Source organism: Qipengyuania sp. ABI-127-1, from assembly GCA_022953095.1.
Lineage (GTDB): Bacteria > Pseudomonadota > Alphaproteobacteria > Sphingomonadales > Sphingomonadaceae > Qipengyuania.
Window position 1 is genome coordinate 395,790 of sequence record JALJCR010000002.1, and the last position, 56,266, is coordinate 452,055.

At 62.1% G+C, this 56,266-nt stretch carries 53 protein-coding genes, 4 tRNA genes and 1 other RNA gene (2 of these 58 only partly in view); 28 read left to right on the forward strand and 30 right to left on the reverse strand.

Translation table 11 applies throughout. The features are described from left to right. A protein-coding gene (locus MUY37_RS11395; RefSeq protein WP_499195480.1) for an ATP-dependent DNA helicase crosses the window boundary here: on the reverse strand, positions 1-2,303 show its 5' portion. It extends 334 nt beyond the left edge of the window; 2,303 of the gene's 2,637 nt are visible here — the first part of the coding sequence; the start codon lies at positions 2,301-2,303; the stop codon falls past the left edge of the window. A 300-nt stretch (positions 2,304-2,603) separates the two neighbouring features. Here MUY37_RS11395 and MUY37_RS11400 point away from each other — a divergent pair, with 300 nt between their 5' ends. After that, positions 2,604-3,599 carry a hypothetical protein gene (locus MUY37_RS11400; RefSeq protein WP_499195481.1) on the forward strand — a complete coding sequence of 332 codons (996 nt, stop codon included), beginning with the start codon at positions 2,604-2,606 and terminating at the stop codon, positions 3,597-3,599. A 75-nt stretch (positions 3,600-3,674) separates the two neighbouring features. On the opposite strand, the gene MUY37_RS11405 is transcribed toward MUY37_RS11400, so the two are convergent. Next, on the reverse strand, positions 3,675-4,883 hold the full coding sequence (locus MUY37_RS11405; RefSeq protein ID WP_499195482.1) for a methionine gamma-lyase: 1,209 nt from the start codon (positions 4,881-4,883) through the stop codon (positions 3,675-3,677). Positions 4,884-5,002: 119 nt separating this feature from the next. Here MUY37_RS11405 and MUY37_RS11410 point away from each other — a divergent pair, with 119 nt between their 5' ends. Continuing rightward, the gene (locus MUY37_RS11410) at positions 5,003-5,452 is read left to right on the forward strand and encodes an Lrp/AsnC family transcriptional regulator (RefSeq protein WP_499195483.1); all 450 of its coding nucleotides are present in this window, start codon (positions 5,003-5,005) and stop codon (positions 5,450-5,452) included. Between the two features lie 77 nt (positions 5,453-5,529). Here MUY37_RS11410 and MUY37_RS11415 read toward each other — a convergent pair whose 3' ends face one another. Further along, complete coding sequence (locus tag MUY37_RS11415) at positions 5,530-5,889, reverse strand: hypothetical protein (RefSeq protein ID WP_499195484.1); 360 nt, start codon at positions 5,887-5,889, stop codon at positions 5,530-5,532. Between the two features lie 228 nt (positions 5,890-6,117). Here MUY37_RS11415 and MUY37_RS11420 point away from each other — a divergent pair, with 228 nt between their 5' ends. Beyond that, positions 6,118-7,746: a lysine--tRNA ligase gene (locus tag MUY37_RS11420; protein ID WP_499195485.1), complete on the forward strand. Its 1,629-nt coding sequence runs from the start codon at positions 6,118-6,120 to the stop codon at positions 7,744-7,746. Positions 7,747-7,817: 71 nt separating this feature from the next. Here MUY37_RS11420 and MUY37_RS11425 read toward each other — a convergent pair whose 3' ends face one another. Next, on the reverse strand, positions 7,818-8,486 hold the full coding sequence (locus tag MUY37_RS11425) for a prolyl hydroxylase family protein (protein WP_499195486.1): 669 nt from the start codon (positions 8,484-8,486) through the stop codon (positions 7,818-7,820). 101 nt (positions 8,487-8,587) lie between these two features. Here MUY37_RS11425 and MUY37_RS11430 point away from each other — a divergent pair, with 101 nt between their 5' ends. Then, positions 8,588-9,142 (forward strand): cytochrome b, encoded by a 555-nt coding sequence (locus MUY37_RS11430; RefSeq protein ID WP_499195487.1) that lies wholly within the window; start codon positions 8,588-8,590, stop codon positions 9,140-9,142. 88 nt (positions 9,143-9,230) lie between these two features. Here MUY37_RS11430 and MUY37_RS11435 read toward each other — a convergent pair whose 3' ends face one another. Beyond that, positions 9,231-10,349 carry an RcnB family protein gene (locus MUY37_RS11435; protein ID WP_499195488.1) on the reverse strand — a complete coding sequence of 373 codons (1,119 nt, stop codon included), beginning with the start codon at positions 10,347-10,349 and terminating at the stop codon, positions 9,231-9,233. A 187-nt stretch (positions 10,350-10,536) separates the two neighbouring features. Between MUY37_RS11435 and MUY37_RS11440 the strand changes: the two genes are divergently transcribed. Further along, positions 10,537-11,106 (forward strand): flavin-binding protein, encoded by a 570-nt coding sequence (locus MUY37_RS11440; protein ID WP_499195489.1) that lies wholly within the window; start codon positions 10,537-10,539, stop codon positions 11,104-11,106. A gap of 155 nt (positions 11,107-11,261) precedes the next feature. On the opposite strand, the gene MUY37_RS11445 is transcribed toward MUY37_RS11440, so the two are convergent. After that, positions 11,262-11,699, reverse strand: coding sequence for an FKBP-type peptidyl-prolyl cis-trans isomerase (locus MUY37_RS11445; protein ID WP_499195490.1), 438 nt, complete (start codon positions 11,697-11,699; stop codon positions 11,262-11,264). Between the two features lie 204 nt (positions 11,700-11,903). On the opposite strand from MUY37_RS11445, the gene MUY37_RS11450 reads away from it, so the two are divergent. Then, positions 11,904-13,022, forward strand: coding sequence for an endonuclease/exonuclease/phosphatase family protein (locus MUY37_RS11450; RefSeq protein ID WP_499195491.1), 1,119 nt, complete (start codon positions 11,904-11,906; stop codon positions 13,020-13,022). Positions 13,023-13,129: 107 nt separating this feature from the next. On the opposite strand, the gene MUY37_RS11455 is transcribed toward MUY37_RS11450, so the two are convergent. The 3 genes from MUY37_RS11455 to ettA form a co-directional block, all read right to left on the reverse strand. Then, positions 13,130-13,774, reverse strand: a complete 645-nt coding sequence (locus MUY37_RS11455; RefSeq protein WP_499195492.1) for a hypothetical protein — start codon at positions 13,772-13,774, stop codon at positions 13,130-13,132. Positions 13,775-13,864: 90 nt separating this feature from the next. Beyond that, positions 13,865-14,197, reverse strand: a complete 333-nt coding sequence (locus MUY37_RS11460; protein ID WP_499195493.1) for a hypothetical protein — start codon at positions 14,195-14,197, stop codon at positions 13,865-13,867. A 167-nt stretch (positions 14,198-14,364) separates the two neighbouring features. After that, entirely contained in the window at positions 14,365-16,044 is a 1,680-nt protein-coding gene (ettA, locus tag MUY37_RS11465; protein WP_499195494.1) for an energy-dependent translational throttle protein EttA, read from the reverse strand. Between the two features lie 272 nt (positions 16,045-16,316). On the opposite strand from ettA, the gene MUY37_RS11470 reads away from it, so the two are divergent. After that, positions 16,317-17,528, forward strand: a complete 1,212-nt coding sequence (locus MUY37_RS11470; protein ID WP_499195495.1) for a GGDEF domain-containing protein — start codon at positions 16,317-16,319, stop codon at positions 17,526-17,528. Here the strand turns inward: MUY37_RS11470 and MUY37_RS11475 are convergent. The 5 genes from MUY37_RS11475 to MUY37_RS11495 all read right to left on the reverse strand — a co-directional run bounded on the left by MUY37_RS11475 (position 17,525) and on the right by MUY37_RS11495 (position 21,974). Beyond that, positions 17,525-18,850, reverse strand: coding sequence for an MATE family efflux transporter (locus MUY37_RS11475; RefSeq protein ID WP_499195496.1), 1,326 nt, complete (start codon positions 18,848-18,850; stop codon positions 17,525-17,527). The genes MUY37_RS11470 and MUY37_RS11475 overlap by 4 nt on opposite strands. 75 nt (positions 18,851-18,925) lie before the next feature. Next, positions 18,926-19,002: transfer RNA gene (locus tag MUY37_RS11480), tRNA-Pro, on the reverse strand. 28 nt (positions 19,003-19,030) lie between these two features. Beyond that, positions 19,031-19,107: transfer RNA gene (locus MUY37_RS11485), tRNA-Ile, on the reverse strand. A 56-nt stretch (positions 19,108-19,163) separates the two neighbouring features. Continuing rightward, positions 19,164-20,123 carry a polysaccharide deacetylase family protein gene (locus tag MUY37_RS11490; RefSeq protein ID WP_499195497.1) on the reverse strand — a complete coding sequence of 320 codons (960 nt, stop codon included), beginning with the start codon at positions 20,121-20,123 and terminating at the stop codon, positions 19,164-19,166. Between the two features lie 54 nt (positions 20,124-20,177). Further along, positions 20,178-21,974, reverse strand: coding sequence for a histidine kinase dimerization/phospho-acceptor domain-containing protein (locus MUY37_RS11495; RefSeq protein WP_499195498.1), 1,797 nt, complete (start codon positions 21,972-21,974; stop codon positions 20,178-20,180). Between the two features lie 227 nt (positions 21,975-22,201). Here MUY37_RS11495 and MUY37_RS11500 point away from each other — a divergent pair, with 227 nt between their 5' ends. Together MUY37_RS11500 and MUY37_RS11505 are read left to right on the forward strand one after the other, a co-directional pair. Continuing rightward, positions 22,202-22,663 carry an Lrp/AsnC family transcriptional regulator gene (locus tag MUY37_RS11500; protein WP_115416375.1) on the forward strand — a complete coding sequence of 154 codons (462 nt, stop codon included), beginning with the start codon at positions 22,202-22,204 and terminating at the stop codon, positions 22,661-22,663. After that, a complete protein-coding gene (locus MUY37_RS11505; RefSeq protein WP_499195499.1) occupies positions 22,660-23,094 on the forward strand; it encodes a GFA family protein in 435 nt (144 codons plus the stop codon). The genes MUY37_RS11500 and MUY37_RS11505 overlap by 4 nt, the downstream gene beginning before the upstream one ends. A gap of 42 nt (positions 23,095-23,136) precedes the next feature. Here the strand turns inward: MUY37_RS11505 and MUY37_RS11510 are convergent, their stop codons facing one another. After that, on the reverse strand, positions 23,137-23,955 hold the full coding sequence (locus tag MUY37_RS11510; RefSeq protein ID WP_499195500.1) for a universal stress protein: 819 nt from the start codon (positions 23,953-23,955) through the stop codon (positions 23,137-23,139). A gap of 150 nt (positions 23,956-24,105) precedes the next feature. Here MUY37_RS11510 and MUY37_RS11515 point away from each other — a divergent pair, with 150 nt between their 5' ends. Then, positions 24,106-25,791 (forward strand): monovalent cation:proton antiporter-2 (CPA2) family protein, encoded by a 1,686-nt coding sequence (locus MUY37_RS11515; RefSeq protein WP_499195501.1) that lies wholly within the window; start codon positions 24,106-24,108, stop codon positions 25,789-25,791. A gap of 129 nt (positions 25,792-25,920) precedes the next feature. Here MUY37_RS11515 and accC read toward each other — a convergent pair whose 3' ends face one another. The 6 genes from accC to MUY37_RS11545 all read right to left on the reverse strand — a co-directional run bounded on the left by accC (position 25,921) and on the right by MUY37_RS11545 (position 30,301). After that, positions 25,921-27,270 (reverse strand): acetyl-CoA carboxylase biotin carboxylase subunit, encoded by a 1,350-nt coding sequence (gene accC / locus MUY37_RS11520; protein WP_499195502.1) that lies wholly within the window; start codon positions 27,268-27,270, stop codon positions 25,921-25,923. Between the two features lie 8 nt (positions 27,271-27,278). Continuing rightward, positions 27,279-27,767 (reverse strand): acetyl-CoA carboxylase biotin carboxyl carrier protein, encoded by a 489-nt coding sequence (accB, locus tag MUY37_RS11525; RefSeq protein ID WP_499195503.1) that lies wholly within the window; start codon positions 27,765-27,767, stop codon positions 27,279-27,281. A gap of 72 nt (positions 27,768-27,839) precedes the next feature. Next, positions 27,840-28,274 (reverse strand): type II 3-dehydroquinate dehydratase, encoded by a 435-nt coding sequence (locus tag MUY37_RS11530; RefSeq protein ID WP_499195504.1) that lies wholly within the window; start codon positions 28,272-28,274, stop codon positions 27,840-27,842. Positions 28,275-28,517: 243 nt separating this feature from the next. Next, entirely contained in the window at positions 28,518-29,408 is an 891-nt protein-coding gene (locus tag MUY37_RS11535) for a class I SAM-dependent methyltransferase (protein WP_499195505.1), read from the reverse strand. Positions 29,409-29,537: 129 nt separating this feature from the next. Continuing rightward, entirely contained in the window at positions 29,538-29,951 is a 414-nt protein-coding gene (locus MUY37_RS11540; RefSeq protein WP_499195506.1) for a holin family protein, read from the reverse strand. 273 nt (positions 29,952-30,224) lie between these two features. After that, positions 30,225-30,301, reverse strand: a tRNA-Pro gene (locus tag MUY37_RS11545). Between the two features lie 201 nt (positions 30,302-30,502). On the opposite strand from MUY37_RS11545, the gene yajC reads away from it, so the two are divergent. The 3 genes from yajC to secF are packed head-to-tail and all read left to right on the forward strand — an operon-like array spanning position 30,503 to position 33,438. After that, a complete protein-coding gene (gene yajC / locus MUY37_RS11550; RefSeq protein ID WP_499195507.1) occupies positions 30,503-30,829 on the forward strand; it encodes a preprotein translocase subunit YajC in 327 nt (108 codons plus the stop codon). A 19-nt stretch (positions 30,830-30,848) separates the two neighbouring features. Beyond that, positions 30,849-32,447 (forward strand): protein translocase subunit SecD, encoded by a 1,599-nt coding sequence (secD, locus tag MUY37_RS11555; RefSeq protein WP_499195508.1) that lies wholly within the window; start codon positions 30,849-30,851, stop codon positions 32,445-32,447. Between the two features lie 13 nt (positions 32,448-32,460). Beyond that, complete coding sequence (gene secF, locus MUY37_RS11560) at positions 32,461-33,438, forward strand: protein translocase subunit SecF (protein WP_499195509.1); 978 nt, start codon at positions 32,461-32,463, stop codon at positions 33,436-33,438. A 54-nt stretch (positions 33,439-33,492) separates the two neighbouring features. Here the strand turns inward: secF and MUY37_RS11565 are convergent, their stop codons facing one another. Together MUY37_RS11565 and MUY37_RS11570 are read right to left on the reverse strand one after the other, a co-directional pair. Next, on the reverse strand, positions 33,493-34,680 hold the full coding sequence (locus MUY37_RS11565) for a glycosyltransferase (protein WP_499195510.1): 1,188 nt from the start codon (positions 34,678-34,680) through the stop codon (positions 33,493-33,495). A 2-nt stretch (positions 34,681-34,682) separates the two neighbouring features. Next, positions 34,683-35,255: a helix-turn-helix transcriptional regulator gene (locus MUY37_RS11570; RefSeq protein WP_499195511.1), complete on the reverse strand. Its 573-nt coding sequence runs from the start codon at positions 35,253-35,255 to the stop codon at positions 34,683-34,685. Between the two features lie 93 nt (positions 35,256-35,348). Here MUY37_RS11570 and MUY37_RS11575 point away from each other — a divergent pair, with 93 nt between their 5' ends. Beyond that, a complete protein-coding gene (locus MUY37_RS11575; protein ID WP_499195512.1) occupies positions 35,349-35,825 on the forward strand; it encodes a DUF6456 domain-containing protein in 477 nt (158 codons plus the stop codon). 76 nt (positions 35,826-35,901) lie between these two features. Here MUY37_RS11575 and MUY37_RS11580 read toward each other — a convergent pair whose 3' ends face one another. The 4 genes from MUY37_RS11580 to MUY37_RS11595 form a co-directional block, all read right to left on the reverse strand. After that, positions 35,902-36,255 (reverse strand): SnoaL-like domain-containing protein, encoded by a 354-nt coding sequence (locus tag MUY37_RS11580; RefSeq protein WP_499195513.1) that lies wholly within the window; start codon positions 36,253-36,255, stop codon positions 35,902-35,904. Positions 36,256-36,319: 64 nt separating this feature from the next. Further along, positions 36,320-36,889: a uracil-DNA glycosylase family protein gene (locus MUY37_RS11585; RefSeq protein WP_499195514.1), complete on the reverse strand. Its 570-nt coding sequence runs from the start codon at positions 36,887-36,889 to the stop codon at positions 36,320-36,322. Next, positions 36,886-38,691, reverse strand: coding sequence for an ABC-F family ATP-binding cassette domain-containing protein (locus MUY37_RS11590; protein WP_499195515.1), 1,806 nt, complete (start codon positions 38,689-38,691; stop codon positions 36,886-36,888). The genes MUY37_RS11585 and MUY37_RS11590 overlap by 4 nt, the downstream gene beginning before the upstream one ends. Positions 38,692-38,733: 42 nt before the next feature. Then, positions 38,734-40,293 carry an amidohydrolase family protein gene (locus MUY37_RS11595; RefSeq protein WP_499195516.1) on the reverse strand — a complete coding sequence of 520 codons (1,560 nt, stop codon included), beginning with the start codon at positions 40,291-40,293 and terminating at the stop codon, positions 38,734-38,736. Positions 40,294-40,419: 126 nt separating this feature from the next. Between MUY37_RS11595 and MUY37_RS11600 the strand changes: the two genes are divergently transcribed. The 4 genes from MUY37_RS11600 to MUY37_RS11615 all read left to right on the forward strand — a co-directional run bounded on the left by MUY37_RS11600 (position 40,420) and on the right by MUY37_RS11615 (position 43,700). Next, a complete protein-coding gene (locus MUY37_RS11600) occupies positions 40,420-41,136 on the forward strand; it encodes an SIMPL domain-containing protein (RefSeq protein WP_499195517.1) in 717 nt (238 codons plus the stop codon). A gap of 67 nt (positions 41,137-41,203) precedes the next feature. Further along, positions 41,204-41,509 carry a PepSY domain-containing protein gene (locus MUY37_RS11605; protein WP_499195518.1) on the forward strand — a complete coding sequence of 102 codons (306 nt, stop codon included), beginning with the start codon at positions 41,204-41,206 and terminating at the stop codon, positions 41,507-41,509. A gap of 84 nt (positions 41,510-41,593) precedes the next feature. Then, the gene (locus MUY37_RS11610) at positions 41,594-42,271 is read left to right on the forward strand and encodes a response regulator transcription factor (protein WP_115416396.1); all 678 of its coding nucleotides are present in this window, start codon (positions 41,594-41,596) and stop codon (positions 42,269-42,271) included. Next, positions 42,222-43,700: a sensor histidine kinase gene (locus MUY37_RS11615; protein ID WP_499195519.1), complete on the forward strand. Its 1,479-nt coding sequence runs from the start codon at positions 42,222-42,224 to the stop codon at positions 43,698-43,700. The genes MUY37_RS11610 and MUY37_RS11615 overlap by 50 nt, the downstream gene beginning before the upstream one ends. A 44-nt stretch (positions 43,701-43,744) precedes the next feature. Here MUY37_RS11615 and MUY37_RS11620 read toward each other — a convergent pair whose 3' ends face one another. Next, complete coding sequence (locus MUY37_RS11620; protein ID WP_499195520.1) at positions 43,745-44,041, reverse strand: chorismate mutase; 297 nt, start codon at positions 44,039-44,041, stop codon at positions 43,745-43,747. A 65-nt stretch (positions 44,042-44,106) separates the two neighbouring features. On the opposite strand from MUY37_RS11620, the gene MUY37_RS11625 reads away from it, so the two are divergent. From MUY37_RS11625 to MUY37_RS11660, 8 genes are all read left to right on the forward strand, one after another. After that, the gene (locus tag MUY37_RS11625; protein WP_499195521.1) at positions 44,107-45,123 is read left to right on the forward strand and encodes a polyprenyl synthetase family protein; all 1,017 of its coding nucleotides are present in this window, start codon (positions 44,107-44,109) and stop codon (positions 45,121-45,123) included. Between the two features lie 20 nt (positions 45,124-45,143). Continuing rightward, positions 45,144-47,570 (forward strand): ATP-dependent helicase HrpB, encoded by a 2,427-nt coding sequence (hrpB, locus tag MUY37_RS11630; protein ID WP_499195522.1) that lies wholly within the window; start codon positions 45,144-45,146, stop codon positions 47,568-47,570. A 16-nt stretch (positions 47,571-47,586) separates the two neighbouring features. Continuing rightward, positions 47,587-47,865 carry an ETC complex I subunit gene (locus tag MUY37_RS11635; RefSeq protein ID WP_499195523.1) on the forward strand — a complete coding sequence of 93 codons (279 nt, stop codon included), beginning with the start codon at positions 47,587-47,589 and terminating at the stop codon, positions 47,863-47,865. Positions 47,866-47,990: 125 nt separating this feature from the next. After that, an RNA gene (gene ffs / locus MUY37_RS11640) (signal recognition particle sRNA small type) lies at positions 47,991-48,085 on the forward strand. Positions 48,086-48,146: 61 nt separating this feature from the next. Next, positions 48,147-49,958, forward strand: coding sequence for a DNA polymerase III subunit gamma/tau (locus MUY37_RS11645; protein WP_499195524.1), 1,812 nt, complete (start codon positions 48,147-48,149; stop codon positions 49,956-49,958). A 2-nt stretch (positions 49,959-49,960) separates the two neighbouring features. After that, positions 49,961-50,290 carry a YbaB/EbfC family nucleoid-associated protein gene (locus tag MUY37_RS11650; RefSeq protein WP_499195525.1) on the forward strand — a complete coding sequence of 110 codons (330 nt, stop codon included), beginning with the start codon at positions 49,961-49,963 and terminating at the stop codon, positions 50,288-50,290. A gap of 648 nt (positions 50,291-50,938) precedes the next feature. Then, positions 50,939-53,326, forward strand: coding sequence for an endopeptidase La (gene lon, locus MUY37_RS11655; protein ID WP_499195526.1), 2,388 nt, complete (start codon positions 50,939-50,941; stop codon positions 53,324-53,326). A gap of 231 nt (positions 53,327-53,557) precedes the next feature. Next, entirely contained in the window at positions 53,558-53,854 is a 297-nt protein-coding gene (locus MUY37_RS11660; RefSeq protein WP_499195723.1) for an HU family DNA-binding protein, read from the forward strand. Positions 53,855-53,971: 117 nt separating this feature from the next. Here the strand turns inward: MUY37_RS11660 and MUY37_RS11665 are convergent, their stop codons facing one another. Continuing rightward, positions 53,972-54,820 carry a hypothetical protein gene (locus MUY37_RS11665; protein ID WP_499195527.1) on the reverse strand — a complete coding sequence of 283 codons (849 nt, stop codon included), beginning with the start codon at positions 54,818-54,820 and terminating at the stop codon, positions 53,972-53,974. A 19-nt stretch (positions 54,821-54,839) separates the two neighbouring features. Further along, complete coding sequence (gene rlmB, locus MUY37_RS11670; RefSeq protein ID WP_499195528.1) at positions 54,840-55,631, reverse strand: 23S rRNA (guanosine(2251)-2'-O)-methyltransferase RlmB; 792 nt, start codon at positions 55,629-55,631, stop codon at positions 54,840-54,842. Positions 55,632-55,772: 141 nt separating this feature from the next. Here rlmB and MUY37_RS11675 point away from each other — a divergent pair. Next, positions 55,773-55,858: transfer RNA gene (locus MUY37_RS11675), tRNA-Tyr, on the forward strand. Positions 55,859-56,064: 206 nt separating this feature from the next. After that, positions 56,065-56,266 carry the 5' end (the start) of a tyrosine-type recombinase/integrase gene (locus tag MUY37_RS11680; protein ID WP_499195529.1) on the forward strand. The gene runs 1,010 nt beyond the window's last position, so the window shows 202 of its 1,212 coding nt (coding positions 1-202); its start codon is at positions 56,065-56,067; its stop codon lies off the right edge, out of view.

The following is a 56,266-nucleotide window of genomic DNA, read 5'->3' on the forward strand; positions in this document are numbered from 1 at the left end:
AAGCTTCGACCGGGTACGTCGACCCCGTCGCGTAGCGCGTCGGTGCCGAGTAGGCTGGCGTGTGGATCGTCGCGGAAGATATCGGTCAGCGTGCCGGTATCGATCGGATCGACATGCTGGGCATAGAGCGGCAACCCCGCCCGCGCGAGCCGGTCGGCAATCCGGCCGTAGACCGCGCGCATCCGCCGGATCGCCGTAAACAGGCCGAGCACGCCGCCATCGGAGGCCTCGATCAGGCGAGCATAGGCCCCCGCGAGTGCGGGAATATCGCCGCGCCTGATGTCGGTGACAATCAGCACCTCGGCGCGGCTGGCATATTCGAACGGGCTGTCCGCCTGCGCGGTCTTGGGCAGCAATTCGAGATGCGGCGCGCCGCTTTTGGTGATGGCGTGAGCCCAGTCGGGGCCGCTCTCGTCGCGGTCGGTCAGCGTGGCGCTGGTCAGCATCACGCCATGTGCCGGTTCGAGCACCACCTTTGCGAAGGGCTTCATCGGATCGAGCCAGTGGCGGTAGAGCCCGACATCGAATTCACGCGCATCGCTGCGATCGACCTGCAACCAATCGACGAATTCGGGATCGGCCGGGCCGCCCAGGCGCGCGAGCAGCGCTTCCCATGCGGCGATCAGGTCGATCCTCCAGGCCAGAGAATGGCGCGCCCCCTCGATCCGCGCGCGGCCCTGGCCATCGAGCCAGTCGGGCGCGTCTTCGAGGACCGCCTCGAGCCGACCGGCGAGTTTGAGGAGTGGCGCACGGATGGAGGCGAGGGCCTGCGCCGCCGTGCCTGCCGTCTCGACCAGCTCGCCCGGAAGCTGGGCGGTTTCGGTTTCGATGCCATAGCCCGCCTCAAGCCCTTTTTCGTCGCGCGCGAAGGTGGTCGCGCGTACGACGGCGAGGAGTTCTTCCAGCGGCCCGATAGGCGAGCCTTCCGCCAGACGTCCGAGCCAGCCATCGGAGGGCAGGGCATGCGCTGCCTCGACCGCGTCTTCCACCGCCTCGCCGCCCGCATCGTCATAGCTGGCGACATCTGCGAGCCGGGCGGACAGGCCCCGGCGCCGACCGCGGCTGTTCTTTTCCGGCCCGATGATCCAGCGCCTCAGCTCGATTGCCTCCTGCCCGGTCAGCGCGGCGGAGAACGTGCTGTCGGCAGCGTCGAAGACGTGATGCCCCTCGTCGAAAACGATCCGCGTCGGGCGTCCGTTCGCATCGCGCCCGCGAGCTGCATTGATCATCACCAAGGCGTGGTTGGCGATCACCAGATCGGCCTGGGCGGCATTGCGCGCGCTACGCTCGATGAAGCACTTCCGGTAATGCGGGCAGCCGGCATAGACGCATTCGCCGCGCTGGTCGGTCAGCGCGGCGATCCCCCGTTTGCGGAACAGCGTGCCGAGCCAGCCCGGCAGATCGCCGCCGATCATATCGCCATCCTGGGAGTAGGCTGCCCAGCGCGCAACCAGATGCGCGAGAATGGCGGGGCGACCGGTAAACCCGCCCTGCAGCGCGTCTTCCAGATTGAGCAGGCAAAGGTAGTTTTCCCGACCCTTGCGCACGACCACCGGCGGCGAACCGTCGGCGCGAGTATTCGGCCACGCTCGCCTGCTTTCCTGCCGCAACTGGCGCTGGAGGTTCTTGGTATAGGTCGAAACCCAGACGGTCCCGCCCGACCGTTCCGCCCACAGCGAGGCGGGCGCTAGATAGCCCAGCGTCTTGCCGATGCCGGTGCCGGCCTGCGCCAACAGGAGGTGGGGGCGTTTCTGCCTGTCGCGCGGGCTGAATACGCTGCCCGCATCGCGCGCGAACAGCCTTTGCCCCTCGCGCTTTTCCGCGCCTTCGCCGGTAAGCCGTTCAAGGTGCGCCTCGATCTCGGGCTCTTCGATCAGAACCTGCGCCGGTTGCGCTCGTTCGGGGGCCTCCTCCCACTCGGGCAGCCGCGAGAAGAGCCACTTTTCGGCGCGTTGCGGTTTCCTCACATGCGGAGCGAGCACATTTGCCCAGGGCCAGCGCAGCCGCGCGAGCGATTGCAAGCTCGACCATGCCCCTTCGCGCTGTTCCCAGTCCTCGCTCTCGCAGGTTGCAACCAACGCGCCGGCGGCCTGCTGGAGCAGCAGGGGTACGGCAGCATCATCGGTCGGTTCGTCGAGGCCTAGCGCGTGGGCAAGCCCTTTGGGCGTGGGAACGCAGAACCGGGCCGGATGGACGAACGCGAAGAGTTCCAGCAGGTCGAGGCCAGACAGGTCGGGATAGCCCAGCCTGCTTGCCACCAGCGGAGCATTCATCAGCAATTGAGGCGTGTCGGCAGCCGCCATCACCGCCTCACCTTTGGAGCAACCCCGCGTCGGCCCGTTCGGATCGCGCAGCCAGGTTCCGGCATGGCTTGCGTGAAGGGCAGGGAGGGGCACCGGCTGTGTCACGCATCGACAATTATAGCGCCGGAACGAAAAGTAAACAGAGGGCGGCAAGACTATGCCGAGGCATGTTCGCTTCGTCGCAAGTACTTGGCGGCTAGTCGTGAATTGAACCGGAAAAATCGCGATAAATCAGATTTTTATACTTTCCTGAACAACCGTTCATCGGAACTGTGGCGAAATCGTGTTCGTTTTCTGGGCATGACCAAGACCCGTCATCTGATCGCCAGCGCCCCCATAGCGATTGCTGCAATGGCCGCGCTTCATACCCTTCCTGCGCATGCTCAGGAGGCCCCTCCTGCGAGTGCTCAGGACGCGCCCATTCTGGCGCTGGAGACACTGCCGCAGGCTTCATCTCCGGCACCGGCTCCCGTGGCCGTCGCATCACAGCCGTCCGCGCCTGCGTCTGCGACCACGCCGACGACACCCGCACCCGTACTCCCCGTCGACCCCGTTGCAGCCGAACCGGTACTCCTCGAAACCCAGCCGGTGCAGATCGAGGAAGCTGAGCCGGTCGAGCCGGTGAGCGTGGACCCTGCGCCCGTCCGCCCGGCTACGAATGCCCGAGAGTCGACGCCCGCTGCAGAACCGGCTGCTGCCATTTCCGTGTCGGAAAATGAAGGAGCAGCCGCTTCGGCCATGCCCGTGGCGGACAGTGCAATGGCAACGCCGGTGGTTGCGGAAAGCGAGCTTGCGCCGATCCCTGAACCCATCCGAGATGGAAGTTCCGCTGCGCTCTTGTTCGCCCTGCTGGGCATCGGTGGCATCGGTTTGGTTGCCTTCGTTCTGATGCGCCGCCGTCGTCGTACCACGGATGTGCCGACGATTGAGCGCCCGGTAGTGGCCGCCCCGATGACGCTCGACCGCGAGCCGGTAGTGGCGGGATATGACGAGGCGCCGCAGCGCGAACTTCCGGTTGATCCAGCCCCCACCCAGCCGACAAGCGATGGTGCCGTGCCGCTTCCCGCGCAGCTTCCTGAAAGCCGCCGCGAACGCGGACGTCTTCTGCGCCGCATGATCGAAGCGCGTCCGGATCGGGCCAATCCATTCCGTTCTTCCAAGGCGCGTGCCAAGCGTGCCCGCCTGATCCTCCAGTCGATCGGGACCCGTTTCACCAATCGCAAGCCGGGCATCGACCTGAGCCAGTATACCAATGTCTGGCCGGAACTGCGCGGTTGGCGTCCTGCGGCAGCCTAAACCCCTCCCGACCCTTCGAATGGTGTCGCAGCGGTAGGGGCGCCCTCCCACAAGGAAGGCGCCCCTATTGCCGTGTCACGCAGCGATGGAGAGATCGGAAGCCGCGAGCGCCTGTTCGAGATCGGCAAAAATGTCCTCGGCATCCTCAAGCCCGATTGAGAGGCGCAGCAGGCCCTCACCAATCCCATGCGCGGCGCGTTCCTCCGCCGTGTAGGTCGAATGGGTCATGCTCGCCGGGTGCTGGACCAGCGTTTCAGCATCGCCGAGCGAGACCGCGCGGACGATCATGTTCAGCCGGTTCATGAAACGGATGCCTTGATCGTAGCCACCGGCGAGGTCGAAGGCGATCATGCCGCCGGGCAGCGCCATCTGGCGCCGGGCCAGGGCGTGACGGCCGAAGCTCTCGAGGCCGGGATAGTGGACTGCGGCAACTTGCGGCTGTGCTTCGAGCCACCGCGCCACTTCCAGCGCGGTCTTGCTGTGCCGCTCCATACGCAGCGCCAGCGTCTTCAATCCGCGCATGACGAGCGTTGCGGTAAAGGGGCTCATCACTGCGCCGGTCATGTCCTTGAGACCTTCAAGCCTCACGCGCTGCATGGTTTCGGTGCTACCCGCGACGAGGCCGCCGACAAGGTCGCCATGCCCGCCCAGATACTTGGTTGCGGAGTGAACGACCACGTCTGCGCCCAGTTCGACCGGGCGGGTGATGGCGGGAGTGGCATAGGTATTGTCGACCACCACCTGGGCGCCATGGGCGTGGGCCACCTCGCTGATCGCCGCGATATCGACGAGCCGCATATTGGGGTTGGCCGGGGTTTCGAAATAGACCAGTTTCACCCTGTCGTTCATCGCGGCTTCGAGAGCTGCCGGATCGGTTAGATCGACATGGGTGACCTTCACACCGAATTTGGCGAGGCCGTGACGGAAGAAGGCGAAGGTGCAGCCATAAAGGGTCTTGTCGGTAACGATCTCGTCGCCCGCACTCAGCAGCGTCCACATTACGGCGGAAATGGCGCCCATGCCGCTGGCGGTGGCAACACCTGCTTCTGCATTTTCGAGCGTGGCGATGCGCTGTTCGAGCAGATCGAGCGTCGGGTTCGAAATGCGGCTGTAGAAATAGCCCGGCTGTTCACCGGCAAAGATCGCGCCGCCCTGTTCCGCGCTCTCGAAGGCGAAGGTGGAAGCCATGTGCATCGGCGGGGTGAGCGCGCCCTGGTACTCGGCCGGATCGTAACCGTGGTGGATAGCTCGGCTTGCAAAACCGGATAGTGGGGTGCGGCTCATGACACATGACCTTTCAATACGTCTTGAAGGTCGATATACAGCTACATGGATGGAATATCCCTGCAAATCGTGCCAGTAGTTGAGGCTCAATTGGCATATTATGCTAATCGGAGGAATGGATGGATGCGAAAGACCGCCGTATTCTGCGCGAGTTGCAGCGCGATGGTCGGCTAACCAATGCGGAACTGGCCGAGCGGGTGAACCTCTCGCCGTCACCCTGCCTCAGGCGCGTTCGCAATCTCGAAAAGGCGGGAGTGATCGATCGCTACGTTGCCATCGTCGACCGCGAGGCGGCTGGCTATCCCATTACAGCTTTCGTGCAGGTCACACTCGATCATCATGATCGCGAAGTGGTCGAAGGTTTTGAGCGGCGTGTGCGCGAGACGCCCCAGATCCTGACCTGCCACCTGCTGACAGGCAGTTCGGACTATATGTTGCAGATCGTCGTTGCCGGGCTCGATGCCTATGAAGATTTCATGCGCAACACACTGCACACAACACCCGGAATAGCCACGATCAACACCAGCCTGGTTTACGGTACGATCAAGGATACCGTCGAGCTTCCCTAAGGAGTTATGCAAGCGAGCGAGGTCGGCATTCGCCAACCCCGCCCCTGTCTACCGGAATATTGCGTTCCGGGGCGCGTTCAGCATTTGCCGAAGGTCTTGGAGATGATCGTCACACCGGCGACCGAGATGGTCACTTTCACGCCGGTCGGGAAGCCCCAGGTTGTACAGATGCTCAGGCAGGCCTGTGCAGCGGTACCTTCGGGAACCGAAATCGGGATCGGGATACACACCGATCCGATGCCCAGCGGCAGGTCGAGGCAGACCTTATGGTCCTTCACCGTCACGCTGATACACTCGGCCAGTGCGGCATACTCGCCGCCCCCCAGAATATTCGGGCTGCCATCGGAGGCTTCGATGCCTACCGTTTCGTTATGACGACGTGCGGCATCAAGTGCCTGTTCGACCTTTTCTTGGTCGAAGCTTGGAAAATTTGCCATAATTGTAACCTCCTAGTTTGGTTGTTCGCGACATTAGCTGCCGCACGGAGGTTGTTTCTGTTTCGGCAAAGCTTTTCGAATCCGACTCAGTCCATGGTGGCGCATACAAAGGTTGCAATCGCCCAAGGCGCGCCGTGCGGCTTGACAAAGATTCCACGGAATCGGACATATCTGTGGAGAGCAACTTGCTGCTTGCGTCGGCGCTGCATTTTCGCGAGAGGCCGGGGCATGAGCATGACCGAGCTGATCGCCGCCGCACGTGTGTCCAAGGCCTGGCCGTTCCAGGAAGCACAGCGCCTGCTCAAACGTTACCCCGACGGCATGAAGCCGGATGGCGCGCCCGTGCTGTTCGAGACCGGCTATGGCCCCTCCGGCCTGCCGCATATCGGCACCTTTCAGGAAGTGCTGCGCACCACGCTCGTTCGGCGCGCGTTCGAGGCCATGATCGGCGCGAAGCCCGAAGACGGCAAGACGCGGCTCGTCGCTTTCTCAGACGACATGGACGGGCTGCGCAAGGTTCCGGACAATGTGCCCAATCAACAATTGCTCGAGGCCAATCTGCACCTGCCGCTGAGCCGTGTGCCCGACCCATTCGAAAAGGGGCATGAAAGCTTCGCCGCGCACAACAATGCCAAGCTGCGCGAATTTCTCGACCGCTTCGGGTTCGAGTACGAATTCATCGCCTCGAATGACATGTATAACTCCGGCCGCTTCGACGATGCGCTCCGCCAGGTCCTGCGCAAGAACCAGGACATTCTGGACATCATGTTGCCCACACTGCGCGAGGAACGCCGACAGACCTATTCGCCCGTCCTGCCGATTTCGCCCTCGACGGGCCGTGTGTTGCAGGTGCCCGTCGAGGTGGTCGATCCCGAAGCGGGCCTGATCCGGTTCACCGACGAGGACGGATCGGTGGTCGAACAATCGGCGCTTGGCGGCATGTCCAAGCTGCAGTGGAAGGTCGACTGGGCCATGCGCTGGTATGCGCTGGGCGTCGATTACGAGATGTACGGCAAGGATCTGACGGACAGCGGGGTGCAGTCGGGCAGGATCGTCAAGGTGCTCGGCGGCCGCAAGCCGGAAGGGCTGATTTACGAGATGTTCCTCGACCAGAATGGCGAGAAGATCTCCAAGTCGAAGGGCAACGGTCTCTCGATCGAGGAATGGCTGACCTATGGCTCGGAAGAGAGCCTGGGATTCTACATCTTCCCCAATCCCAAGAGCGCCAAGCAACTCCATGTCGGCGTGATTCCGCGTGCGGTCGACGATTACTGGCAGTTCCGCGAGCGGCTGGCCGAACAGCCCCTCGACAAACAGCTTGGCAATCCGGTGTGGCATCTGGCGCGCACCAATGGCGGGTTCGAGGGTGGCGAAGCGCCGGGCGCGGGCGACAGCCTGCCGGTAACCTATGGCCTCCTGCTCAACCTCGCCAGCGTCTTGGGCGCGGAAGCCAGCGAGGAGGCGCTGCGCGATTATCTCGAGAGCTATATCGGGGCAGGCAAGATCACGCCCGAACTCGAGGTGCTGATCGGCACGGCGATCGCCTACACCCGCGACTACATCGTCCCGACACTGAACAAGCGTGCACCGGCGGCGAACGAAGCCGAAGCCCTGCGTGCACTCGACGCGTTTCTGGCGGATGCTGCGCCAGATACCAGTGCCCAGGATTTGCAGACCGAGGTTTATGAGATCGGCAAACGTGACGAATACGGTTTCGAGAGCCTGCGCGACTGGTTTAAGGCGCTCTATCAGACATTGCTCGGGAGCGATCAGGGGCCGAGGATGGGCAGCTTCATCGCGCTTTACGGGATCGAGAACAGCCGCAAGCTGATTGCCGAGGCATTGGCCAGGGCGTGAAATAACGAAGGCGTAGGGCCTTCCCTCTATCTCGCGCCGCGAGATGGCGATGATCGCCCTGGCGGCAAGGCTCAGCTATGCTTGCGCGTGCGGTACCACTTGGTCAGCACGTATTTCTGCCCCTTGATGACCGGCGTGCCGGCATGCAGCGTGTTTTCATTGGGTCGACCCTCGGGCGTGGCGTTGTTCCATACCATCAGCACGCCCGGCTTGGGCTCGATCGACGCGCCTACCTCGACGAAATGGGTGTGCCCGCCTTCCTCGACTTCGTTGAGAAAGGCCATTGCGGTCCAGCAGCGCTGGCCACCGCGCTTGCGTTCCAGCTTCCAGTATTCCTGATCCGTATAGAACCAGTCATTATGTGGTTTGAATTCCTGCCCAGGCAGGTAGCGCTGCCCCTGGATGTTCTCACCAACTTTGCCCGGCAGGCCCAACCTGTCGTCGATTCGGCGGGAAATCGCCTTTACGAAGGGATCATGCGGGTCAAAATTGCCCGAATAGGACGTGCGGAATTTTGCGACATAGGCGGTTTCATGTAGCTCGCTCGGCCGTGCGACGGCGTCGATCATTTGCATCAGCCGCGCGCATTCTTCCTCGGACAGGAAGTTGCCGATAGCGTAGATCTCCGCCTTGTCGGACGGAATCCTGTAAGCCTGCGGATCGGAATCTAGCCGTTTGCGGACAAGCGCGCCAACGCGCTTCAGGGCATCCTGATCGGGTACGGAAGCTGTCTTGGTCATGGTGGCACTGTGTTAGCAATCGCGTGCGCTGCATCAAGTATGACGGCTTGCCGCACGATATCAGTCCGCTAGATTGGCTGCACCATATCGGAGAGGGACCTATGAACCAGACAGCCGCGCGCCGCTATTCGACGGGGGCCATGCTATTTCACTGGGCGATCGCCATCGCCGTAATCGTGAACTGGCGGATCGCCGAAGCGGCCGAGCAAGCCGAAATGCCAGCCAAGGCGGAGATATTCGCGAATCACAAGGCGCTCGGCATACTCATTCTTGTCCTCACTCTCGGCCGTCTCGCCTGGCGCTGGACGCACCCCGTTCCAGCGCTGCCGAGCGATCTTGCCAAATGGGAAGCCGTGCTCGCGCGCACGGTGCATATCATCTTCTATATCCTCTTGATCGGCCTGCCACTGGGCGGCTGGCTGGCCAATTCGATGACCGGTCGGGATATCGATTTCTTCGGATTGTTCACGATCCCGCAGCTTCCAGTGGGGGCCAACAAGGACCTTGGCGGATCGATCTTCGATATGCATGCGCTGGGCGGCACGATCTTCCTCTATCTGATCGGCCTGCATATTCTCGGTGCGCTCAAGCATACGTTCTTCGACAAGAACGGTGGCATTTTCCGGATGCTGCCTTTCGGCAAGGTACCGGAGTGACACTGACGCAAGAAACCCCCGCCGATCGCCCGACGGGGGTTTCCAACGGCCAACCGGACCACTCTCGAATACCGGTGGGCGGTAAGACCTACCAGAAGAAGTCGTAAATCACGTCGACCACTTCGCCATTGTAGACATCGACCAGCAGCACGTCATCGTAATACCGTACCCAGCGATAGGGGCCGTACACGTTCGGCAGGCGATAGCGCCAGGGGTCGTTGATCCAGTAACGGCTACCGAAGAACAGATTGCCAATCTGCACACCGATGTTCAGGCGGCGATAGCGATAGTCCCGGTAAGGCGCGTAATAGCGACCGAGGCGGAAGATATCGCGGTTGTGGTAACGGTGGCGGTACCAGTCATAACGACGGTTGTCGCGCCAGCGGCGATGGTCCCACCGGTCGTAATCGCGCCACCGGCGGCCATCGTAATAGCGTGCCCGGCGATGATCCCGGCGCGCCTCGCGATAGCCATCGCGATACGCGTCGCGGCGGATGCTGCGGTCTTCCCAGCGATCCCGGCGACGTTCGGCCCTGCGGCCGTCACGATAGGCATCGCGGCGGATACGCCGGTCTTCCCGGGCCTCGCGGCGTGCGTCCTGGCGACGTTCCGCACGGCGGTCCTGACGAGCCTCGCGGCGTGCGTCCTGTCGACGTTCGGCACGGCGATCTTGCCGAGCCTCGCGGCGCGCGTCCCGCCGACGCTCGGCAATACGCTCTGCGCGCCGCTCTGCACGATTGGGATCGACATAGCTGCGGTTGCGCTCGGCGTGGTAGGTCCGGTTGCGGCTCTGGGTTTCGCGGCGGTCCTCACGCCTGTCGGCACGCCGCTCGCGCACATCTTCGCGACGTTCGCGGCGCGCTTGAGCAAAGTTGACGCGGTTGTTTCCGGTCGATTCGGTCGTCTTCAGCCGGTCGTGGCGGCGTTCGCTCCGCGCGCGGCGGGACTCGTGCGCATCCTGTTGGCGCACACTCCGGCGTGTCTCGCGGCGGCGCTCCCCTTGCGCGCGGCGTTCGGTGCGTTGCTGGCGCACGGCCCGCTGTGCACGGCGTTCCTGGCGCGCCGCGGCGCGCTCGCCCCGGTCTCGCTCGAGGTGTTCCTGCCGATCGCGCGATTGCGCTTCGGCTTCGGTGGGCAGGGCAGTGATCGCCATCGCCACGGCGAGGGCGCTCAACGCGCTGCCTTTCAAGAGCTGGGTCAGATGCATGGAGCGTGTCCTTTTATGGGTCGGTGCCGCTCCACCACCAGCGGCCGTTCTTGATGTCGCACAGTGTATCACAACGGCCTGACCCCAAACTGAACCGGTTCACCGCCCTGCTGTTCATCTTGAAAACCGAATTTATGAACGAGTTGCAGGCTTGGCACCATGACGTGCCCGGTGCATGCAGGCGTCCATGTACGACACACTCGAAGAAGTACGCACCGATATCGCTGCGCGACTGACCGAAGCTGCGCGGGACCGCCGCGTCCCCATGCATACTCCGGTGGTGGTTACCGCCGATGCCGATGCGCGGGTGATGGTACTGCGCGACTTCGATTCCGCGCGATGGACCTTGCGGTTCCATACCGATGTCCGCGCCCCGAAAGTCGCCGCGATCGAGACAGATGCGCGATTGACCGTGGTCGCCTATGACCAGCCGGGAAAAGTCCAACTGCGCCTGCACGGTTCGGGGCGGATAGAGCGCGAGGGTCCGGCAGTGGATGCTGTCTGGGCGGACAGTACGAATTTTGCACGTCGCTGCTATCTGGGCGAAGCGCCGGGCGCGAGCGCCGACCAGCCGATATCGGGTTTGCCCGAACATCTCGAGGGTGTGGAACCCGACGACGAACAAATCCGACGCGCGCGGGAAAATTTCGCGATTCTCCTGGTCGAGGTGGTGCAGATCGACTGGTTCAGCCTCGCTCATACCGGGCATCGCCGCGCGCTTCTGACGCCCACCGGCGGCGAATGGATCGCTCCATAACCGGTTCACATCGGTACGAAGCCTCACATCCGCACGGTGGATGGTTCGGTGGTGCTGTCGAAAACCATGCCTGCGGCGCGTTTCGTCACGCCAGAAGACCCTGCGAATAGCGATCGAGGCGGCGAGCGGGTCGATCACCGCCCGCCGCTATCAGGTCAGGATGCGGAGTTGATGGCCCGCAGAGTTAGATCGAAAGTGAGATCTTCGCCCGCGAGCGGGTGGTTTGCATCGACCTTGATCGAGTCCTCGGCGACCTCGACGATATGCAGCATCATCGGGTTGCCATCCGGACCCTGTGCCTGCAGCGCCATGCCGGGCTGTGGATCTGGGCCGGGGGGCAGTTGCGAACGGGGAATATCCTGCACGAGATCTTCGCGCCGTGGGCCGAACGCCTTGTCGCAGGGTATGGCAACCGATTGTTCCTCGCCTACCTGCATGCTGGTGAGCGCTTCCTCGATCTGCGGGAAAGTGCTGCCTCCGCCCAGCTCGATGGCCTGCGGACCGGCCTGCGCGGTACTGCCAACCTCCTCGCCGTCGCCCCGCTTGAGCACGTAGTCGATGGTTACGGTGTCACCGTTGTTGGGTGTGGTCATGAATGTCCTTTTTCGGATTTTGTGTTCGCGGCGGGTAATACGCCGACAAGAAACACGCTCGCGTACCGAGCGCCTTGCAGCGAGTCTCGCAATTCGTACCGCGCTAGTCAATTGGCGCAGTCTCGCTCCGGACTTTCGGTGGCTAGTTGCCGGATTGGCCCTATAGGGTAGTGATCGAAAACAAGGGGTTGAGGAAGAGCGCGAATGAATAGCAAGTCCGGTAGAGGATGGCGCACGACGCTACTCTGGCTTCTCAGGGTCATTGCCGCGCTGCTCGTTTTAGGATCGGTGCTCAGTACGACCGATCTCAACCAGTGGTGGATCCGCATCTGGGATTTCCCGCGGTTGCAGATTCTGGCGGCGATGATCCTTGCTGCGGTTGCCCTGTGGAAACTGGACCGTGCCTGGCGGCCGTGGCTCCCACTGGCTCTCGCAGGTTTCGCGGTGTGGCAGTTCTACAGAGTATTTCCCTATACGCCGCTGGCCACGACAGAAGTATCGCGCGTGACTGCCGATGAAACCAGCGACGCGGCCTGTTTCACGGCCCTCACGCTCAACGTCCTGCAGGATAATCGTGAATATGCGCGGACGGCCGATCTCATCCGCAGCCTCGATCCCGATATCGTCCTGCTGATGGAAACCGATCAGGCGTGGGCCGATGCAATGGCACCGACGCTCGCGGGTTATCCCGGTCGGATCGATCGCCCGCTGGACAATACCTATGGTATCATGTTCGCCTCGAGACTGCCGATGGACAATGCCTCTATCCAGGACCTGGCACAGAAAGATACGCCGTCGGTTCTGGCCACGCTGGCGGTTGGTGGCCATCGCTTTCGTATGATCGCGCTTCATCCGCGCCCGCCTATGCCCAAGCAGGATACCGAAGAGCGCGATGCCGAAATCGTCATGGCAGCCAAGCAATCGCAGGACCTGGCCATGCCGGTGCTGGCGATCGGCGATTTCAACGATGTCGCTTGGTCGGACACGACGCGTCTGTTCAAGGATATTGGCGGCTTTCTCGACCCGCGGATCGGGCGCGGGACCTATGCGACCTTCCCGTCGGGCATGGTGTGGTTGGGCTGGCCGCTCGACCATTTGTTCGCGACGGAGGAATTCCTCCTGGCCGACCTGCGCGTGGGCGAAAGCGTCGGCTCCGATCATCGTCCGGTGATCGCTCGCCTGTGCCTCGACCCAGACGCTGCTGTGGGTCGCAACGAGAAGGCGAAAGCCCCCGATGCGGAGGACGAAGAGGAAGCGGGCGAAGTGATGGAGGAGTTCGAGGAAGATACGGCGAAGGACCGGATAGAGGGCGAGGAGGGCTAGGACGCCCGCATGCCGGCCCAGGCCTGGACATCTTCGGGCCGTGACACTGCGATTACGGCTCTGTTTCGAGGCTGGGTGATATGCTCCGCCTGGGCGACAAGGAGCCGTTACCGAATTTCGAAATCGAGCAATTCAAACCTGGCAGGTGCCGTCGCATAGACGCCATGGCCACGCGCGGCAGTGGATCCGAATACCAATCCCACGCGGCTTGCGTTGGCCAGCGATCTTTCAAACGCGCGTGGCCGATCCTCCGCTTTCATTCCGCCGACTACCGAACCCCATGAGGGATCATCCAGCCTCACTGCCATCTCGTGAACGCCTGGCGCGATTTCCTGCACTGTATGAGCGGGGGCATACCAGCGATAGAGGGCGTAACGGCCCCTCGCGCTCCAATTGTCACCGCGGCGTTGAAAGAATAGCGAGACCGTGCCGGGCCTGTGAGAATCTTCCTGCGGCACGAACCGCGTTCCCTGCCGCGCATCGACGCGATAGCGAACCCTGATCAGGGATGCGTTTCTCAGCGAGCCGGGATCGAAGGTCACATAATGAACGTGCCCGTCGGCCTTGGTGGAATTCGGGAAATTGAACGCCCAGCCGTCCTCTGTCTGCATCGGGGTCAGCGGCATGTTCAGTGAATAATTCTGGCCACGGATGATCGGGCCGATTTCCCAATCCATCGCGGGAGGGGTGGCATGAGCCACGATGGCGGTCTGCGCCAGCGCCAATGCGATCAGGGCGAAGAAGTATCTCATAGACGCGAAATATAAGCGCGCTGGCCTGTTTCTGCGCTGAACGCTGCGTTCTGGCTCTCTCAATCTCAGGCACTCAGCCCGTCGGTTCGATCACGCTGTCCGGTTAACATCGCCCGCGCGGGAGCGCCTGCGCGCAATGACAAACAGGATGGTGGGCCAGAAGACGGTGTTGAAGATATCCAGCCAGGGTTCCAGTCGGCTGGCGTTCGGGCTTGGTCCGAAAATGTCCACGATCTCGTTCCCGACCGCGAAAAGATAGACGAGTGCAATGGGCACTCTCGATCGCATGCGATGGCGGAAAAGCAGGGCTGCCACGACAAATATCAACAGGCCGGCATGGATGTGCAGCAGGTCCTCTGACGCCCCGAAGGTGTCCGACAGCCACCGCTTCCCATCGCTATATAACCAAGCCAGCTTCTTCATGGTCGGCAGTTAGGTCCGGCCTGCGAGTTTGTCATGCGGTAACTGGCTTTCTGGGACGGCCTGCGGGCAGGCGCCCACCCGGCCACGCAGTGGCAACAGGTGTCTCGGCGCACGAATGATGGCGGAGGGCGCAAATCTTCGCTGTCCGCGCACCAACTCATTGGGAATTACCTCGTGAGCTTCTTGTAAGCCAGCCGGGTGGGGCGGTCCGCCGCATCGCCCAGACGCCGCCGTTTGTCTTCCTCATAAGCCTCGAAGTTCCCCTCGAACCATTCGACATGGCTATCGCCTTCGAAGGCGAGGATGTGCGTGGCGAGCCGGTCGAGGAAGAAACGGTCGTGCGAGATGACCACGGCGCAGCCGGCGAAGTTCTCGATCGCTTCTTCAAGTGCGCCCAGCGTTTCGACATCGAGATCGTTGGTCGGCTCGTCGAGCAGCAGGACGTTGCCGCCCTCCTTGAGCATCTTGGCCATGTGCACGCGGTTGCGTTCACCACCCGAGAGCTTGCCGACATTCTTCTGCTGGTCCGGCCCCTTGAAGTTGAACGCACCGACATAGGCGCGGGTCGAGACATCGTGGCCGTTGACCTTCATGTAGTCGAGCCCGTCGGAGATCTCTTCCCAGACATTGTTCTTCGGATCGAGGTGGTCGCGGCTCTGGTCGACATAGCCCAATCGTACCGTGTCGCCGACCTCCACCGTGCCGCTGTCGGGTTCTTCCTTGCCGGTGAGAATCTTGAACAGAGTGGACTTGCCCGCGCCGTTCGGTCCGATCACGCCCACGATGCCGCCCGGCGGCAGCATGAAGGACAGGTTTTCGAAAAGCAGCTTGTCGCCATAGGCCTTGGAAATGTTCTTGGCCTCGATAACCTTGCCGCCCAAGCGTTCGGGGACCTGGATGACAATCTGCGCCTTGCCCGGCTTGCGATCGCCCTGGGCATCCTGGAGCTGTTCGAACTTGCGGATACGCGCTTTCGACTTGATCTGGCGCGCCGAAGGCGTCTGGCGGATCCATTCGAGTTCGCGCGAGAGCGCCTTTTGCCGTCCGCTTTCTTCGCGACTTTCCTGCTCGAGGCGCTTGGCTTTCTTCTCGAGATAGGTCGAATAATTGCCTTCGTACGGGTAGTAGGAACCGCGATCGAGCTCGAGGATCCAGCCCACCACATTATCGAGGAAGTAGCGATCGTGGGTGATCATCAGCACCGCACCGGCATATTCCTTGAGGTGGTTTTCCAGCCACTGCACGCTTTCGGCGTCGAGGTGGTTGGTCGGTTCGTCGAGCAGCAGGATCGAGGGCTTCTGGATCAGTAGACGGGTGAGCGCCACGCGGCGCTTCTCGCCGCCGGACAGGTCGGTGACCGGCCAGTCACCGGGAGGGCAGCGCAGCGCTTCCATTGCGATCTCGAGCTGGTTGTCGAGCGTCCAGCCATCGACCGCATCGATCTCTTCCTGCAGCGTGCCCATCTCTTCCATCAGGGCGTCGAAGTCCGTATCGTCCTTTGGATCGCCCATTTCAGCGCTGATGGCATTAAAGCGATCGACCTTGTCGGCGATTTCGCGCGCGCCGTCCTTGACGTTTTCGAGTACCGTCTTGCTCTCGTCCAGCGTAGGTTCCTGGGGCAGATAGCCGACCGTGATGTTTTCGCCCGGCCATGCTTCGCCCGTGAAGTCGGTGTCGATACCGGCCATAATTTTCATCAGCGTCGACTTGCCTGCCCCGTTGGGGCCGACAATGCCGATCTTCGCGCCCTGATAGAACTGCAGGTTGATGTTGCTGAGCACCGGCTTGGAAGCACCGGGGAAGGTTTTGGTCATGTCCTTCATGACAAAAGCGTACTGGGCGGCCATCGGGCTAGGTCCTCGGGATAGGAATGGAAGCGCGGGCATATCCGCCCGCAAGGTTTGCAGGCGCAGATAGTCGCACCGCGGCAAAGGGGCAAGCACCCTGGAAGCTTGATGGCGTGCAAGCCAAATTTGCCCATCGTTTCGAAAATAAAGCCGTATAATTGGTGGACTTTTCCTCCAAAACGTCCGATTTTGGGTTGGAATCGGGGGTATTACTTACACTAACAATTAACCGGGCCTGCCTATTCGAAGGGCAGGAAGGGCAGGGGCATTCCATGCGCGAACAGATTATGGGTCTGATCACACCGACGATGGCGATCGTGTTTCTCGCGGTCTTCGTCATCATGTGGTGGCGCGGGAAAATGGGCAATTACGTGCTTGGTTTTGCCGCGGGCTATCTGTTCTTCGCGCTCGGCTTCGCGGCCACGCATCTGCTCAACACCGGTTCTCCCTACGTTTTTCACGTCACGCAGTTCTTCTACTCTCTGAGCGTCGCATCGGGTGCCTGGGCGCTTACCAAGCGTGCAAACCAGCCCAATTATCTCGGAGTTCTGCTGACGATCTACGGGTTTTCGGCGGCGACACTGGCGGTCGCCGTCGCGACAAGTCCGGATATTTCGTCCCGCCTCATTATCGTCAATGTGGGGTATGGGGCGATGTATCTCGTGGTCGTTATGGCGCTGCTCGGTGCCCAGCGGCGAGAAGCGATCGACAAGCTAATCATCCTGATGCACGCCTTGCTGGCCGCGCAGTTTATGATCCGTCCCGTGCTCACGCTTCTGGTCGAACAAAGCATCCCGGCTGACGTTTACCGGCAGTCGATCTATTATTCGGTTCTCAACCTGTCTTTAGCGGTGATCTCGCTTATGACCGCGATGGTGCTGGTTGGAGCTTGCGTTTACGACCAGATCAAGGCTGTGCGCGAACAGGCCGAGCTGGATGGGTTGACCGGCCTGCGTACGCGGCGCGCGTTCGAGCAGAACGTGGTCGAAATGATCGAACGGGCGAAGCTGGAATGCGTCCCCGTTGCGCTGGTGGTGGCGGATATCGATCATTTCAAGGCGGTAAACGATGTCTGGGGCCACCAGGTGGGCGATATGGCGATCAGGCAGTTTGGCGATGTCATCAAGAGCACGATCCGCGAGACGGATATTGCAGGACGAATCGGCGGCGAGGAGTTCTGCATTCTCGCCTGGAACTGCAACGCAAAGGCTGCCGAGACGCTGGCCGAGCGTATCCGTACCGATTTCGCGCAGGTTCAGGTCGTCGGAATGCCGGACGACCATCGTCTCACCGCCAGTTTCGGTGTTGCCGGGCGCGGCGAGGGCGAAGGGTATGGCAGGCTGTTCGCGCGGACCGATGCGGCGCTTTATCGGGCCAAGGAAGGCGGGCGGAACCGCACGGTACGCGATGGTGCGGGCAAGAAGCGCACCATCATCACTCCGATCAAGAAGACAGTCGGCGAATTGCGCGAGGTGGGCACCTAGCCGAAGCTCTTGCGTAGCAGCGCTGGCAGCATTGCCAATTGAAGCGCCGGACGAAGCAGTAAGAAAGCGATGAAGCTAGCCCAGAGGCCATGGTTTCCGAGCGGCCAACTCAGCCACAGAAAAAGGCTGTAAGCCGCCACAGCCCCCGCCATTGAGCTCAGAAGCGCACGAGTCCAACTCGCGCCCACGAACACGCCGTCGAGTACGAAGCCGGCGAAGCCTGCCAGCGGTATCGCCACCAGCCACGGCGACAGCTTACGCGCTTCGGCCGCAACCGCAGGCGTCGCGGCGAAGCTGTCGGTGATCATTCCGCCGAAAAACGAAAAGACGATCGCCAGCAAGATCGCCACGCCGAGGCAGCGCAGCAATATCGCCCGAATATGAGCGGTGAACCCTTGCCTGTCCGCAGCTCCGGCGCGCTCGCCATTGAGCACCTGAGCGGCGTTTTCGAACCCATCGAGCAAGAGCGCGGCCAGCACGAAAAGCTGGTAGATTATGCCATTCGCGGCCAGCACCACCGGGCCGCGTTCGGCGCCCAGGCGAGTGAGGGCGGCAATCGCGATCATCAGCACGACCGTGCGCAGGAACAGGTCGCGATTGATGGCAAGGAAGGGCTTCAGTGCGCGGGGCGACAAGCTTGTCCTAGCCCCCAGCGCTGCGCGGATGTCGCGGCCCGCAAGGTGCCAGATCAGCGCGGCAGTCACGGTCAGCTTGGCGAATTCTGCAATGAAGCTGGACCAACCGATTCCCGCGATTCCCCAGTCCAGTCCCAGCGCCAGAAAGAGGCCCAGAGCGACGTTGAGAAGATTGTAACAGACTTCGATCGCCAGGACTTCGCGCATTCGTCTGCGCCCAATGAGAAAGCCGATGAGGGCGAAATTGACCAACACGGCAGGGGCACTCCAATAACGGATATCCGCATAAACGATGGCGGCGGAGCGAACCTGAGCCTGCGCGCCCAGCGCATCGAGCAGCAGCGGCATCAGGAACGGTTTGGCGACCAACAGCAAAGCGGCGATCGACAGACCGACGACGAGCCCCTTCAGCAGCACTTCAGCCTGCGCCTGCGCGCCCGAACGTGTGCTTTCCTGCGCGACCAGGCCGGTCGTGCCGGTCTTAAGAAAGTTCATCACGGTGAACAGGGCGGCAAACAGTTTCGCGCCGACGTCGACCGCGCCTTGGGTCGGCGCATCGCCGAGGCGCCCGACGATCCACATATCGCCCACGCCGATCAGCGCGGTCGCTATATTGGTAAGCATGGCGGGCAGCGCGATCGCCCAGATCAGACGGGCATCGATGCTGGAAGAGCCGGAGGTGTTCAAGCGGTGCAACTCCCGCGCTGTCGCTCGAGCATTTCCGACGAGATCCGCCCGTGGGCGGCTTGGGTCATGAAATGCTGGTCGGGGAGACTGGATTCGAACCAGCGACCCCTTGTACCCAAAACAAGTGCGCTACCAGGCTGCGCCACTCCCCGACCGATTTCTTCCGCAAGGCGCCAGGCTTGGTGGGCCCGGCAGGACTCGAACCCGCGACCTAGCCGTTATGAGCGGCCAGCTCTAACCAACTGAGCTACAGGCCCCCAGCCACGCCGTGCGGAAAAGCGCGCCTAGCCTCGCCGAGAGAGCCTTGCAAGCGCTAGGAGTCGACTGCCGCCATGATTTCCGCAACCGTAGTCGGCCGCACCCCGCGCGAATCCAGATAGGCGTAGACGCCCCGTAGCCAGTCATAGAGGGTGTCGAGGTCGTCCTCGTCGCGCACATAGGGCGTATGACCCGGGGCCAAAGACGGACTGTGGAAGCTCAGCACCAGAACCGGGAGGCCATCGTCGATCGCGATGTCGCAGCCGCGAAGAGCCTCGTCCAGCGAAACTCCCTCGGGTGTCAGCGCGATGCGTTCGAGCATGCCGGTCTTGGCGAGGAGCCCCCCTAGTCGAGGCAGCTTTTCGACCAGCGGAAAGATCTGCGACCCCTGTTGGCGCAGCATGCCCCAGAAAACCGTGGTGAGTGGAAGTTCGAGCAACCGCCTTTCGGGATCGACCCAATAGGGCGTCACTGGGTGGCGGCTGTAGTCGGGTCCATGACGGCGCGAATAATCGTAGCGCGAGCGGACCGAACTATCGATCGCAATGCCCTGTGCGCAAAGATGGCGGGCGGTCTGTGTGCCGAGGCCATATCGCCCAGCACGATAGATCAGCGGTGCTGCCTCGAACCCCTTTTCGATCGCATCGCGCAGGCGGCGGAACTTCTCTTCTTCGAGCGAAGGTGGCAGGTTGCCGGCAAAACTGTTTCGAGTGCAGATTTCCTCTTTCAAGGGAGGATTGACCCAGGGGTGTAGCTGTACCCCCACTTCGGCTTTGCCGCGCGCTACGGCATCGCCGATAATGTCCTGCGCTTGCCGATCTTTCGCGATTGGCCAGTCGACAAGATAGACCGGCACCACGCCGATCCCTTCGCAGAATTGCTGGAACTTCGCGATCCAGCGCACATGGGCAAGGCCATACCCATCGCTGCGGAAGCTGTCGTTCCACTCGAATTCTTCCTCCGTATCGACCGTCAACAATGAGCGTTGGCCGAAACCATCCGCGAACCTGGCCATCTGAGCAGGCTTCGGCGGATCGAGGAGGTTGGCGTTTGAAATAGCGGACGTATCCTAGCCGGTTGCGCGATCTGGCGCATCGGCAGGGCTAGGCAGCGTCCGGGTGTCGGTCAAGAGCGGGAGGCTCAGGACCAACACGTCTTCCACGCGTGAAAGGTCGCCGCCGGCTGCGCGGGCTTCCGCACGGGCAAGCCGCAGCGAGAAGCCTGCGCCGAAAATACCCGAGCTCAAAGTGCTGCCGCCCGAGCGGACTTCCGACGCGAAAATGTTGTCCGCATCCGCCAGCTTGGCGGGAAGCCCCGCGCGAAGCGTTACCTGTTCATCGTCGAGTCCCATGACAAGCGATACGGTTTCCCCGGCACCGGTCGCGCCGGCGAGCGTTGCCAACACCCGCCAGCCGAGCATCTCCGCTTCTTCCTGTGCAAGCGCGAGTGCGGCGGGTCGGTCGGCAATGCGAGCGTCGAAACGCGCCACGCGCGGACCCAGCACGGTTTGCAACTGGTCCAGTTGCGCGCGGACGATGGCCGCGAAATCGCTTTCGCCCGCCTCCAGGTCGAGCTCTCCGGTTTCAAGCCGGGCCAGCCGGTCCAATTCATCGAACCCGGCCAGGATATGCGCGGAATCCCCTGCGATCGACGCGGCAAGCGCGCGGTATTCATGCGGTGTCGGGCCGAAAACCTGCTGCTGGATGACCTCGGCATAGCCTTGCATCGCATTGACCGGCGTGCGCAATTCGTGAAGCAGTTGGCGCAGGCGGTCTGCCCCCCGCTGGGCTCGATTGTCGACGGGGGCAACCGCGCGGCGAAACCGCCCGACATAGCCATAGAAGCGGCCATCGCTGTGTGTGAAACGGGGAGCGGCATCGACGATCCACTCACCCTCGATCGTCTCCGCACCGCGCAGATGCACCGCCACGCCTCGCACAGGCTGGCGATTGACGAATGCCGTCGCAAAATCTTCCCCGGCTTGCGTAGCGTCGCGGCGCTGCGACAGGTCGATCCCGACAACCATTGGCGCAATATGCGGCTCTGCCCAATCGATGCGGCCTTCCGAGTTGGTCCCGAAACTGAAAGTGTCGAGCGGTTTGCGCTGCGGGGTGTCGTCGAGTTCAGCCAGTGGGAGCGTCGGCGCGTCGCCTGAGGGCGAAGCGGGGGCGCGCGTCTTGCGAAAGCTCTCTATCCGTTCGACCAAGGCCCGGATGTTTTCCGATTTGCCTGGAGGCTCGCTTGGCACATGCTGCATGTAAGCGTCCGCAACCGCGCCAGGTGGGGCGGAAGGGGTGGCCCCTTCCAGCGGATCGTTGGAGGCGCTGTTTTCATTCGCGGGGCGCAATACCAACGGTTCGGGCTGATGCAGGTCGAGAGGGCGCGCCTCCTGCTCTTCGATCTGTTGGGGCCGCTCCGGATCGACCGGCACGGGCAATGCGCGATCCGCCACGCCGAGCCGATCGAGAATACGAACCGCCGCCTCCGGCAAATCCTTGCGATGGCGCAGGAAACCACGCGCGCGGATCGGCAAACGAGGAATGAGCTCCGCCCATTCCTCGCCCGTGAGCCGGGCACGATAAAGTGCGGCACCGGCGATCGAGGGATGCGCTTCGCCGAACCAGCGGACCAGCTCGGGATTGCGGAAGCGCCAACCATTTTCGCCCAGTATGGCGGCTCGATCAGCCACGGATATGACTTCCGCCAGCGCGATCAGGCGCAGATATGCCGCCGCTTTCAGCGCTGGATCGCCCGCCTGCGGACGCTCTCCGAGCAGATCGAGCAACTGGCGGAACTGCGTTTTCGCCGCACGCTCGCCGGCGGCGCGGTGGCGCAGCACGGTGGCAAGGCGGTCGTCGAAATGCATCGGTTCTCCGGAATCGGTGGCGGCAGGCGGGCCTTACCTTGTCGCAGCCCAGGGTTTCTACAGCTGTAAAACTTAGGCTGAACGGAAAGTTGCCTGCGCGTTGCAAAGCGGGACAATTGCTGGCAAAGATAATAATGTTAGCCAAGAGGGCTGCATCGCGTTGTCAACATTTCGTGGAAGTTTCGCGATGCCCTGCCTTTGGCACAAGGGTAGCAGGGACACAATCTATGGCCAATCTCGACGATATAGACCGCCGGTTGCTGGGTGAACTCCAGGATGAGGGGCGGATCACCAATGTCGAGCTAGCCCACCGAGTGGGACTGACGGCTCCGCCATGCCTGCGCCGCGTGCGTGCGTTGGAGGAAGAGGGGGTTATCAAGGGCTATCATGCCGATCTCGATCCTTCGAAGCTGGGCTTTTCGATCACAGTCTTCGCCATGGTTAGCCTCAAGAGCCAGGCCGAAGATGCGTTGCGTGAATTCGAAGCGGCCATGAAGGACCTGCCCGATGTGCGCGAAGTGCACATGCTCAACGGCGAGATCGATTTCATCATCAAGATCGTCAGCAAGGACCTGCAGAGCTTTCAGGAGTTTCTGACCAGTAAGCTGACCCCGGCGCCCAATGTCGAGAGCGTAAAGACCTCGCTCACCATCCGCACCAGCAAGCACGAACCGGGCGTTCCGTTGTGAGCGGCGCCGAGCGGATCGAGGGGCATTGCCTGTGTGGCGCGGTCACCATCGCGCTCGATCGCCCCAAGCACGAGATCGAAATCTGCCAGTGCGACATGTGCCGACGTTGGGGCGGATCGTTCTACAGCGCGCAGACGGGTGAAAATGCCGAGGTTTCCGGCGGGGATACGATTACGGCCTACCGATCGAGCGAATGGGCCGAACGCGCCTTCTGCTCGAAATGCGGCAGCAACCTTTGGTACCGCTTTTTGCCGACCGGCAATCGCAGCTTCTCCGCCGGCCTGTTCGATGCGGCGGCCAAATACGCCGTCGAGAAAGAGATTTTCGTCGATGAACGTGCCGATTGGTGCCGCATCGAAGGCGACCATCCGCGCCAGACCGGTCAGGAAGTGATTGCCGAGGCCGAGGCGGCGGGCTTTCGCTTCGACTGATCCGCCCAATAGCGGAACCGAAAGCGACAAGCCCGCCTTCGCTCAGTCTCGATCCCCGCTCTTGATGATGAGCGTGTCTATGGGAAGCCTGCGTAGCAGTTCGCTGGCCGTGCTGCCGATCGTCGCGTGCCGCAGGGCGGATTCTCCATGCGTTCCCAGCACAAGCAGGCCGGCTTCGCTTTCACGGATTTCCTTCGCTAGCGCACCGCCGGGACTGCCATAGACGAGGTGGGGCGTGACCCTCTTCTGCGTTTCGGGCCGCAGCTCGTTCATGAACTCCCTGAAGACCTTGCTTTCGGCCTCTTTCACTTGGTTGCGGACATAAGCCGCCTTTTGCCATCCTTCGAAGGGCACGTGATAAGCGTGGATCAACTGGAAATCGGCATCGGGAAACAGGTCTGCTGCATCTTCGAGAGCATAGCGGGAGGGTGGATAGAAATCCGTCGCGGAAGCGATCTGGTTATAGGAATCGACCGGCCGGTTCTTGACTACCAATGTGGGTATCGAGGAGTGGCGGATTACGTAATCCACTGCCGTTCCCAGAAAGAAGTCCCGCATGTTGTTGAATCGTGCCACGCCGAGCACGATCAGCATGGCCTGTTCTTCTTCGGCAATGCCAACGATTGCCAGATCGGCGCGCTCTATCGGATATCGGAATGTAACCTGCGCATCCGGATGCGGAAGTACCGAGCGCATCCGTCGGTCAAGCTCGCCTCTCGATGGAGGGTCGCCCAAAGCCGGGTCGAGAGCATGGACGAGTATGACCTCTGCGTCCCACTCCTCCGCCAGGCTCAACGCCCGATCAATCGCCCGATCTGCTTCCGCCCGGAAGTCCGTACCGACTACTATCTTTTTACTCATGGCTATACCTTTTGAATGATATACCCATCCTCGGCTTCCGGGTACCACGCGATTACCGGGGGGACAAGAAATTCAGCCAATTGCGTATCGACAAGGCAGGCTGTTTTCCCGAAGGTCGGCCCAATGGAATCTCAGCTACACATCCCATATTTGAGAGAGGTCATCCTCTTCCTTGTCGTGGCAGGATTCGCGGTTCCGCTACTGCAACGCAGGGTCAGCCCGGTTCTTGGCTATCTCCTGATCGGCGGATTGATCGGGCCTTACGGGCTGGGGCTTCTGGCCGATGCCTTCCCACTCGCCGCGTTTCTGGTGATCGACGATCTTGATGGCGTACGGGCTTTAGCCGAGATCGGCGTTGTCTTCCTTCTGTTTGCCATTGGCCTGGAGTTGTCGCTCGATCGCTTGTGGGCCATGCGCCGCCTAGTGTTCGGACTGGGCAGTGCCCAAATTCTCCTGACCGGCGTGGTGATTGGCGGGGTGGCGTATGCCTGGGGCAATCCCGGTCCGGCTGCGCTCGTGCTGGGTGCTTGCCTTGCGCTCTCGTCCACGGCGATCGTCATGCAGTTGCTGATCGAGAAAAGCCGCCTCACCACCCCAGTGGGACGATCGGCGTTTTCAGTCCTCCTGATGCAGGATCTGGCCGTCGTACCCATCCTTTTCATTGTCGGAGTGCTGGGCACGGCTTCCGAAGGGCAAGGGGTGCTGGGCGGGCTGGCCCTCGCGCTCGGAGAGGCAGCTATCACTGTCGTGGTCATCTATGCGGTAGGCCGTTTGGTGCTGCGGCCCCTGTTCCGGGCCACCGCGCAATCCGGAAGCCGGGAAGCGTTCATGGCCATGATCCTGCTGATCGTTCTGGGTACTGCAGCCATTACCGGAGCAGTCGGTCTGTCCATGGCGCTCGGGGCGTTCCTTGCCGGTCTGCTCATTGCCGAGACCGAATACCGGCATCAGGTCGAAGTCGATATCGAGCCGTTCAAGGGGCTTATGCTCGGGCTGTTCTTCATGTCTGTCGGCATGGGTATCGATTGGCGGGTCCTGATGGAAACGCCCCTGTTGATCGCAGCGTCGGTCATCGGCCTGATCGCTATAAAGGCGGTCTTGAATGTGAGCCTTTTCCTCCTTTGGAAAACCCCGATCCACCGCGCGGTGGAAGCCGGTCTCCTTCTTGCCCAGGCCGGTGAGTTTGCATTCATCGTGGTGGGCCTGGCGATGTCTCTTGACCTCCTCCCGGGAAGTACGGGCCAGTTCATGTTGATCGTCGCGAGCCTTACCATGGTCCTCACTCCGGGACTGGCCGGGCTTGCCCGCAAGCTGGCGGACAGGATCGAAAATCGCCAAAACGAAAGGCATCCGGATGCGGTCGATCAGATGGAGGATATGGAGGGACATGTTCTGATCGCGGGCTTTGGAAGGGTGGGCCGGATGATCGCCTCGATCCTCGACCGGGAAGGGCTCCCTTATATCGCGATTGACAAAGACCCGATCATTGCCTCCGAAGCCCGTGCGTCCGGATTGCCCGTGCGATTTGGCGACGCATCGCGGCTGGAGATACTCCAGGCCAACCACGTAAGGCAGGCTGCAGCCTTGGTCATAACCCTGGGGGACGCGAAGAATACGGAATTGCTGACCCAGCGCATGCGAGAAGCGGCGCCGCATGTGCCGTTGTTCGTAAGGGCGCGGGACAAGGAGCAGGCCGACCGCCTGACCGATGCGGGGGCAACCGCCGCGGTCCCGGAAACGGTCGAGGCAAGCCTCCAGCTTGCCGCCAGACTGCTCGAGGGATGTGGTCTGGATGACGAAGTCATCCAACGCCGCCTTCAGCTCGAGCGCGCCTGAGAGTAGTTCCCGGTACGCCTGAATAGATGGGCGTGGGGCAGGACGGTGTCGGCGGAGCGAGTTTCCGCGTTGCTGCGAGGAATTCCGGAATATGCGCGGCACCGCCCCTGCCGGGCCGCAGTGCCGACGTTAGCTCTCGCGCGTTTTAAGCCACTCTTCCAACCACTTGATCGAATACTGACCGCTCTTCACATCCGGCTGCTGAAGCAGTTCCTGGTGAAGCGGGATGCTCGTCTTCACCCCTTCGACCACCATCTCCTCAAGTGCGCGCTTGAGGCGCATCATACAGCCTTCGCGTGTGCGACCATAAACGATCAGCTTGGCGATCATGCTGTCGTAATAGGGCGGGATGCGGTAGCCCTGATAGAGGCCGCTATCGACGCGCACATGCATACCGCCGGCCGCGTGGTAATAGGTCACTTCGCCCGGGCTGGGGGCAAATGTCCAAGGGTCTTCCGCATTGATGCGGCATTCGATCGCATGGCCCTTGAACTCGATCTCGTCCTGCTTGACCGAGAGCGGGTGCCCGGCCGCTATGCGGATCTGCTCGCGCACCAGGTCGACGCCGGTGATCGCCTCGGTCACGGGGTGCTCGACCTGCAGGCGGGTGTTCATTTCGATGAAGTAGAACTCGCCGTTTTCCCACAGGAATTCAATCGTGCCCGCGCCGCGATAGCCCATGTCGCGCATCGCCTGCGCGCAGACTTCGCCCATCCGCATGCGATCGTCCTCGCCCAGAACGGGGGAGGGGGCCTCTTCCAGCACTTTCTGGTGGCGGCGCTGGAGCGAACAGTCGCGTTCGCCGAGGTGAATGGCATTGCCATTGCCGTCGCCGAAGACCTGAAATTCGATGTGGCGCGGATCGCCGAGATATTTCTCGATATAGACGGTAGCGTCCCCGAAGGCGGCCTTCGCCTCGCTCCCGGCCTGCTTCATGAGGCTCTCGAGCTGGTCCTCGCTCTCGCAGACCTTCATCCCGCGCCCGCCGCCGCCGCTGGCGGCCTTGATGATGACCGGGTAGCCGATCTCCACAGCGATTTCGCGCGCTTCTTCGATCGTCGACACGGCGCCATCGGAGCCGGGGACAAGCGGCAGACCCAGCGCGCCCGCAGTCTTCTTCGCCTGCACCTTGTCGCCCATCGTGCGGATATGCTCGGGCTTGGGACCTATCCACGCGATATCGTGCGCTTCGACGATCTCGGCGAATTTGGCGTTTTCCGAAAGGAAGCCATAACCCGGATGGATCGCGTCCGCATGACTCACCTCGGCCGCCGAAATAATGTTGGCTATGTTGAGATAGCTGTCGATTGCGGGGGGCGGGCCGATGCAGACGGCATGGTCGGCCAGGCGCACATGCATGGCATCGGCATCGGCGGTGGAGTGCACCGCGACCGTCTCTATGCCCATCTCATGCGCGGCGCGGTGGATGCGCAGCGCGATTTCGCCGCGGTTGGCGATCAGGATGCGGGAGATGCTCACGATCGACCTCAGCCGACGACGACGAGCGGCTGGTCGAATTCGACCGGCTGGGCGTTCTCGACCAAGATCGCCTTGACCGTGCCGGACTGGTCGGCGGTGATCGGGTTCATGACCTTCATTGCCTCGACGATCAGCAGCGTCTGGCCTTCCTTGACGCTGTCGCCGACCGCAACGAAATCGGCTGCGCCGGGTTCGGGGGCGAGATAAACCGTACCAACCATAGGCGACTTGATCGCACCCGCAGTGTCGGCGGCAGGCGCGGTGTTTTCGGGGGCGGGGGCGGCAGGAGCGGGCGCTGCTGCTGCCGGGGCGGGCATCGGCGCTGGCGCGGCGGCCATGGGAACGCCGCCTCCCCGCGCAACACGGATCTTGCGATCGCCATCTTCGACTTCGATTTCGGTGAGCCCGGTGTCGCCCAACATATCGGCGAGCTCGCGCACGAGAGCGGTGTCGACATTCATGCCGGATTTGCCGGCGCTGCCTTTACGATCGGCCATGGAACCCCTTGTGTGTTGTTTGCGCCGCCTATGCTCTGCGCGGAGGCGTAGGGCAAGGGGTGAGCGCGCGATTTAGAGCGCCGCCGCCTTCTCCAACGCTACGGCATAGCTGCGCGGACCCAGCCCCTTCACTTCGTCCACCGCGCCCATGCCGACATAGGATATGTGACGGAATTCCTCGCGTGTGGCAGGATCGGAGAGGTGAACCTCGATTACCGGCACGTCGATTGCCCGGATTGCATCCAGCAGGGCGATGGAGGTGTGGGTGTAGGCGGCTGCATTGAGCAGAATCGCCTTGGCGCCCCTCGTACGTGCCTCGTGCAGCCAGTCTACCAGCTCGCCTTCATGGTTGGTCTGGCGGAAATCGATGACGAGCCCGAGTTCGCGCGCCTTGTCGGCCAGCATCGCTTCGATATCGGCGAGGGTGTCCGAGCCGTAAATCTCCGGCTCGCGCGTGCCGAGCAGGTTGAGATTGGGGCCGTTGAGGACGAAGACGGTGTCGGTCATGGCGGCGGGATAACGGCTGGTTGCCTATAGGAAAAGCGGAAGGTCGTCTCGTGACCGCGATACACGGGGTGAGGGCCGACTATTCGCTTCTCCGACAGAGGATAACTCCCTTCTTCGCAAGCGGATAGCTGTCCCCTCTACTCTAAGGCGCCGGTGTGGAAACAGACGTTGCAGAAGGTCCAGATTTTGATGGAGAGCCTGCTCTGAAGCAAGGACTTGCCGGTGGCAAACTCAGTTCCGGCATTAGTTTCCGGACGGTTTCGTAACGACGGTAAATGCATGACCGCCTGTGTCACTCGCATCCAATCCGTCGCTAATGTCCTCAATTTCAAAGCCGCTTGATCTCAGCTCAGCCTCTAAGGTGCTCTGCGAGTAGTGCTGTAACCAGTTGTAAACACGCCAGGTTTGTTGTTCTTCGATAATGGTGAATAGATCGAGGGAAACAGCAGCGGTCTCGTACTTCCACGTGCTGTGAAAGACATAACATTCATCGGCTGTCCAAAATCCATCCATGTAGTTGCGCGCAAATACAACTCCCTCGGAGACATCTGCGAAAGCCTTCACTGAATGCACATCGAAGACGAATGCACCTTCAGGATGGAGCGCACCGCGCACCTTCTCCAGCAAGACCGCGCGTTGCGCAGGGGAAAGAGCACAGAAGTCGCAGTAGATGAGCGTAATCAGATCCTGCTGTTCTGGAAGGACGTCAGTGAGGTAATTCGCCTGCCGAAATGCAAGTGAGCCGCAACCTGGCTTGGCGTGCAAATTGGCGTACTCGATCGAATTGGCGGAAAAATCCACGCCTGTAACGCACGCGCCATGCTGTGCATATCGCTCCGCATAGAGGCCCGGACCGCAGCCCAGATCACAAACATTCTTGCCGTTCAGGCCAAAGCGCTCGTCGAGCCATTGCACCGTTTGATCGATGATGGGCAAAGGACGCGATGCCAGCGGAGTGCTTTGATCCAGATGCGTCTTGAGCATCTGCCGAGCCAAGTGGGGGTCGGTCCACAAAGTCTCGGCCGTGTAGGCGGAAAACACATCCGGTTTGCGACGAATCTCGGAAAGTTCTTTAAACACTGGAGCTATCTCGGTCAGGACCTTGGGAGCGCCTACGCAGCGCGTATGGCTCACGACATAACCGAATTACCATCAATGGAGGAAATCGCGACCTTGCGGGCATTGATGAGCTAGCGTCCCTTCTGAGGGCCTTCCGTTTCAGAAGCAGACTGGCCGCTTTCCTTCCAGCAGTCGATGTCTCAGCTACAGCTCGACCCCCTTGACCTTCCCCCATTGGCGCGCGGCGGTGTAGCCGAGGTAGCCGGTGCCGAAGAGGGCGTAGAGCGCTTCGGGGAGGGCGGCGAGGTAGCGCGTCATGCCTTCCCCGATTGCACGCGCCGCGATGGGGTCGAAGGCGGCGATCACGCCCATCGGCACACTGAACAGAATCAGCGCGTACATGACGTAGAGAAAGCTCGGCCGTGCGCGGCTGGTCCAGGGATCGCGGCTGTGCGCTTCGGCGATGATGGCCGACAGGCGCGCTTCGATCTGCTTCAATTCCTGCGTACCTTCCAGCGAAAGCAATTCCAGTCTCGCTCTTGCGCGCGCTTCCTTGTCGGGGATCACCTTGTCGATAATCGAGGTGATGGGGCCGATAAGCGGTTCGAGTAGAGACATAGCGTAGCTCCGACTGAGGAAATGGTTGCGAATAACCATATCGGTTCGTGTAGGAAAACGTTATGTCCGGAACCGGTACGTCCGGTAGGGCGGCAAGGGCCGACCGTGACCAAATGACCATCGACCATCAGGCCGATTCTCCCTTCTGCCGAGTTGCGACGAGCATATCTTCGCATCCGCAGGCGCATCATCGGGCTCTGCAACCCTCAAAGGTCTCGCTCGGCTCCGCGCCTGCGAGTGATCGGAAGGATTTTAAACGTGAAGGGAAACCACTGGTCGGGATGACTGGATTCGAACCAGCGACCCCCACACCCCCAGTATGGTGCGCTACCAGGCTGCGCTACATCCCGAAACCAGTGGAGGCGGCCCTATAGGGTGCGGTTTTGTGCATGGCAAGCACAGTTCGCAGGCAATTCGTTGCCCCGGTCCCGCATTGCTGCTAACCGCCCCGCACTTCCGCATGACGGAGCGTATCAGCCGCTTGAACGCGCGGCTGACATCTCCCAATTACGGATCAGACAGACACACTTCTCCGACAGGTATTCCTCACGATGATCGATATTCTCGCCGCCGCCGGAAGCGCCGCCGCCGAGCCGCCCGCCTGGACCGGCTGGGTTCTGCCGCTGGGTATGCTTCTGATCCTGTGGTTTCTCATCCTGCGTCCGCAAATGCGTCAGCAGAAACAGCATCGCGAACGGGTTGCCGGGCTCAACAAGGGCGACGAAGTGGTTACTGCGGGCGGCCTCGTCGGGAAAATCACCAAGGTCGAAGAGCAATTCGTCCATATCGAGCTTGCCAAGGGCATGACGGTCAAAGCGGTTCGCAATACGATAGGCGATGTGCTGTCGTCGCGCGGCAAGTCCGCCGCGAACGACTGAGCCGGGAGCGCAGTTTTCCATGCTCGACTTTCCCACCTGGCGTAAGATCTGGCTCTGGCTGATCACCGGCCTGTGCGTCTTTGCCGCATTGCCCTCGCTGTTGTCGGCAACCAGCGTGCGTTGGCCCGATGCGCTGCCCGATCCGATGGTCAATCTCGGTCTCGATCTCGCCGGCGGCAGCCATATCCTGCTCGAGGCGGATGCAGCGCAGGTCGCCGCGCAGCGGCTAGAGAACATGGAAGAAAACGTGCGAGGCACCATGCGCCGTGCCGAACCGCGTATCCGTATCGGCGACGTTTCGACCCGGGACGGCAGGCTGAGCTTCATGCTCGACGATTCCAGCGAAGTGGACCGCGCGCGTGAATTGCTGCTGCCCTCAATAAACGGCACCGGCCTCGTGCGCGAATGGGATCTGACGGTTGAGGACGGCAACCGCATGATCCTCACGCCCACCTCTGAGGGGATCGACCAGGCCGTCAGCGACGCCATGGAGAGCGCGACCGAAGTGGTGCGCAAGCGTATCGACGAACTGGGTACGCGCGAACCGACGATTATCCGGCAGGGCGAGACGCGTATCGTCGTTCAGGTCCCCGGCCTTCAGGACCCCGACCAGCTCAAGGCCCTGCTCGGCCAGACTGCCAAGCTCGAGTTCAAGCTGGTCGACCAGAACGCCCTTCCTTCCGACGTGCAGCAAGGCCTTGCCCCTCCGGGATCGGAAATCTTCCCCTATGCGGAAACCAGTGATTTCGCGGGCAGCTCGCTCGCGGTCCGCCGCTTGGGCGGTATTCGCGGGGACAATCTCACCGGCGCCCAGCAGAGTTTCGACCCGCAGACCAATGAACCGGTGGTCAACATCCAGTTCGACACCGACGGGGGTCGCCGCTTCGCCAAGCTGACGACCGACAATGTCGGCAAGCCTTTCGCGATTATTCTCGACGGGCAGGTTCTGTCAGCGCCCAATATCAACGAACCGATCCGCGGGGGATCGGCGCAGATTTCGGGTGGCTTCTCGGTCGAAACCGCGAACCAGTTGGCGATTTCGCTGCGCTCGGGCGCGCTGCCGGTCGATCTGGCCGTTATCGAGGAACGCACCGTCGGGCCTGATCTGGGCGCGGATTCGATCAAGCGCGGCATGCTGGCCATGGCAGTCGGTTCGGTCATGGTGATCGTTTTGATGATTGCCACCTATGGCCGCTTCGGCGTCTATGCTACCGCGGCGCTGGGTATCAACGTGGCCATGTTGCTCGGCATCATGGCGGCGCTCAACACCACGCTGACGCTGCCCGGTATCGCCGGCTTCGTGCTGACCATCGGTGCGGCGGTCGACGCGAACGTGCTGATCAACGAACGTATCCGCGAGGAACGCAAACGCGGACGGCGGGTCATCGCGGCGGTCGAGAACGGCTATAACGAGGCCAGTCGCGCGATTTACGATGCCAACATCACCAACTTCATCGCCGGTGTGCTGCTGTTTCTGTTCGGATCGGGTCCGGTACGCGGTTTCGCGGTGGTGCTGATCATCGGACTGTTCACCAGCGTCTTCACCGCAGTCACGCTGACCCGCATGTGGGTTGCCGGATGGCTGCGCAAGGCCAAGCCCAAAGACATCGTGCTGTAAGGAGGGCGACGATATGAAACTGCTCAAGCTCGTCCCCGACGACACCAACATCAAATTCCTCAAATGGCGCGTGCCTTTCTTCGCCATCAGTATTCTGCTGATCGCGGCGAGCTGGGCGCTCGTATTCACCAAGGGCCTCAATTACGGCGTCGATTTTGCTGGCGGCCTCGAGGTGCGCGCGACCTTCACGCAAAGCGCGGAGGCGCCGATCGCGGAGCTGCGCAGCGAGGTCGAGGCCCTCGGTTATGGTAGCCCCGTGGTCCAGCGTTTTGGCGAGGACAATCAGGTCTCGATCCGTGTGCGCCTGCCCGATGAAGTATCGGCCGACAAGGAAGCCGCGCAGGAAGCGGCGAATACCATCGTCAGCACGTTGCAGGCCGAGTATGGGGATTTCCGGCTCGACGGGAACGACAACGTCTCGGGCAAGGTCTCGGGCGAGTTTCGCCAAACCGCGCTTTATGCATTGCTCGCGGCCATGGCTGCGATCGCGCTTTACATCTGGATCCGCTTCGAATGGCAGTTCGGCGTGGGTGCGCTGTTCGCGCTGTTCCACGACGTCAGTCTGACGCTGGGCATGTTCGCGCTATTCCAGCTCGAATTTAGCCTGCAGATCATCGCGGCGATCCTGGCTATCATCGGTTACTCTCTCAACGATACCATCGTCATTTACGACCGTATTCGCGAAAACCTGAAGAAATTCCGCAAGATGGAACTGCCCGCGCTGCTCGATCTGTCGGTCAACGAAACGCTGGCCCGTACCGTGATGACTTCGCTGACGCTGCTCGTCGCGCTGCTGCCTCTGCTGCTTTTCGGCCCGGCCAGCCTGTTCGGCATGGTCGCGGCAATCACGCTGGGGCTGTTCGTGGGTACCTACAGCTCGGTCTATTCGGCCGCACCGATCCTCGTCTGGCTGGGCGTCACCAGCGACAGCTTCGTGCCGACCGAAACGGTTGCGGACCAGCAGGAAAAGAAGGCGCGCGGTCTCGTTTGAGAACCGGTTCGATGTCGTTGTTCCTCGGCGCTTCGGCGTGCGAGGGGCGGCGGATCACCGCACGAGACGGGCGTAATACTCCGCCAGCGCGCGTCCGTTTGCTTCCCAACTGAAATTCGCCGCGGTTGCCGCGACCTCCTCGGGTGCGCGGGGCCGGTCGGCGACCAGTTCGATCCCCTCGCGGATCGCGCGGCAGTTGCGCGCTACGATGACGCCTGCCTCGGGTGAAGTCACGACCTCGCGCGCGCCGCCGGCATCGGTGATGACGATCGGTGTGCCGCAGGCGAGTGCCTCGATCCAGGCATTGGCCAGTCCTTCGCTGGCAGAGGGCAGGACCATGGCATTGGCGGCGGAAAGGATCGGTGGGAGCATTGACGGCGCCAGGCTACCGAGGAAATGGACGCGCTCGGCCACGCCAACCTCTTTCGCCAGAGCGCGCAGGCTCGTTTCGTCCTCTCCCTTGCCGACGAGCAGCAACCTTGCTTTCGGCAGGTCTGCGAGCGCTTTGATAACGAAAGCCTGCCCCTTGCGCTCGATCAGCGCGCCCACGGTGACGAGCAAGAGGTCGTCGTTCGCGATCGGGACCGAAAACGTGTCGGTCAGCCGGGCCCGCAGCCCCAGGTGATCGAGCGGACGGAACAAGTCGCGGTCGAGCCCGGTATAATGCACGGTGATCTTCTCGCGCTCCATCCCAAGCGTAGCCATGTCGTCCGCCAACGCCTCGCAGACGGCCAGTACGCCCGTCGCCTCCCGCGCGGTTTCGAGCAGAGCCTCTCTACCATAGGCGCGCGCGCCCCAGTGATGGACGTCTGCGCCGCGCGCCTTGACCGAAAAGGGCAGGCCCAGATCGCGCGCGATCATCATCGCTGCCGGACCGTCCGGATAGAAGAATTGTGCATCGACGAGGTCGAATGGTCGGTCGGCGTGCAGACGTCGTGCAAGTGGGAGAACCGATTTCGCAATCAGCCTCGGATTAAGCCGGCCGCCGACCTTGGGAAGCAGGCGGAAGATCGGGCGGTGGATCTCAAGGCCGAATTCGTGGCCGTTCCGGGCCGCCGCCGCGAGCGGTTTGTACCGTCCCAGGACCACCGGTGGCAGGCCGATCGGGTTGATGACGGTCGCGTCCCATTGCGTATCGCGCTGCAGCGCTTCGAGCGATTTTGCCACAAAGATACCGAAACGCGGATGGAGCGAGTTGGGGAACAGTGTCGAAAGCGACAGGACACGGCGGGTCTTTCGCACGCTCACAGGCGCCGCACGAGCATTTCGGCAACCGCAACCCACGCTGGATTGTCGACGACCTGCTGTTTCTCGCCGTGGCCGGGCGGAAGGACGCCGACGAGCGATCCCTGTCGGTCGATAAGGCGCCCGAAGGCAAATCGGCCGCCCTTTTTCGGTACGAGCACATCGCGGTTGATCGCGCGTCCGAGCTCGGCGGGGTCGAGCTGGCGCAACCAGAGCTGGTCGCCGGGCCGGTATTCGCCGTGGGGATAGTCGATGTCGAGCACCATCAGCACACCGTCGCCGCCGAGGTCGGTTGCAAGCAGCGCATCGCGCGTCGCGGGCAGGGCTTCCGGCCCGTCTTTCGTCAGCGCGGCGATCACTTGCGGATGATCCGCCTTCTCGCTGCGCACCAGCATTTCGGGATCGACCTCGAGCGCGGCGGCGATGCGCTCCATCCATTTGAGCGAGAGGTTGCGCATACCGGTTTCCAACCGTCCGACCGTTTGAGGCGTAGTCGGCGGATCGCAAGCCCCGGCCAGATCGGCGAGCGTCCAGCCCTTCTGCTTGCGGATGTCGCGGATACGATTGATCACCCGGTCAATCCCCCTGTTAACCGATCTGGTTTTTGACCTTTCCTACATGAACCGAAGCAGCGCAAGGAAAAATCTCGCCACAAGGAGATCCCAATGCCCCGCCAGCTTGTCGAACGTGAACTCACCCCCGAAGGCCCCCGCCGCAGAGATGCACGGCGTGCGCGGCAGCGTAGCGTTTCCGTCAATCTAGGCGAAAACCCGCTCACATGGTTACATGCGCGTGGTCATCTGACCGATCGCCAACTGGACGCTGGCGAGCGGGTGCGCGCCGATTACGAGCATGCGCAGCTCGCGCCATCGGTGACCATGCGCTGGGATCCGGTTCGCGTGGATGGGGGCTCGGGCGGCCATGGCCTTACCGAATCGGAGCGCCAGATCGCGGCGAAGGATCGCTTTGACGGTGCGATGGCGGCGGCGGGGCCGGGTTTGCGCGATGTTCTGTGGCGCGTCGCCTGCGCGGGCGAGGGGCTTCCGGCGGCCGAAAAGGCGCTGGAATGGCCTGCTCGCAGCGGCAAGCTGGTGCTCGGGCTGGCGCTCGACCGGGTCGCTGAATTCTATCGCATCCGGTGAGGCGGTCTCTTCACCCCAGGACAGTGGTCCATATCGGCGGAAACGCTTTCGACCAGCCCTCTTCCAGACATCCAGCCTATTGCTGCCCGTACATGAAGCGTTCCTCGGCGATCTTGCCGTCCTTCACGGTGTAGAGACCGACTTCCTTCATCTGGCTGCGTTCGCCGTCGATGGTCACGTCCATCTCGTAATTTACCGCGAACTGGTCGCCGAAGACATAGGGGCCATCGGTGTTGCTCGAATGGACTTCGGCATTCTCGTTCCACCAGGCATGCTTCTGCAACAATTGCTCGCGTCCCTCGACGCGTGACATGGGGCCGTCATTGGGTTCGAGGCTGACGATATCATCGGCCCAATAGGCCTGGTAATCGTCGGCTCGTTCTTCCGCGACGGCCTGGGTGAAATCTCTCGCTATCTGGTCGATTGCCATCTCGCATTCCTTTCGGTGCCCGTCCGCGAGCGAGAGTATCACACATGGTCCGAGTCGGCGCCGACTAATCGAGGCTGTCGGAAACGCGTCGCCGTAGCTCGGGCAAGACCTCGTCCGCAAACCACGGGTGCTTTCGCATCCAGATGACGGAGCGCCAGGCTGGATGGGGCAGGGGGAGAAAGCGCGGCAAATGATCGCGAAAGCTGCGCACACGATCGGTCATAGAAAGCTGGCGGGCTTTCGGTAAGTAGTGTGCCTGCGCATAAGTGCCGACGAGCAGCGTCAGCCGTTCTTCGGGCAGTTGCTCCAACACGCGGCCATGCCATTGCGGCGCGCATTCGGGGCGGGGCGGCTTGTCGCCGCCGCTCGCTTTACCGGGATAGCAGAAGCCCATCGGCACCAGCGCGACACGAGCCGGATCGTACATCTGCTCCCTGGTAAGTCCGGTCCATTCGCGGAGGCGATCGCCGCTGGCATCATCCCATGGAATACCGCTTTCATGGACCTTCGATCCCGGAGCCTGGCCGATGATGAGCAGCCGTGCGGTGGATGAGAAACTCGCTACCGGTCGCACGCCATGCGGTAGATACTTGGCGCAGGTCCGGCAGGCCGCAATCTCGGCCTGCAGAGTCATGCTTCCACTTGCTCGGCGAGCTTCAGCCAGCGCTCCTCGGCCGCATCTTTCTCGGCGCGCGCGTTCTCCAGGCCCTTGGAGATATTGGCGAATTTCTGCGGGTCGGCGCTGTAGAGATCGGGATCGGAGAGGATCGCCTCGCCCTTTGCGATCGCCACTTCGAGTTCCTCTATCCGTGCGGGCAGCAGCTCGTAATCGCGCTGGTCCTTGTAGGAGAGCTTGCTGGACTTGGGTGCCGGGGGTGGAGGTGGCGCGGGCCTGTTGGTCTGCTTGGTTGCCTTCGCCTTGGTTGCGACGGGCTGGCGGCGCTTGCGTTCCCAGTCCTCGTAACCACCCGCGACCACATCGACCTTACCCGTGCCGTCGAGGCCGAGCGTGATGGTCACGGTGCGGTCGAGGAAGTCGCGGTCGTGGCTGACGATCAGCACGGTGCCCTCGTAATCGGCGATGACCTCTTGCAGGAGGTCGAGCGTCTCGAGGTCGAGATCGTTGGTCGGCTCGTCGAGCACGAGGAGGTTCGAAGCCTTGGCGAACTCGCGGGCGAGCAGCAATCGCGAGCGTTCGCCGCCTGACAGCACCGCGACCTTCATATCGACGATCTTTGGGTCGAACAGGAAGTCCTTGAGGTAAGCCTGCACATGCTTGCGATTGCCGCGTACGTCGATCCAGTCGCCGCCTTCGGCGAGCACTTGTCGCACGGTCTTGTCCGCCGTCAGAAGCTGGCGTTGCTGGTCGATCATCACGCCCGTCAGCGTCTTGGCGATTTCCACCGTGCCGCTGTCTGGTGCCAGTTCGCCGGTGAGCATCTTGAGCAGCGTCGTCTTGCCCGCACCGTTCGCGCCGACAATGCCGATCCGGTCGCCGCGCTGAATACGTAGGCTGAATGGCTTGATGATCGTACGGTCGCCATAGCTCTTGGTAATGTCCTGCGCGACGATCACCGACTTGGACTTGAAGTCTTCCTCGGTCGCCAGCTTGAGCTTGGCGGTGCCGCCGGCAGAGATCATCGATGCCCGCTGGGCGCGCATTTGCCAGAGCTTTTCGAGCCGTCCCTGATTCCGCTTGCGCCGCGCGGTCACGCCGCGCTCGAGCCAGTGCGCTTCGAGCTTGAGCTTCGCGTCGAGTTTCTCCGCCGCGCGTGCTTCCTCGGCATAGACCTGCTCTTCCCAAGCCTCGTAGCCGCCGAAGCCCACTTCCTTGCGCCGCAGGTTCCCGCGATCGAGCCACAGCGTGGTGCGGGTGAGGCGCTTCAAGAAGGTGCGGTCGTGGCTGATGACGAGGAAGGCGCCGCGATAGCGCTCGAGCCAGCTTTCCAGCCAGTCGATCGCGCCGAGGTCGAGGTGGTTGGTCGGCTCGTCCATCAGCAGCAGGTCCGGGTCCTGCGCCAGCGCGCGGGCGATCGCGGCGCGGCGCTTCTCGCCGCCGCTCGCGCCCTTGGTTTCGCGGCTCATATCGATGCCGAGCTGCCCGGCGATCGCCTCGACTTCGTGTTCCTGCGGCGCGTGTTCGCCCGCCAGCGCCCAGTCCATCAGCGTGGCATGGCCGGTCAGGTCCGGGTCCTGTTCGAGCAACACGATGCGCATCGCGGGCTTGGTTTTGCGTGTTCCGGAATCGGTTTCGATCACCCCGTCGATCATACGGAACAATGTGGTTTTTCCGACGCCATTGCGGCCGATCAGTGCGATCCGGTCGCGCGGGCCGATATGGAGGTCGAGCGGATCGTGATCCGGCCCGCCGAAAAGCCATTTGCCGCCCTGCTGCAGGGCCATGCCTTCGAGGCTGAGAATGGGAGGCTGTGCCATAGGCCGCGCGAGGTAGGCGCGCGCGGCTCCGGCTGCAAGCGCCTAGCGTTCTGCGCGCTGCTGCTCGACCATGCGAGCAACGTCCGCGAGCAGGGCGGGCGCGTCGTAGACGATGCCGTCCTTGATCGTCCAGCGCACGCCGCCGACCTGTTCGATCGCACCGGTCTCGTAATTGAGGCGCGTATGGCCAGTGCCGTAAAGCACCTTCAAGTTGGCGAGCGGGTTTTCCGGCACGATCACGAGATCGGCGAGCTGGCCCACCGCGATCCGTCCCATCGGTGGTTCCGTTCCGCGCGGTTCGTAGATTTCGCGGGCGCCATCGATCGTGGCGGCCCGGATCACCGCGAGCGGGGAAAGCCCCGCCTCGCGCAGCATTTCGAGCTCACCGATATAGGCGAAGCCCCAGGTCTGGTAGATATAGCCGGGATCCGATCCCGCCGTGACGCGCCCGCCGCGATCATGGAAATCCTTCGTCAGCCTGAGCCACTTGGCGTAGAAATTGCGCCAGGCGGTCTCGTCCTCGCTGGTCCAGTCCTTGTAATAGCTACCATGATTGGTCGCGCTGGGCGCGTAGAATTCCATCAAGGAAGGCAGGCTGTACTTCGCATGCCAATCGCGGTTTTTGGCCGCCATGACATCGCGGCTGGCAGAGTAGATATTGAACGTAGGGTTCAGCGTGACGCCGCTTTCGACGAGCGCATCGACATAGTCGTCCCATTTGTCGCTTCCCGGTTCGACGGCCTGCGGGGCAAGCCGGGCTACCCAACCGAAGCGCGACTGCTCGTCGAAATAATTGTAGTCTTCGGGGTAATAGGGAAGACCCTCCTTCAGCAGACTTTCGAAGTGCCCGTAGAAATGGGTCACTCCGCCTAGGCCCAGTTCCACGGCCTTGCGGGCGTTCACTTCCGCCACGCCGGTCTGCGCAAGATGGGCGACCGTGCCCATCTGTTGTCGCTTCGCCTCATCCAGTGCGGCTTCGAGCACCGCTGGAGTGGCCGAATTGAAGAATTTGATGCCCCAATAGCCCTGCGCCTTGGCCCAGCGGACCCATTCACGCGCCTTGGCGGGGGTGTCGGGATTTCCACCAGACCATTTGTCACCAAAGACGGCGTAAGGGATCAGGCGCGGGGCAACGATGGTGTTGGCGGCGCTGCGGCGGGCATCGGACAAATCCGGTTTTCCGGGACCGAAATAGAAGCTTACTCCGCGCACCGTGGTGACACCATGAGCAAGCCAGAGTTTGTAGCCATAGGAGGGTTGGGGCGCCTTGGCCGGATCGCCATTATGTCCGTGCGTATCGACGAAGCCGGGCAGGACATACATGCCCTTGGCATCGACAATGCGGTGGACTTCCCGGGCCTGGTCCTCGGGCGCGCCACCAGGGTAAAGCGCGGCAATCCGGTTGCCTTCGATCAGAATATCGATCGGGCCGGCGGGAGGAGCGCCGGTTCCCTCGATCACGGTCGCGCCGCGGATCAGCAGTTTCTCGAAGGGGCCTTCGCCTTCCTGCGCCGAGCGGTCGGGTACGGCTTCCATCTGCGCGGCGAGCGGTTGCGCACCCATTGCGGCCAGCGATGCGAATACGACTTTCCAGAATTTCATCCGTTTCCCCTCTTTCGATCCAGGGGCTAGCGGCATGTGCGTTTGGAGGAAAGCGGGAACACATCCGTTCAGCAAGCCGTAAAGCGGAAAGGCCGACAACCGGTTCGACCAGTGAGGAGCACCTTTATGATCCGTTTCGCCATCCCCCTTCTTGCCGCCGCCGCCATGGCGCCGGGCGTTCAGGCCGCCGAAGTGCAGATCGCCAGCCAGGGGCCGGTCGTCGAGCTGACGGTCAACGAGATCGTTCACCGTGCACCCGACGTCGCGCAAATAGGCGCGGGGGTATCGACGCGCGCGCCCACTGCAAAGGCGGCGGTGCAAATGAACGCGCAGGCGATGGACAAACTGATCGCGCAACTGCGTGAGCTTGGGATCGAACGCCGCGACATCCAGACTTCGAATTTCAATCTGAACCCGAATTACAATTACAACCGGGAGACGGGAGAGCAGACTTTCGCTGGCTACAACGTCAACAATCAGGTGAACGTGAAACTGCGCGATTTGAAGCGCGCGGGAGAGGTGCTCGATGCGCTGGTCGGCGCGGGCGCGAACAATATCTATGGCCCCAATTTCATGCTGGAGGACGATGTCGAGGCCAAGGCCGAAGCGCGTCGGGGCGCGTTCAAGAGCGGGCGCACCATGGCCGAAGACTATGCAAGGATGGCGGGTTATTCCGGTGTGCGCCTGCTCGAGATTTCGGAAAGCTTCCAGAGTTACGGCCCGCGCCCCGAAGCAATGGTCAAAATGGCAAGCGATGGTGCGTCAGATCAAGCAACACCTATCGAGCCGGGCGAGGTCGGCACTGGTGTTACCATCACGGTCAAATACGAGATGACCCGATAGGCTGAATGCCGAGCGTCGTGGACATTCACACCTTGTTCAATGCGTCAGGCTTAGGCAGGGAGGCATCATGAAACGCATTGCTACCTCCTTATTGGCCTTCGGGCTGATCGCGGGTCCGATCATGGCCGATCCTGCTTTCGCGCAGCGTCGTTCCGAACAGGGCGAGGCGCGTCGCGAGATGAGTGCGGGCAATATCATGCAGTTGCGCGATATCGAAGCGCGCATCCTGCCGACGATGCGGGGCGCGGAATATCTCGGCCCGGCTTACGACTCCACGGCGATGGCCTACCGCCTCAAGTTCTTGCGTGACGGACGGGTCATGTATGTCGATGTCGATGCGCGCACCGGCAGGGTGCTGCGCCGCAGCCGCTGAACCGGTGCGGCGAAACTGCGTTCAGGTTGACGCGTTCATCTACATGAACGAAACGCAGACCAAACTATCCGAGGACGGACATATATGCGTATCCTGATCGTCGAGGACGAGCCCACGCTCGGCCAGCAACTCAAGTCGACGCTCGAACAGAACGGCTATGCGGTGGACCTGTCTACCGATGGCGAGGACGGTCACTTTCTCGGCAGTACCGAAGATTACGATGCGGTCATTCTCGACCTGGGCCTGCCGGAAATCGACGGGCTGACGGTGCTGGGCATGTGGCGCAAGGAAGGGCGGAAATTCCCTGTCCTGGTGCTTACCGCCCGTGATAGCTGGAGCGACAAGGTGGCCGGCCTCGACGCGGGCGCCGACGATTACCTCGCCAAACCCTTCCAGACCGAAGAGCTGATCGCCCGCTTGCGCGCGCTCATCCGCCGGGCATCGGGCAATACGTCGAGCGAGCTTACCGCAGGCGACGTGCGTCTCGATACGCGCTCGGGCCGCGTTACGCTGAAGGGCGAACCGGTCAAGCTGACCGCGCAGGAATACAAGCTGCTGAGCTATCTCATGCACCACAAGGGCAAGGTGGTCAGCCGAACCGAACTGATCGAGCACATTTACGATCAGGATTTCGACCGCGATTCGAATACGATCGAGGTTTTCGTTACCCGCATCCGCAAGAAGCTGGGTGCGGAAGTGATCACGACGATCCGTGGACTTGGGTACAGCCTCGACGACCCCGCCGACCAGCCGCGCGCCTGAAGGAGCGTCTGGCGGGCGGTTGATCGGCGGGCTGGCCCCGCCATCGGGCGCTGCTGCCGAAAATTCGGCGACCATCGTCACACCAAAGGCGAAACGCAGCCTCGCGCGGCGGATGATGGCGATTGCCGCGCTATGGATAGGCGTGTTGCTGCTTGCGGGTGGGTTTGCGCTCGATCGCACCCTGGTCCGACTGGTCGAGGACAATTTCGACGAGCAGCTCGAATATGTGCAGACGGCGCTGATTACCTCGGCAGAGATCGACAGTTTCGGCGACGTCCAGCTTTACCGCTCGCTCGGCGATCAGCGTTTCCTCGAACCCAATAGCGGCGTCTACTGGCAGATCACGGGGGAAGGGCACCAGCCCTTTCCGAGCCGCAGCCTGTGGGATCGCAGTCTGGAGGTCGAGGGGGGGTATGTCGATAACGAGCCCCATTTCTACGATTCCGATCAGTTTGAGGGAGAACCCCTGCGCGTGGTCGAACGTACGGTGATCCTGCCCGACAGCGATACGCGCTGGACCTTCGCGGTAGCATCCGCGCGGGGTGAACTCGACTTTCAGATCAGCCGTATTCGATCGATCCTGTTCTGGAGCTTTGCCGTACTGGGGATCGGCCTGCTGGCGATGGCGATGCTGCAGAGCTGGTATGGTCTTTCGCCTCTACGCCGCGTGCGTAATGCAATCCAGGCCATGCGCAATGAAGGGGCCAACCGGATTACCGAGCCGCTTCCGCTCGAAGTCGAACCCTTGGTCGACGAAATCAACGCGCTGCTTGCCCATACCGAACAGCAGGCTGAAGAAGCGCGAATGCATGCCGGCAACCTCGCCCATGCGCTCAAAACTCCGCTGACAGTGCTCACCAATGCGGCAACCGCGCGCGATCCGAAACTGTCCGATCTTGTTTGCCGGGAAACCAAGACAATGCAGCGTCACGTCGAGCATCATTTGGCGCGCGCGCGCGCCGTTGGCAGGCGTGCATCCGGACATTCGCGTGCCGAAGTCTGGCCGAGCGCGGAAAGCGTGCTGCGCGCCGTAACCCGTATTTACGAGAACACCCGTTTCGACCTCGATGGCAATCGACAGGCTGCGGTTTCGATCGAACGGCAGGATCTCGACGAAATCCTTGGCAATCTGATCGAGAATGCCGCCAAGTACGGCGGGGGGAGTGTGTTCGTCACCATCGATGCCGATCGCGAAGCGCAAGACTGCACAATCTGGATCGAGGATGACGGTACCGGAATTCCGGAAAACGAGCGGACGCGGATCTTCGATCGCGGCGCCCGGCTGGATACGGGCAAGCCCGGGACCGGGCTGGGGCTTGCCATCGTTCGCGATGTGGCCGAGATTTACGGCGGGTCGGTCGAGCTGGATACGAGCGAGGATTTGGGCGGCTTGCTGGTCAAGCTGACATTGCCGAGAAGTGCGCACTAAACGGCTTGGCGCCGAACGAGTGCAGTCGCTTCCGACGAATCCCTTTAGCGCGCGGCTGCCTGCTCGTGGTGGCGGATTACCTCGTCGATGATGAAACGCAGGAATTTCTCGCTGAACTCGGGGTCGAGCTCGCTTTCCTCGGCGAGTCTGCGCAGCCGCGCGATCTGTTCCTGCTCGCGCGCAGGGTCGGCCGGGGGAAGAGTGACCTCGGCCTTATACTCGCCCACCGCCTGCGTAATCCGGAAGCGCTCGGCCAGCATGTGGATGAGCGCGGCATCGATATTGTCGATGCTCTTGCGAAAACGGGCGAGGATCGGATCGGGCTGGGACGATGTGGTCATGCGATCAGGCTAACACCAAATCCCAGCTTGCCAAGAAAGCTTGGGCAGACCATGGCCAAGCCGAAATGTCTGCCGACGTAATCCCCCTGAAGCGCAAAGAGCCGGAAGGCTCCATCGAACCCATGCTGGCGTTGACCGCCAATGGGATGAACCAGGTCAATCAGGTCATCCTCGACCGGATGCAGAGCGAGGTGCCGCTGATACCGGCGTTGGCGGGTCATCTGATTTCGGGGGGCGGCAAGCGATTGCGCCCCATGCTCACGCTCGCCGGGGCGGAACTGGTGGGGTACAGCGGCGCGCGCCACCACAAGCTCGCCGCCGCGGTGGAGTTCATCCATACGGCAACGCTGCTTCACGACGACGTCGTCGACGGCAGCGATTTGCGACGCGGCAAGGCGGCGGCCAATATCATCTACGGCAATCCCGCCACCGTGCTGGTGGGCGATTTCCTGTTCAGCCGCAGCTTCGAGCTGATGACCGAGGATGGCAGCCTCAAGGTCCTCAAAATTCTGTCGGGGGCCAGCGCGATCATCGCCGAAGGTGAGGTCGACCAGCTTACCGCCCAGCGCAAGATCGACACCAGCGAGGAGCGCTACCTCCACATCATCCGTGCCAAAACCGCAGCCTTGTTCGCCGCAGCCAGCCGGATTGCCGCCGTCGTAGCCGAATGCAGCGACGAGCAGGAACAGGCGCTCGACGAATACGGCCGCAATCTCGGCGTCGCCTTCCAGTTGGTCGACGATGCGCTCGATTACGATTCCAACGCTGCCGCCATGGGCAAGGATCGTGGCGACGATTTCCGCGAAGGCAAGATGACGCTGCCGGTGATCCTCGCCTATGCGCGCGGCAGCGAGGAGGAGCGCGCTTTCTGGAAAGCCGCTATCGGTGGTTTCAAGACGAGCGACGAGGACCTCGATCACGCCATCGCGCTTATCGAGCGCCACAACGCCGTAGACGATACCAAGGCCCGTGCTCGCCATTTTGCGCAGCGGGCAATCGATGCGCTGTCGATCTTCCCCGACTGCAAAGCGCGCCAGGCGATGACCCAGGCCGCGCTGTTTGCGGTAGCGCGCGGGTACTGATCCGTCTTAGGGCCGCAGGCGTGCCCGATCTGCCCATCCATTCCGTCCTGCCCGAGCTGCTCGGGGTTGTGCGCCAGCAGACCGGAGCAGTCCTCGTCGCGCCTCCGGGGGCGGGCAAGACGACGGCGGTCGCCCCCGCGCTCTTGGGCGAAGACTGGTGCACGGGAACCATCATCCTGACATCGCCGCGCAGGGTCGCCGCGCGTGCCGCTGCCGAACGGATGGCCCAGATGCTTGGCGAAAAGCCCGGCGAGACGATTGGCTACCTTACCCGGCTCGACAGCAAGCGCTCCGCAAAAACGCGCGTTCTGGTCGTGACCGAGGCGATATTCGTGAACACGATCCTCGCCGATCCCGAACTTACGGGTATTTCCGCGGTGCTATTCGATGAGGCGCATGAGCGGCATCTCGACAGCGACCTCGGCCTAGCGCTCGCGCTTGAGAGCCGCAGCATTCTGCGTGAAGATCTGCGCGTGCTGGTCATGTCGGCGACTATCGACGGCGCGCGATTCGCCGAACTGTTGGGCGCCGACGCACCAATCATCGAAAGCGAAGGCAGGGCACATCCGCTGCGTGTGGAATGGCTTGGTTCGTCGCCGCAAGTGCCGGTAGAGGATGCCATGGCGCAGGCCATCGCGACCGCATGGCGCGAGGAGGCGGGCGATATTCTCGCCTTCCTGCCCGGCGTGCGCGAAATTGAACGGACGCGCGAGCGGGTGGAGGCGCGCCTGCCATCTGCAATCGTGCTGCCGCTTCACGGGCAGATCGACCCGGCCGGTCAGCGCGCCGCGATCCGCCGCGATGCTGAGGGAAGGCGCCGGATCGTGCTGGCAACGGCCATCGCCGAAACGTCGCTGACGCTGGATGGCGTATCGGTTGTGGTCGATGCCGGATTATCGCGCCGGGCCGAGTTCGATCGGGCGGCGGGTACCACGCATCTCGTCACGCATCGCGCAAGCCAGGCGGCGGCTGCCCAGCGTGCCGGGCGCGCGGCGCGTCAAGGGCCGGGCGTAGCCTATCGGCTATGGGAAGAAGCCGGCCATGGCGGACGTCCCCGCTACGATCCACCCGAAATGCTGACCTCGGACCTTGCGCCACTGGTGCTGGCACTCGCACAATGGGGGAGCACTGATCCCGCAGAGCTGGCGTGGCTCGATCCACCGCCCTCCGCATCGGTCAGCGCGGCGCGGGAGACATTATCGGCCTTGGCAGCGCTCGACGCGGACGGCCGGATCACCGAACGCGGCAGAAAGGTCGCGCAACTCCCGCTCGACCCGCAGGGAGCGGCGACCGTGCTGTTCGGTGCCGAGCATGGGGCTGCCGATCAGGCTGCGCGGATCGCCCTGTTGCTGCAGGAGCGCGGGCTTGGGGGGCGGGGCGACGATCTCGAAGCGCGCCTGTCTCGCTGGAATGCCGATCGCGGGGCGAGGGCGGAAGCGAGTCGGAAGCTGGCCGGGCGCTGGGCGAAACGTGCCCGGGCACTTGCGGAGAACCAGCGATCGACCACGCCGCCTCCACCCGGGATACTGCTCGCGGCAGGGCGACCGGAGTTCATCGCCAAGCGCCGCGACAAGTCGGGAGAGAACTGGGTCGCTGCCGGTGGGCGCGGTTTCGTGCTCGATACTGCATCGTCCCTGGCGCGGGCGGAGTTTCTGGTTATCGGCGATGCGCAGGGGCAGGCGAAAGGCGCGCGGATTACCTCGGCCATCGCGCTCGAGGAAAGCGATATCGAGCAATGGTTACCCGATCGGATCGAGCGCAGGCAGGTGCTCCGCTGGACCGGAGAGCGCGTCGAGGCGCTGCTCGAACGAAAGCTCGGCGCGATCACGCTTGCGCGCGGGCCAGACCCTGCGCCCGATCCCCAGGCGATTGTGGATATGCTTGTGGAAAAGGCTCTGGAGAATTCGGCAAAATTGCTTCCCGCCGAGTTGCTGGCTCGCGCGCGTTTCGCTGGTGTCGAGGGGCTGACAGGCACCGGGCTGACAGACACTGCGGAGATCTGGCTGGCGCCCTTGCTGCAAGGACAGCGCGATCTTGGCCTGTCCAAGGGAAAACTGCTCGATGCTCTGCTCGGTCAACTCGATTGGGACAGCCGCCAGCGGCTCGACCGGCTGGCTCCGCGCGAATTCACTTCGCCTGCGGGAACCACGCACCGTATCGACTATACCGGCGACGATGCCCCCAGCGTCGAAGTCCGCGTACAGGCGCTGTTCGGGCTAGAGCGCCACCCGATGGTCGGCGACACGCCGCTTCTGCTGAAGCTCACCAGTCCCGCCGGGCGTCCGATCCAGTCGACTCGCGACTTGCCGGGTTTTTGGCGCGGAAGCTGGGCGGATGTGCGCAAGGATATGAAGGGGCGCTATCCGAAACATCGCTGGCCCGAGGAACCCTGGGCGGAAAAGCCCAGTTTGAAGACGAAGAACGCCTTTTCACGTTCGGAAGGTTGAATTACAGGGCAGTTCCATGACCGCGAGAATCTACCAGCGACCGAAAAACGCCATGCAGTCGGGCAAGGCCCGCACCGATGAATGGGTGCTCGAATTCGAGCAGTCCGAAGCGCGCCATGCCGATCCGCTGATGGGGTGGACTGGCAGTGGCGATACGCAGGCGCAAGTCTCGCTGACCTTTCCGAGCAAGGACGAGGCGAGGGCTTATGCGGAGAAATACGGCATAGCTGCTCGGGTCCACGCAACGCCGCCCAAGAGCCTCAAGCTCCAGGCTTACGCCGATAATTTTCGGTAGCTCCTAGTCATTGCGAGGAGCCGAAAGGCGGCGCGGCAATCCAGTAAGCACAGGACTGGATTGCTTCGCTTTGCTCGCAATGACTGAGAGCTTGAAACTGTGCCAACATACCGCCATATGGCGCTTCGGGAGTCGGTCGGACGTTAGCGTTCGCTCACCGGGTCAGGTCCGGAAGGAAGCAGCCCAGGTGGATTGCGGCGGGTCGGTCGGCTCCTTTTTCACCCACAATTCGTAATGGCGACGGCATGACTTTTGCCGCGCCAGTGCCTACCTAGAACGGCATGGGTGATTCACCGGACAATCCAGATGGCCTGCCATGGCAAACCGAGGCCGACGCGCCGAGCGCCGCGGAGCTCGAAGAGGCCGGGCAGGAATCGATTTTCGGTGTGACGCCGACTTCGGGAACCGGCGCGCAACCCGTTCCCGAACCCGCAGGCGCTGATCGAGCCGATAGCGAGGCGCCGAAGGCCGCACCGGCGCAGCCCTACCGCGTGCTCGCTCGCAAATACCGCCCGCAGACCTTTGCCGAACTTATCGGCCAGGAGGCGATGGTGCGCACGCTGGCCAATGCCATCGCCCGTGACCGGCTGGCACATGCCTTCTTGATGACCGGTGTGCGCGGGGTGGGCAAGACTTCGACGGCACGCCTGATTGCCAAGGCACTCAACTGCATCGGTCCGGATGGGCAGGGTGGTCCGACAATCAGTCCCTGCGGCGAATGCGAGCCATGCCGTGCGATTGCGGAAGGCCGCCATATCGATGTGATCGAGATGGATGCCGCGAGCCACACGGGCGTCGACGATGTGCGCGAGATCATCGAGGCGGTGCGTTATGCTGCGGTTTCGGCGCGCTACAAGATCTATATCATCGACGAAGTTCACATGCTTTCGCGCAATGCGTTCAACGCATTGCTCAAAACCCTGGAAGAACCACCCGCGCATGTGAAACTTCTGTTCGCGACGACCGAGGTCGAGAAGCTGCCCGTCACGGTTCTCAGCCGCACGCAGCGTTTCGATCTGCGGCGCATTCCGGTCGAATTGCTCGAAAGCCATTTCGCCGAAATCTGTCGCAAGGAAGGTGTCGAGGCCGATGCCGAAGCGCTGCATATCGTGGCCAATGCAGCCGAGGGTTCGGTTCGCGATGGACTATCGATCCTCGATCAGGCGATCGCCCATGCCGATCTGGATACGGAAGGCAGGGTCACCGCGGAGCGTGTTCGCGACATGCTCGGCCTTGCGGACAAGGGGGCACAGCGTAGGCTCTTCGCGCATATCCTGGAGGGCGAGGGCAAGGCGCTTCTCGACGCGATCGACGAGCAGTATGCGCTGGGCGTCGAGCCTCTGGCGCTTATGCGCGCCCAGATGGACCTGGCCCACCGCATTACCGTGGCGCAGGTTTCTGGGGGCGAGCCCGAGGGTGTCAGTCCCGACGAACGCGGTCAGCTTGCGGGCTGGGCCAGCCGGGTCCCGGTGGCGCAGATGCACCGCCTGTGGCAGTTGCTGCTGAAAGGGCATGAAGAGGTACGCGTAGCGCCCGATCCCCTGGTCGCTTTGCGGATGGCGCTGTTGCGCACGCTGCATGCCGGACAGATGCCCGACCCCGGCAAGCTCGCGAAGAAAATCGAAGCGCTGGCCGAGGGAGGACCCGTGCCCGCGCCGGCGGGATCGGATACCGCCCCCGCCGATACGCCTCGGGCGTCACTCGACTGGGAGCGCCTTGTCGAGGCGATTGACGCATCCGGTCTGATGCAGGAAGCCAGCATCATGCGCTTGCAGGTGCGCGTGGTCGAGCTTGAGGATGGCGTGTTGCGATACGGACGCGATGCCAAGTTTTCTGACGATATCGCTCCCGTGCTGAAAGAAACGCTGCACCGCCACACCGGCAGGCGCTGGACGGTGGAAGAAGTGCCCGACGGTGCCGGACGGCCATCGCTGGTCGAGGTGCAGCAGGCGGAGCGTGAAGCCGCTGCTGCTGCCACTCGTGCGCATCCGCTGGTAAAGGCCGCCTTCGATGCCTTTCCCGATGCCGAATTGATCGAAGACAGCGGCGCACCCCCCGAGCGCCGCGAAATACCATGGAGTAGAAAAGCATGAACATGGAAGAGATGCTCGCGCAGGCTCAGAAGGCCGCGGAAACCATCCAAAAACAGATGGGCGATGCCCAGGCCAAGCTCGACGAAATCGAAGTCGAGGGCACGGCCGGGGGCGGCCTTGTCAAGGTGCGCGCGACTGCACGTGGTCGCATTCTCGGCGTGACGATCGACGAGAGTCTGATGAAGCCCGAAGAGAAGCAGATCGTCGAAGATCTCGTAACGGCGGCGTTCAACGATGCGCGTGATCGGGCAGACCGCGTATCGGGCGAAGAAATGGCCAAGATCCAGCAGGATGTCGGCCTGCCGCCGGGGTTCAAGCTTCCCGGCATGTAAGGCCGTGGGGGGCTGACGCTGCAAATTCCACGAAAATCGGCCCCTGCTTCACTCCGCCCCGCTACCGCGTCGACTCTGAAGCGCCGCGCACATCGATGCCGGGTGCACCCGCCTCACGGTTTGGCACGTCGACATGAACCTTGGCCCTGATGCGGAGGGTGCGCCGCGCCGTGTGCGCGACACATTGGGTCATTTTTTCCTTACGAAATCTACAGGAGTGACCGTCAGCATCCCGGTCTGAAATGCTGACGGCTGTATCCGCTCCCTATGCGTTGCGCGGGTGGGGCTGACGCTCGAACGCGAGGTCGCGCTCTTCGTCGAAACGTCGCCATCCGTCCTTGGCATCGCGGATCAGAAGCGTATCACATCGTGTGCATTTGGTGCGAAAGTTCACCCCATCGTGCCAAACTCGGCGACGATTCACACGATGATCGCTGATCCTGCAAAACATCGAATCGAACATCATCCTGACTCCAAAAGGAAATTGAAATTTCCTCGCCCCTCCGACTAAAGTTAATAAATGATAATTGTGTGGTCCGGATTGTAATTTCGCGTCATCCACATGACTCTAATTCCTGGCGTTGCGCTGTGGGACAGGGCTCACCATATTCCCGGCAACGGCCAGACCGGCCCCAACGGATTTGAGACATGACACAGACCTTTCCCCTCCTTCCTCTGCGCGACATCGTGGTCTTTCCAGGCATGGTGGTCCCCCTGTTTGTCGGGCGCGACAAATCGGTGGCCGCCCTTGAGGCAGCCATGGAAGGCAGCAAGGACATCTTCCTGCTCGCCCAGCTAGACCCTGGTTGCGACGACCCGGAACGGGACGATCTGTTCGATGTCGGCGTAGTCGCGCAGGTCCTGCAACTTCTCAAGCTACCGGACGGAACCGTGCGCGTATTGGTGCAGGGAACCGCAAGGGGCGTGCTGGGAGAACTCACGCCGCGGGGCGGCTATGTCGAGGCTGCGGTATCGATTTCCGATGCCATGACGGCATCGGGCAGCGAAGTCGTGGCGATGATGCGCCAGGTGATCGAACAATTCGGAGAATATGCCAAACTCAACAAGAAACTGGGCGAGGAAGCTGCCGAACAGTTGAGCGATATCGACGATGCGGGCGAATTGGCCGATACGATCGCCGCGGCAATCAGCGCAAAGGTTTCCGACAAGCAGGCGCTGTTGGTCGAAAAAGACCCGCTGAAACGCCTCGAAATGGTGATGTCCTATATGGAGGGCGAGCTTTCGGTCTTGCAGGTCGAGCGCCGTATTCGGGGCCGCGTGAAGCGGCAGATGGAAAAGACCCAGCGCGAATATTACCTGAACGAACAACTCAAGGCGATTCAGAACGAGCTTGGCGGCGACGATGACGGCAGCAACGAAATTGCCGAGCTGACCGAGAAGATCGCCAAGACCAAGCTCAGCAAGGAAGCGCGCGAAAAGGCCGAGGCCGAGCTCAAGAAGCTGCGCAGCATGCAACCGATGAGCGCCGAGGCGACGGTCATCCGTAACTATCTCGACGTTCTGCTCGGCTTGCCATGGGGTAAGAAGAGCAAGGTCAAAAAGGATATCGGCAAGGCGCAGGAAGTGCTCGATGCCGATCACTACGGCCTCGAGAAGGTCAAGGATCGGATCATCGAATATCTCGCGGTTCAGGCGCGCACGCGCAAGCTGAAGGGGCCGATTCTGTGCCTCGTGGGGCCGCCGGGCGTCGGCAAAACCTCGCTCGGCAAGAGCATCGCCAAGGCGACCGGGCGCGAATTCGTGCGGCAATCGCTGGGCGGTGTGCGCGACGAAGCGGAAATCCGGGGGCACCGGCGCACCTATATCGGTTCGCTGCCAGGCAAGATCGTCACCAATCTCAAGAAAGCAGGTAAGAGCAATCCGCTGTTCCTCCTCGACGAGATCGATAAGCTTGGACAGGATTTCCGTGGCGATCCCGCTTCGGCGCTGCTCGAAGTGCTGGATCCGGAGCAGAACAACCGGTTCCAGGATCACTATCTCGAACTCGACCTGGACTTGTCGGACGTCATGTTCGTCACCACCGCGAACAGCCTCAATCTGCCGCAGCCCCTGCTGGACCGGATGGAGATCATCCGCCTGGAAGGGTATACGGAAGACGAGAAGGTCGAAATCGCCAAGCGCCATCTGCTGCCCAAGCAAATCAAGGAACACGGCCTCAAGAAGGGCGAGTTCGAGCTGACCGAGGACGGACTGCGCGACCTGATCCGGTTCTACACGCGCGAGGCGGGTGTCCGCACGCTCGAGCGCGAGCTGGCACGGCTGGCACGCAAATCTCTGCGCAAGATCCTCGAGAACGAGGTCGAGAGCGTCACGATCACGCCCGAAAATCTCAGCGACTTTGCCGGTGTCCGCAGGTTCAAGCACGGCATGGGCGAGGAAGAGCCGCAGGTCGGGGCCGTGACCGGCCTCGCATGGACCGAGGTCGGCGGCGAACTGCTGACGATCGAAAGCGTGACGACCCCCGGCAAGGGCGAGATTAAGACGACCGGTAAGCTGGGCGAGGTGATGAACGAATCCGTTGCCGCCGCCTTCAGCTTCGTCAAGGCGCGCGCGCCGCATTACGGTATCAAGCCGAGCCTGTTTCACCGGCGCAATATTCACATCCACCTTCCCGAGGGCGCAGTGCCCAAGGATGGGCCGAGCGCAGGTGTGGGAATGGTAACCTCCATCGTCTCGACGCTTTCGGGGATTCCGGTGAGGGCGGATGTCGCCATGACCGGCGAGGTAACCTTGCGGGGACGGGTGCTTGCCATCGGCGGCCTGAAAGAGAAGCTGCTGGCTGCCCTACGTGGTGGGATCAAGAAGGTTCTCATTCCGGAAGAGAATGTCAAAGACCTCGCCGAAATCCCGAGCAATGTGAAAGACGGTCTTGAAATTGTGCCGGTCGCTCACGTCGATGAGGTGCTGGCGCAAGCCTTGTGTCATGTGCCCGAGCCCATCGAATGGACCGAGGCGGACGATCTCGCCAGTCAACCAGACCATCCGCACCAGGCGCCATCGCCGACCGCGCATTAACAAAGGATATGCTGCGCTGCAGCGAATCGTGAAGCTCGTTTCGGGGTTGCCGAGGCCCTTTTCACGGCGGTGCAGTGCAGCATTGTATGGTGAACCTGCGCTTCATCCTGTTTTTGTTCGGTCTGGCCCCGAAAACCGCCGGTTTTTACTGAATTTGCCTTTGACACTTCGACCAAAAAACTCTCAATTCGTCCGCCTTCACCGAGGCGATTCAGCCAATCCAATCTGACGATAAGAACAAGGGGGTTTCCACCGATGAACAAGAACGACCTGATCAGCGCGGTTGCCGATTCCAGCGGCCTCTCCAAGAGCGATGCCTCGAGCGCCGTCGAAGGTGTTTTCGATGCAATCACCAAGGCCTTGTCGAGCGGCGACGAAGTGCGCTTGGTCGGCTTCGGCACATTCTCCGTTGCAAAGCGCAAGGCCTCGACCGGCCGCAATCCGCGCACTGGCGAGCCCATGACCATCAAGGCCTCGAACCAGCCGAAGTTCAAGGCAGGCAAGGGCCTGAAGGACGCTGTAAATTAAGCCGGACCTCCTGACCGGCGCGCCGCCATGCCTCGTCGCGCCACGCTAGGGATCGAACTTCGCCGCGCTTTCCATATCGGGAAGCGCGGCGTTTTCGTCGGCATTGCGAGACTGACGCTAGTCGAAAGAAATTAGGGCCATGGGGGGCTGTTCGGTGCGTGGCGTGATTTCCCACGTCAGGACCTGACCGCCGGGATGATGGCTGGGACCGCCGTCGGTATTGTTCGCCAAAATACGTCCATCGGTGACGATCGAAAACTGGCCCTCGGCGACTACGATCCGGGGAGGAGTTTCCCCGTCTTTCGGGGACAGGTCGGCTAGTCCGGCCATGCCGGCTACCATCCCCTGCATCGGATTGCCGCTGCCTTGCGCGGCAAAGCCCGGCGCATCGATCCGCACTTGCCTTTGGTCGCGCAAAATGACGCTGACGAAGGTATTCGCCATGGCGAAGCGTTCGATCGTCGGAAACGAGAAGTCGTGTGTAAGTCGACCGGAGATCGCGAAATCGACCTCGAACAGCCCGTCGCCTTTATACTCCACAGTGTTCCAGCCGCGCTGACGTTCCAGCTTCTCGGCAAGCTCCTGCGCGGCGTCCGGATCCGACGGATCGATCCCGCCCAGAAACGCTTTCATCTGCTCGGCCTTGCGCTTCTTGTTGGCACGGCGGCTTTCGGCCTCTGCATCCCACTCGCGCTTTTGCTCGGCAATTTCCGCGCCGGTGCATTCGCGGGTTTCGTAATCGTCATCGAGGCATGCGGCCTCGAATGGTTCGTCCGTTTTGCTGCCCATCTCTGCCAGTTTGCTCAGCGCGAGCATCTGGATTTCCCCATCGTAGCGATAGAGAAAGCTACCGTCTTTCATGAGCTCCAGTTCGCTCGTGAACTGGCCTGGCGAGAGAAAGCAGCCTGACAGCGCCAGGCTCCCCACACCGGCGAGCGCGACCATGCGAAACCTTTTGGTCAACATCGTTTCCTTCCCCAATAGATTAGTCCCGCGTGGCCACGGCATAGAGCGCGATCGCGCTGGCATTGGAAACGTTCAGGCTTTCTATCCGGTCCCCGATTGGCAGTCTGGCCAGCGCATCGCAGTGCGATTCGATATTCTGGCGCATGCCCTCTCCTTCGGCGCCCAGTACGAGCGCGACGGGGCCTGCGGGCAGGGCTTCGGCCAGCGTAGCCTCGGCCGATCCGGTGAGGCCTATCCGCCAATATCCGGCCTCGGCCATCTGTTCGAGCGCACGGGCAAGGTTTACGACACGCACCCAGGGCAGGATTTCGAGCGCACCCGAAGCGGCCTTGCCGATGACGCCTCCTTCGGGCGGGGCGTGGCGATCCTGCGTCACCAGCGCTGCGGCGCCGAAGGCCGCGGCGGAGCGCATGATCGCCCCGACATTGTGCGGATCGGTGACTTGGTCCAGCACGACGATGGGCCTGGAGGCGTCGCCATCGAGAACTTCGTCGAGATGCATGTCTTCCAGAGGCGCGCATTCGAGCACCAGCCCTTGATGCGGGGCATCCTTCGCTACCAGGCGTGCAAGATCCGTCACATCGGCATATTCGAGCGGGAAATCGTCGGGCAATTCTCCGTCGAGTGTCTCGATCGCTTCGCGGGTAGCCCATAGCTTGCGATGCACCCGGTCGGGATTTTTGAGAGCGGCCTCGACCGCGTGTCGCCCCCATAATCGGACCTGTCCCGTGCTCGCGCGCCCGCTCCCGCGACCGCCCTTCATCCGGCCTGCCCGTCCTCTCAGTGCGCGCTTGCGCTCACCCTTTGCCATCGAATTCGTCCTGTCTGCAACTTTGGTTGCGCCTGTGCCAGCGAGGGCATTGACAGGCAAGGCTCGCTTCGCCAAAGGGGCGCCTCTCGGCACGGGATCGTCAACGCGATCCCTCGATTTCCTAAGCGAAATGGCCCGTGTGGACAGGTGGCCGAGTGGTTAAAGGCAGCAGACTGTAAATCTGCCCGCGCAAGCGTACGCTGGTTCGAATCCAGCCCTGTCCACCACCACCCTTTCTTTTAGCATATATCTGCATCCCCAGAAATCCATAGAAACCCTTGGAATTCTGCGGTATATTGCGCCTGCTCCGTCCCTACATGACCATCGCGATCCACCCGCATCCGAGGTCTAGTGTGGGGAAGGTGTGGGGAAGGGCAGGTGCTTCCCCACACTTGTATTTTCCGGAACGGCCTGCGGAAATGTGGGGAAGGAAATGGGCAAACTCACGGCAGTGGCGGTAAAGGCCGCTTTGGCGAATCCCGGCACTTATCAGGATGGCGAAGGACTTTTTCTCAAGGTTGGGAGAACCGGGTCAGCGTCATGGGTGATTCGACTCCAACAAGACGGCAAGCGACGGGACATAGGGATCGGGAGCGCCAAACTGGTCACGCTGGCTGAGGCACGCCAAAAAGCCA

Coding starts and splice junctions, on each gene's coding strand:
- MUY37_RS11445 (WP_499195490.1), bottom strand. CDS start 11,699: ATGACCACACCCAACAACGGTGACACCGTAACCATCGACTACGTGCTC.
- MUY37_RS11620 (WP_499195520.1), bottom strand. CDS start 44,041: ATGACCACATCGTCCCAGCCCGATCCGATCCTCGCCCGTTTTCGCAAG.
- lon (WP_499195526.1), top strand. CDS start 50,939: ATGACACAGACCTTTCCCCTCCTTCCTCTGCGCGACATCGTGGTCTTT.
- MUY37_RS11585 (WP_499195514.1), bottom strand. CDS start 36,889: ATGACTCTGCAGGCCGAGATTGCGGCCTGCCGGACCTGCGCCAAGTAT.
- MUY37_RS11410 (WP_499195483.1), top strand. CDS start 5,003: ATGGATGCGAAAGACCGCCGTATTCTGCGCGAGTTGCAGCGCGATGGT.
- MUY37_RS11455 (WP_499195492.1), bottom strand. CDS start 13,774: ATGAGATACTTCTTCGCCCTGATCGCATTGGCGCTGGCGCAGACCGCC.
- MUY37_RS11440 (WP_499195489.1), top strand. CDS start 10,537: ATGTACGACACACTCGAAGAAGTACGCACCGATATCGCTGCGCGACTG.
- rlmB (WP_499195528.1), bottom strand. CDS start 55,631: ATGGCAAAGGGTGAGCGCAAGCGCGCACTGAGAGGACGGGCAGGCCGG.
- MUY37_RS11460 (WP_499195493.1), bottom strand. CDS start 14,197: ATGAAGAAGCTGGCTTGGTTATATAGCGATGGGAAGCGGTGGCTGTCG.
- MUY37_RS11415 (WP_499195484.1), bottom strand. CDS start 5,889: ATGGCAAATTTTCCAAGCTTCGACCAAGAAAAGGTCGAACAGGCACTT.
- MUY37_RS11575 (WP_499195512.1), top strand. CDS start 35,349: ATGCCCCGCCAGCTTGTCGAACGTGAACTCACCCCCGAAGGCCCCCGC.
- yajC (WP_499195507.1), top strand. CDS start 30,503: ATGATCGATATTCTCGCCGCCGCCGGAAGCGCCGCCGCCGAGCCGCCC.
- secF (WP_499195509.1), top strand. CDS start 32,461: ATGAAACTGCTCAAGCTCGTCCCCGACGACACCAACATCAAATTCCTC.
- MUY37_RS11430 (WP_499195487.1), top strand. CDS start 8,588: ATGAACCAGACAGCCGCGCGCCGCTATTCGACGGGGGCCATGCTATTT.
- MUY37_RS11435 (WP_499195488.1), bottom strand. CDS start 10,349: ATGCATCTGACCCAGCTCTTGAAAGGCAGCGCGTTGAGCGCCCTCGCC.
- MUY37_RS11420 (WP_499195485.1), top strand. CDS start 6,118: ATGAGCATGACCGAGCTGATCGCCGCCGCACGTGTGTCCAAGGCCTGG.
- MUY37_RS11400 (WP_499195481.1), top strand. CDS start 2,604: ATGACCAAGACCCGTCATCTGATCGCCAGCGCCCCCATAGCGATTGCT.
- MUY37_RS11650 (WP_499195525.1), top strand. CDS start 49,961: ATGGAAGAGATGCTCGCGCAGGCTCAGAAGGCCGCGGAAACCATCCAA.
- MUY37_RS11470 (WP_499195495.1), top strand. CDS start 16,317: ATGCGCGAACAGATTATGGGTCTGATCACACCGACGATGGCGATCGTG.
- MUY37_RS11645 (WP_499195524.1), top strand. CDS start 48,147: ATGGGTGATTCACCGGACAATCCAGATGGCCTGCCATGGCAAACCGAG.
- MUY37_RS11635 (WP_499195523.1), top strand. CDS start 47,587: ATGACCGCGAGAATCTACCAGCGACCGAAAAACGCCATGCAGTCGGGC.
- MUY37_RS11600 (WP_499195517.1), top strand. CDS start 40,420: ATGATCCGTTTCGCCATCCCCCTTCTTGCCGCCGCCGCCATGGCGCCG.
- MUY37_RS11605 (WP_499195518.1), top strand. CDS start 41,204: ATGAAACGCATTGCTACCTCCTTATTGGCCTTCGGGCTGATCGCGGGT.
- MUY37_RS11450 (WP_499195491.1), top strand. CDS start 11,904: ATGAATAGCAAGTCCGGTAGAGGATGGCGCACGACGCTACTCTGGCTT.
- MUY37_RS11610 (WP_115416396.1), top strand. CDS start 41,594: ATGCGTATCCTGATCGTCGAGGACGAGCCCACGCTCGGCCAGCAACTC.
- MUY37_RS11495 (WP_499195498.1), bottom strand. CDS start 21,974: ATGCATTTCGACGACCGCCTTGCCACCGTGCTGCGCCACCGCGCCGCC.
- MUY37_RS11595 (WP_499195516.1), bottom strand. CDS start 40,293: ATGAAATTCTGGAAAGTCGTATTCGCATCGCTGGCCGCAATGGGTGCG.
- MUY37_RS11540 (WP_499195506.1), bottom strand. CDS start 29,951: ATGTCTCTACTCGAACCGCTTATCGGCCCCATCACCTCGATTATCGAC.
- MUY37_RS11580 (WP_499195513.1), bottom strand. CDS start 36,255: ATGGCAATCGACCAGATAGCGAGAGATTTCACCCAGGCCGTCGCGGAA.
- MUY37_RS11500 (WP_115416375.1), top strand. CDS start 22,202: ATGGCCAATCTCGACGATATAGACCGCCGGTTGCTGGGTGAACTCCAG.
- MUY37_RS11425 (WP_499195486.1), bottom strand. CDS start 8,486: ATGACCAAGACAGCTTCCGTACCCGATCAGGATGCCCTGAAGCGCGTT.
- MUY37_RS11490 (WP_499195497.1), bottom strand. CDS start 20,123: ATGGCCAGGTTCGCGGATGGTTTCGGCCAACGCTCATTGTTGACGGTC.
- accB (WP_499195503.1), bottom strand. CDS start 27,767: ATGGCCGATCGTAAAGGCAGCGCCGGCAAATCCGGCATGAATGTCGAC.
- MUY37_RS11625 (WP_499195521.1), top strand. CDS start 44,107: ATGTCTGCCGACGTAATCCCCCTGAAGCGCAAAGAGCCGGAAGGCTCC.
- MUY37_RS11405 (WP_499195482.1), bottom strand. CDS start 4,883: ATGAGCCGCACCCCACTATCCGGTTTTGCAAGCCGAGCTATCCACCAC.
- MUY37_RS11590 (WP_499195515.1), bottom strand. CDS start 38,691: ATGGCACAGCCTCCCATTCTCAGCCTCGAAGGCATGGCCCTGCAGCAG.
- ettA (WP_499195494.1), bottom strand. CDS start 16,044: ATGGCCGCCCAGTACGCTTTTGTCATGAAGGACATGACCAAAACCTTC.
- MUY37_RS11665 (WP_499195527.1), bottom strand. CDS start 54,820: ATGTTGACCAAAAGGTTTCGCATGGTCGCGCTCGCCGGTGTGGGGAGC.
- MUY37_RS11530 (WP_499195504.1), bottom strand. CDS start 28,274: ATGACCGACACCGTCTTCGTCCTCAACGGCCCCAATCTCAACCTGCTC.
- MUY37_RS11510 (WP_499195500.1), bottom strand. CDS start 23,955: ATGAGTAAAAAGATAGTAGTCGGTACGGACTTCCGGGCGGAAGCAGAT.
- secD (WP_499195508.1), top strand. CDS start 30,849: ATGCTCGACTTTCCCACCTGGCGTAAGATCTGGCTCTGGCTGATCACC.